Below are 57,671 nucleotides of genomic sequence, written 5' to 3'. Positions count from 1 at the left end.
TCCGCGACGACCAGCAAATGATGCTGTTGCTGTCGAAGAAAACCGCCGACGAGCGCATCGCCACGTTCCTGGTCAATCTGTCGGCGCGCTTCCGGGCTCGCGGGTTCTCGGCCAACCAGTTCCGCCTGAGCATGTCGCGTAATGAAATCGGCAACTACCTGGGCCTGGCGGTGGAAACCGTGTCGCGGGTGTTCACCCGCTTCCAGCAGAACGAACTGATCGCCGCCGAGGGCAAGGAAATCCATATCCTCGACCCGATCCAGCTCTGCGCCCTGGCCGGCGGCTCGCTCGAAGGCTGATCTCGATCCGCGGTTGAGCGAAGCGTTTCAGCCGCGGGTATACTGCGCCGTTTGCAGCCCTGCCAGGACACCTCGACGATGGTCTTCGACTCCTTCGACATCAAATCCCTGATCCGCCCCGTGATCGACTTTCCGAAACCGGGCGTGATCTTTCGCGACATCACCCCGCTGTTCCAGTCGCCCAAGGCCCTGCGCCTGGTGATGGACAGCTTCGCCCACCGTTATGTGGAAGCCGACTTCACCCACATCGGCGCGATGGATGCGCGCGGCTTCCTGATCGGTTCGGTGCTGGCCTACCAGTTGAACAAGCCGCTGGTGCTGTTCCGCAAGCAAGGCAAACTGCCCGCGGACGTGCTGGCCGAAGGTTACGCGACCGAGTACGGCGAAGCGTTCCTCGAAGTCCATGCCGACAGCCTGTGCGAAGGTGATTCGGTGGTGATGTTCGATGACTTGATTGCCACCGGTGGCACGCTGATCGCCGCGGCCAACCTGATCCGCCGCATGGGCGCGCGGGTGCATGAGGCGGCGGCGATTATCGATCTGCCGGAGCTGGGGGGTTCGCAGCGTCTTGAGGACATGGGGATTCCTACTTTCTGTCTGACGCAGTTTGCCCTGACGGATAAGTAAGCGTCGCATTCACTGGCGCCATCGCTGGCAAGCCAGCTCCCACAGTGATTTCGGTCGTTCACAAATATTGTGTACCCCCCAAAAAACCTGTGGGAGCTGGCTTGCCAGCGATGCCGTCAGCTGCATCACCAATGAATTAAAGCCCCATCTGCTTGCTGATGATCTCGTTCATCACCTCCCGCGTCCCGCCGCCGATCGACAGAATGCGGTTATCCCGATACAGCCGCTCCACCAGGCTCTCGCGCATGTAACCCAGGCCACCAAGAATCTGCACCGCTTCGCTGGTGATCCGGTCGGAGGTATCCGTGGCGAAGTTCTTGGCCATGGAAATCTCCTTGATCACGCTCTGCCCCGCCGCCATTTTCGCCGCTTGCCGGTAGGTGAATTCCCGCGAAACTTCCAGCGCTGTGGCCATCTCCGCCAACCGATGCTTGATCACCTGAAACTTGCCGATCGGCTTGCCGAACGCTTCGCGCTCACGCGCCCACTTCAGAGCTTCTTCGAGGGCCAGTTGGGAAGTCATGTTGGCCATCAGCGCCAGCGCCAGCCGTTCGCTCTGGAAATTGCCCATGATGCAGGCAAAACCCATGTTCTCCGCGCCGATCAGATTGCCCACAGGCACCCGACAGTCGTCGAAGAACAGTTCAGCGGTGTCCGAGGCCCACCAGCCCATTTTCTTCAACTGGCGGCCTACCGTGAAGCCTGGGGTGCCCTTCTCGATCAGCAACAGGCTGATGCCGCCGAAACCCGGCGCTCCGGTGCGCACCGCGACGGTGTAGAAATCGGCACGTACGCCGCTGGTGATGAAGGTTTTGCTGCCGCTGACACGATAGAAGTCACCGTCACGCACGGCACGGGTCTGCAGGTTGGCGACGTCGGAACCACCGCCGGGTTCGGTAATCGCCAACGCGCTGATCTTCTCGCCGCTGAGCACTGGCGGCACGACGCGGTCGCGCACCTCGGGCCGGGCCCATTTGACGATCGGGGGCAGGCCGATATCCAGCGAGCCCAGCCCGGCGACCAGGCCGCCGGAGCCGCAGCGCATCAGTTCTTCACTGGCGGCGACCTTGGCGAATACATCACCTTCGTGGCTGCCGCCCAGCGCTTCCGGGTAGCCAATGCCGAGAATCCCCGCCGCCCCGGCCTTCAGGTACAGCTCACGGGGGAAGCTTTCGGCTTCTTCCCACGCATCGATGTCCGGCAGGATCTCGCGCTCGACGAAACGTCTGACGCTGTCGCGGACCATTTGGTGACTGGGGTCGAAGTATTCCTGGAAGGCAGGCATCGGCGAACTCCACTGGAGGGTTGGCCGACGTTAACCGAGCGCTTGCTTGGTTTTCAACAACATTGTGTGAATCAGATAAACCGAGGTGCGCCCATCGCTGGCAAGCCAGCTCCCACAGGTTTATTTGGTGTGCACAGCATTGTGAACGACCGAAATCACTGTGGGAGCTGGCTTGCCAGCGATGGGGCCAGATCAGGCACTACACCTGTCAGAGGGAAATCGGTTTACGCCCGGCAAACGAATGCGCCAGCGTCCCGCCATCCACCAGCTCCAGTTCCCCACCCAGCGGCACACCATGGGCAATCCGCGAGGCGATCAGGCCTTTGTTGGCCAGAAGTTGGGCGATGTAATGCGCAGTAGCTTCACCTTCCACCGTCGGGTTGGTGGCAAGGATGACTTCGGTAAAGGTGCCCGCCTCTTCAATGCGCGCCATCAACTGCGGAATACCAATGGCTTCCGGCCCCAGACCGTCGAGTGGCGACAGATGGCCCTTGAGCACGAAGTAGCGGCCACGGAACCCGGTCTGTTCCACTGCATACACGTCCATCGGCCCTTCCACCACGCACAGCAGCGTGTCGTCGCGGCGCGTGTCGGCGCACTGCGGGCACAGATCGTCTTCGGTCAACGTCCGGCACTGGCGGCAGTGACCCACCCCTTCCATGGCCTGGCTCAAGGCCTGGGCCAGGCGCGTGCCGCCGCTGCGATCACGCTCTAGCAACTGCAACGCCATGCGCTGGGCGGTTTTCTGACCCACACCCGGCAAAGTGCGCAGGGCGTCGATCAGTTGGCGAATCAAAGGGCTGAAGCTCATGGGTAAAAAGTCCGACAAAACAACGAGACGCGGTTTATACCCGCGCCTCCGGCCAGCGTCAAATGCTCAGTCCTGGGCGACCTTCACCACCAGTTTGCCGAAGTTGCGCCCTTCCAGCAGACCGATAAACGCCTCGGGCGCCTGCTCCAGGCCTTCGACCACGTCTTCGCGGAATTTCACCTTGCCGTCGCGCACCCACGGCACCATATGGCTGATGAATTCCGGCTGGCGGTCGCCATAGTCGTCAAACACGATGAAGCCCTGAATCCGCACGCGCTTGGTCAGCAGGGTGCGCTGCAGCATCGGCAGACGATCCGGGCCTTGCGGCGCTTCAGTGGCGTTGTAACCGGCGATCAGCCCGCACAGCGGAATTCGCGCCTTGGGATTGAGCAACGGCACCACGGCATCGAACACATGCCCGCCAACGTTTTCGTAATAGATGTCGATGCCGTTCGGGCAGGCCTTGGCCAATTGTTCGGCAAAGTCCGGCGCCTTGTGATCGATGCAGGCATCAAAACCCAGTTCCTCGACCACGTATTTGCATTTGTCGGCGCCACCGGCCACACCCACGGCGCGCAGGCCCTTGATCTTCGCCACCTGACCGACCACCGAGCCGACGGCACCGGAGGCGGCGGCAACGACGAGGGTTTCGCCTTCTTTCGGCTGACCGATGTCGATCAGGCCCATATACGCAGTCATCCCCGGCATGCCCAGCACACCGAGGGCCATTGACGGGCTCGGCAGGCCGGACGGGATTGGCATGATGTTACGGCCGTCGCTGATGCTGTGGCTCTGCCAGCCGGTGAGGCCGACCACCAGATCGCCTTGGTGGAATTTCGGATGACGGGAATTCTCGACTCGGCTGACAGCCCCGCCGGTCATCACTTCGCCGATTTGTACCGGCGCGGCGTAGGACGGTGCGTCACTCATGCGTCCGCGCATGTAAGGGTCCAGCGACAGGTACAGGGTCTTGAGCAGCACCTGGCCATCTTCGAGATCCGGCAACGCTTCGCGCTCCAGACGGAAGTTTTCCGGAGTCGGCGCGCCCACCGGACGCGAGGCGAGGACGAAGCGTTGATTGAGGGTCAGAGGGTCGGACATGTCAGCGTCTCCTGTGAATGGGGAATTCAGGGGTATAGGGAGCAGACCTTGGTGACATCACAGCGTTCGATGTTTCTACTCGACTCCTGTGGCGAGGGAGCTTGCTCCCGCTGGAGTGCGAAGCGCTCCCCCTGCTTTCTTTCAGGCATACCGGGTTTTCAGGGTTTACGACGACTTCGTCGCCGAGCGGGAGCAAGCTCCCTCGCCACAAATGAATACGGAACGCCCGAGGAGCAGAAACAAAAATGCCAGGCGCAATGCCTGGCATTTTGTGTAGCTCATCCAACCCGCAAAGGCGAATCAGAATGGCAGTTTCATACCCGCTGGCAGGTTCATGCCGGCGGTCATGCTGCCCATTTTTTCCTGGCTGTTGGCTTCGATCTTGCGCACGGCGTCGTTGACGGCGGCAGCGACCACGGCTTCGAGCATTTCCTTGTCGTCTTCGCTCAGGCCTTCAACCAGGCTTGGGTCGATGCTGACGCTTTTCACGTCGTGGCGACCGGTCATTACCACGGTGACCATATCGCCACCGGCCTTGCCGGTGACTTCGGCGTTGGCCAGTTCTTCCTGCATCTTGGCCATTTTTTCCTGCATCTGCTGCGCCTGCTTCATCAGGCCGGCCATGCCACCTTTCATCATGGGAATCACCTCAAAAGTACTTGGATCAAAACAGCGCCCGGCGCATAACGCCGAACGCCCTCAGTTATTAGCCTTGGGCGACCAAGGCATCGACAGGTTCAATAGTATCGTGTCGCACCACCGCACCGAACTGCTGAACCATTTGCTGGATGAACGGATCACCGTGGATCGATTCCTCCGCCTCGCGCTGACGGTTGGCCCGGCGACGGGACGCGGCCTGCGCCGGGGTTTCCTGTTCGGGTTTGATCAGCTCGATGGTCAGGGTCAGCGTGCGACCGTGAAACTGGTTCAACGCATCGTTCAGGCGCCGCTGCTGCGTGGCGTTGAACAGCGCACTGTGCGCCGGGTCCAGGTGCATCAGCCAATGGTCGCCATCGACCGCGATCAGCGTGCAATTGGCGGCGATGCTGCCGGTCATGCCGGAGATCGGCAGTTGCGGGAACAGCTCCAGCCATTGCAACGCCAGACCGGTGGCCGGCGCGGCGGCAGGCTCCGGCTCGGGTTCCGGGGCCGGCTCGGCGGTGTGTTCGCTGGCCAGATCGTCGAGGTAGCTGTAGGCCGAATCCATGTCCGGCTCAATGTAGTCTTCGTCCAGCGGCGGCTCATCGTCGAGATCCATGCCCGGTGTGGCGGCATCGACGTCGGCGACCGACGGCTCGGGAATCGGCGCAGCGGCCCACTCCGGCGCATCCGGCACCACGCTGTCCGGCGTCGGCAGCGGCATCGGCGGCAACTCGGGCTGCTCGCTGGCGGTTTCCAGCACCGGCTCGACGGCTGGTTGCTGCACTGGCTCGGGTTCCGGCTCGGGTTCGACCGGATCGTTCCACGGCAGGTCGACCACCTCTTCGGCGGCGACTGGCTCTGGCTCTGGCGCAGGGGCCGGCGCAGCGGCCACCACAGGCGCTGGCTCTGGAGCCGGCGTTGGTGCTGGAGCAACAACCGGTGCAGGCACAACAGCCGCAGCGACTACCGGCGCAGGCTTGGGCGCGGCAGCCACTGAGTTTGCGGAATCAACTGTGGCCTGGCTGATCCCCACTGGCTTTAGCGGTTGCCTCGGGGCGTCCGCCGTGTCCGCGGGCCGGAAGGCCAGCATCCGCAGCAGGACCATTTCGAAACCACCACGGGGATCCGGCGCCAGCGGCAAGTCGCGGCGACCGATCAGGCCCATCTGGTAGTAGAACTGCACGTCTTCGGCCGGCAGCGCCTGCGCCAGCGCCAATACGCGGTCACGGTCGCCATGACCGTTATCGACACCTTCCGGCAATGCCTGGGCGATGGCGACACGGTGCAGCACGTTGAGAATTTCCGAGAGCACGCCGTTCCAGTCCGGGCCTTGCTCGGCCAGATGGCGCACGGCTTCAAGCAACGCCTTGGCATCGCCTTCGATCAGTGCGTGCAACACGTCGAAAACCTGACCGTGATCCAGCGTGCCGAGCATCGCCCGCACATCGGCGGCCAGCACCTTGCCTTCACCGAAGGCGATGGCCTGGTCGGTCAGGCTCATGGCGTCACGCATCGAACCATCGGCGGCGCGGCCCAGCAACCACAGCGCGTCGTCTTCGAACGGCACGTTTTCCGCGCCGAGCACGTGGGTCAGATGCTCGACCACGCGTTCGGGCGTCATGTTCTTCAGGGAAAACTGCAGGCAACGCGACAAAATCGTTGCCGGAAGTTTCTGCGGGTCGGTGGTCGCCAGGATGAACTTGACGTACGGCGGCGGCTCTTCGAGGGTTTTCAGCAGCGCATTGAAGGAATGGCTGGAGAGCATGTGCACTTCGTCGATCAGGTAGACCTTGAAGCGCCCGCGGCTCGGCGCGTACTGCACGTTGTCGAGCAGCTCGCGGGTGTCCTCGACCTTGGTCCGGCTCGCGGCGTCGATCTCGATCAGGTCGACAAAGCGCCCTTCGTCGATCTCGCGGCACACCGAACACTCACCGCAGGGGCTGGACGTGATACCTGTCTCACAGTTCAGGCATTTGGCAATGATCCGCGCAATGGTGGTCTTGCCGACCCCGCGCGTACCGGTGAACAGGTACGCGTGGTGCAGCCGCTGGCTGTCCAAGGCATTGATCAGAGCCTTGAGCACATGGGTCTGGCCGACCATTTCGCGGAACGAGCGCGGACGCCATTTACGTGCAAGAACCTGATAACTCATCGAAAACCGTCGCAACGAAGGAAGCTGAAGCGGCTAATGCTAGCGGAGCAGGGGCAAAATTGCATCCGGTGTGCTCGTCTAATCTGGCCAAGCTGTTGTTGGCGGGAAAATTTCGGCTCGGGATCGGGACTGCGACACCCCATAACGCCCTGTAGGAGTGAGCCTGTTCGCGATAGTGTCATGTCAGTCGGCATCGATGTTGACTGAACCGAAGCAATCGCGAGCAGGCTCACTCCTACAAGGGGGGGGGAATCAATAGCCGTGCGATTCGCGGAATTTCTGGTAGTCGTGAAATTCGATCCATTCGACCACGTCGTACGGCAGATAAAGCTGCTGCCGGGCGCGGGAGATGGCGATGTACACGGCGCAGATCCGCTGATCGAACGCGTAGGCGTCCTTGAACTGCACGTTGGTCAGCAGTTCGGGCGTCAGCAGAACCCGGTCGAACTCCATGCCACCCGCCTCGTGCGCCTGCATCAGCAGGCAGCTTTTGCCGGGGCCGCCGATCATCCGGTTGAGCCGGGTCAGGTCAGCGACCTTGAAGCCTTTTTCCAGCTCGGCCTCGACCCACAGAAACGCCTCGTCGAACTGGTTGGCATCGCGCACCTGCTGCCACGTGGGCAAGTCGCTGAAATAGCGATGCGGACCCTTCTCGCTGTGCGCGGAACTGTAGAAATCGACCTTGAACAACTCGATGGCGCTGGTCATGAAGTGTTCGAGATCGCGCTGGGCTTTCATGTCGGCAAAGCAGAACAGACAATTGGCATCGTGCAGTTGCATGGCCCACTTCATCGTGTCCCAGGGGGACGCCGTCAGTACCACGCAACCTTCCGGCGGGACAAAGCCCTGTGGATAAAACTCGATGCCGACGTCCGCTTCACGCGCGCCTTCAAAGGGCACCTTGCTCTTTTCCGAGTGCCGGGAAATCAGCGGATTGACCAGACGCTCGACATTGCGTCCCGAACGCACCGAGTAGGTGATATCGCTCTGGCGCACTTCACGTTTTCTTTTCACCAGATCGCGATCGGCATGCTGGTACTCATCGCCCAGCGTGATCAGCACCTGCCGGCCGCGCTCGATGATCTGCAACAGCGAAGCGGGAATGTCCTGACTCTCGTCGATCAGCACGTGGGTATAACGCGGCGGCACCACGCAGCCGGCGAGGCTTGCCCGCTTGATCAGCAACAACGCTTCGAAGCCACTCTGCCGCCCCCACGCCGGGTTGGCCTCGAGGTAAGTCCAGACGCGGCTCGAATATTCCAGCAGCACCTTGGACTCAAGACCGGACAAGGACAGTTTGAAATACGGCAGATGATGCGCCGACAGGCTGTAATCCCGGGAGTGGCAATAGCGCTCGAGGGTTTCCAGGCAGACGTTCAGGGTGCGTTGCGCGTCATGCTCGCGAAAACCGAGGATGTTCAACTCCTGCGCCAAACGCTGTTTGCTCGCGACTCGGCCGGCGGCGCTTGCCGGCTGTGGCTTGCGCCCATAAATCAGCCCGCGCGCGAACGCCTCAAAGGTGATGCCGGGCTTGCGCTCACTGGTAACGCCCATGCGCTGACACAGGGTCGCGAGTTTTTCCGGGGTACGTGCCAGCAACAGGGTTTTCCCGGGATCCAGGCACTCGGTCAAGGCACCGACCAGATGGCTCTTGCCGATCCCGGCATAGCCTTGCACGTGCAGGTCTTCATCGAGGTTGGCGCGGAAGGTTCTGACCAGTTTGTCTTGCGCGGCGCTGAGCCAGCGCTCGCGGTGCGCCGGGCTGATCATCTGCTGGCTGAACGGATTGTTGATCGCGTGGTGGCGCGTCTTGAACTCGTCATCCCACTTGCCGTCGGGCAGCAGGTAATCCTGCGCCGCCACCTCTTCGGCCAACAGCAATCGCAGGTTCAATCCCCTGATGGCATTCAGACCGAAGTACAACTGGCGCGGGTCAAACAGCCGTTGCGCCTCGGACAGCAGCCCTGCCCCGCCATCGACCGCCCAGGCGATCAGGCGCGCCAGCACCTTCTCCGCCGCTGCGGCGGTGAGATCCTTTTCGGTGGCCTGAGCCAGATTCTGGATGACCAGCACGGCGGCCAGTTGCGCATCCGTCAGCTCGTCGAGGTTTTTTGAACCCTCGGGCTGCAACAGGCTCGCGCAGGTCTCGTCCGTCACAGGCAAGTACACGGCGGTGGATAAATCGTGATGTTCCGGGTGCATACAACCTCGTAGCCAGGGCGCGAACTTGTCAACGACGCGCGCAGCAAGACGGTGGAGTATGCCACTGTTCAACCTTGGTGGCCGAACAGGCATCGGGGGGCAGCCTTCGCGAGCAGGCTCGCGCCCACAGGGGCTGGCGTGAAAGCCCAAATCGCGGGCATAAAAAAACCGCAGTGGGCGAAACCCATGCAGTTCTGTTGAAGCGCTCAATGTTCGTTAAGGTGGTAACCCCACCAGCCACACCCCGGCACACAATGTTCCCGCTGTGGCTGCTGCCTTCCGGCTCTGACCAGGTTCACGGGTAATCGTTGCGGGGGGACCGATGGGGTCACCATAACGACACTCACCTGTCGGCGAGCCGCGCCATTGTACCTGTCTGAAGCGAAGTTACAACCGTTGGTTTCAGATAAAAAATATGAACGGGTTCAAGGACATGCGCTGAGCCTGAAAAGATCGCAACCTGCGGCAGCTGCTACAGGGTCAGCACCTCGTCCGCCTTGCCGCCCGCCTGCTGGATCACCAGATGGATGAAGTGCAGCTTGGCAATCGCCGCCGCCGGCAACACAAACGGGTAGAAATCCGGCTGGCCCATGCTGCGTGACAGTTCGTTGAGCATCCCCGCCAGTTCGATCCAGGCGTTGACGAACGACAGGAACGCCGCGCCGCCGGGCTGCTCCGGGTCGTACAGAGTGCTCGGTGGAAACGGCTGGTAATCGAAGTCCATTTCCCGCGCGCTCATGCCAAAACCCAGCGCAGTATCCACCGCATCCATCATGTGCAGGTAATGCGCCCAGGTTTCCGCCCAGTCCTCCCAGGGGTGCATGGTCGCGTAGGCACTGACGTAATGTTGCGGCCAATCCAGCGGTGCGCCCTGTTGATAGTGACGGTCGAGCGCTTCGGCGTAACTGGCGCGCTCGTCGCCGAACAGCTTGCGAAAAGCTTCGAGCCATGGGCCGTTGGCGATCAAACGATCCCAGTAGTAATGCCCGACCTCATGCCGAAAATGCCCAAGCAGCGTGCGATAGGGTTCATGCATCGCCGCCCGCACCTGCTCACGATGGGCGTCGTCGGCCTCTTTGATGTCGAGGGTGATCAGGCCGTTGGCGTGGCCGGTCATCGGCGCATTGCCTTCGAGGTCGACGCCGATGAAGTCGAAGGCCAGACCGGTGGCCTCATCCACGGTTTTCGGGATGACCGGCAGCCCGAGGGTGATCAGTTGCGCCACCAGCCGGCGCTTGGCGATTTCGACTTTGCGCCAGCGTTCGGGGTTTTCCGGCACCGAGAGGTCGGGGATGGTGCGGTTGAGGCTGCAGGCGATGCACAGGCTGTCGCGACCGTTATCCGGCAGCAGCCAGTTGCACGCGGCGGGAGTGTCGAGGTTGGCGCAGCGACGAAACAATCCGGCGTCGGGATCGGCATCGAGTGTCCAGCTGCCGTCCTGCGGGCCGGGTTGCAACGAGGTCAGGCGACTTTCTTCAGGCTGATAGCCCAACAGGGCGCTGCAAGCCAGGCACTGGCTGTTGCGAAAGAACAGCGACTGGCCGCAGCGGCACGGCCAGATTTTGCTGTTGCGTGAAGATTCGCCCATGAACGGCGCGACGATGCGGGAACTGAGCTGCTCGAAAAAGCGGTACATGGCGATCTCTCCCTGGGGCTTGCCAAGACTAGATCATCCTGAAGTCAACAATGTTCCCGAATACAGCGCAGTTGCTGAGTGACACTGCCGATGTGGCGAGGGAGCTTGCTCCCGCCGGGTTGCGAAGCAGCCCCAAAACCATGCGACCGCATTTATCCTGAAATACCGAGGATGGTGGTTTTGCGACGACTTCGTCGCCGAGCGGGAGCAAGCTCCCTCGCCACAAAAGCAGATTACCGAACTAAACGGTATCAGGCAGAAATGCCATGGGTTTTGAGGAAAGCGATAAACGCCTCTTCATCCATCACCTTCACCCCCAGCTCATTGGCCTTGGTCAGCTTCGAGCCAGCACCCGGCCCTGCGACCACACAATGAGTTTTCGCCGATACCGAGCCGGCGACCTTGGCGCCGAGGCTTTCCAAGTGCTCTTTAGCCACATCACGACTCATCAACTCGACCTTGCCCGTCAATACCCAGGTCTCGCCGGACAGTGGCAGGCCTTCGACGACTTTCTTCTCGCTAAACCAGTGCATGCCGAAATCACGCAGCTGTTTCTCGGCGGCCTCGGCGATCTGCCGATGTTCTGGGGAAGCAAAGAATTCACGCACCGAATTGGCCTGCTTCTCCGGTAGCGCCTGACGCATGTCCAGCCAGTCGGCATTCATCACCGCGTCCAGCGAACCGAACTTGTCCGCCAGTTTCTGCGCACCGCCCGGGCCGACAAAGGGAATGTGCAGCTTGGCGAGCAGACCACCAAGCGTGGTGCTGGCGGCGAACTCGGCGCCCAGCTCACCCTGATCCTGAATCTGCAGACCATGCCCCAACAACTCGGCGATCACTTGCTGGTTGTGTGCATCTTCAAAGAAGCTGTGAATCTCGTGAGCCACTTCCAGGCCGATGTCCGGCAGGTAGGTCAGCACTTGCGGCAACGCCTGCTGCACGCGCTCCAGCGAACCCAGCGAGCGCGCCAACACCTTGGCCGTCTCCTCGCCGACGTCGGGAATGCCCAGCGCATAAATGAATCGCGCCAGCCCCGGTTTCTTGCTGTCCTCGATGGCCGCCAACAGTTTGTTGCTGGAGACTTCGGCAAAGCCTTCCAGATCAACAATGTCGTCGAACTTCAGCGCATACAGATCCGCCGGTGAACTGACCAGACCTTCATCGACCAGTTGCTCGACGCTCTTGTCGCCAAGTCCCTCGATGTCCATCGCCCGGCGCGACACGAAGTGAATGATCGCCTGCTTCAGTTGCGCGCCACAGGCCAGACGGCCAACGCAGCGGTACACCGCACCTTCGCTGATGGTTTCCTTGCCTTTGCTGCGCTTGACCAGTTGCGTGCGTTCGACATGCGAGCCGCAGACCGGGCAGCTCTCGGGAATCTGTACCGCGCGCGCGTTCTCGGGACGACGGTCCATGACCACTTGCACCACTTGCGGGATCACATCACCGGCGCGGCGGATGATCACCGTGTCGCCGATCATCAGGCCCAGGCGCGCCACTTCGTCCATGTTGTGCAGGGTGGCGTTGGCCACGGTGACGCCGGCGACCTTGACCGGTTTCAGCCGCGCCACCGGAGTGACGGCGCCGGTGCGACCGACCTGGAATTCCACATCGAGCAGTTCGGTGAGTTCTTCCATCGCCGGGAATTTGTGCGCAATCGCCCAGCGCGGTTCGCGGGCGCGGAAGCCCAGCTCACGCTGATCGGCGATGCTGTTGACCTTGAACACCACACCGTCGATTTCGTAGGCCAGCGCGTTACGGCGCTCACCGATGTCGCGGTAGTAATCCAGGCACTCGCCGATGCCTTTGGCCAGTTTCAGCTCGTGGCTGATCGGCATGCCCCACTTCTGCAATTGCTTGAGGTTGCCGATGTGAGTGTCGGAAATATCGTGGGAGACCTGGCCGATGCCGTAGCAGCAGAATTCCAGCGGACGGTTGGCGGTGATCTTCGAATCCAGCTGACGCAGGCTGCCGGCAGCCGCGTTGCGCGGGTTGGCGAAGGTCTTGCCGCCGACTTCCAGTTGCGAGGCGTTGAGGCGCTCGAAGCCGGCCTTGGACATGAACACTTCACCGCGCACTTCCAGAGTCGCCGGCCAGCCTGTGCCATGCAGCTTCAACGGGATGTTGCGCACGGTGCGCACGTTGACGCTGATGTCTTCACCGGTGGTACCGTCGCCGCGAGTAGCGCCGCGCACCAGCACGCCGTCCTGATACAGCAGGCTGACCGCCAGGCCATCGAGCTTCGGCTCGCAGCTGTACTCCACCGCCGCTCCACCGCCGAACAGATCACCGGCCGGCAGATCCAGACCCTCGGTCACCCGGCGATCGAACTCGCGCATGTCGGTTTCTTCGAAGGCGTTGCCGAGGCTGAGCATCGGTACTTCGTGACGCACCTGGGTGAACGCGGTCAGCGCCACACTGCCGACACGCTGGGTCGGCGAGTCGCTGGTGATCAGTTCCGGATTGGCCGCTTCCAGCGCCTTGAGCTCGTGGAACAACCGGTCGTACTCGGCGTCCGGAATGCTCGGTTCGTCGAGGACGTGGTAACGGTAGTTGTGCTGATCGAGTTCAGCGCGCAGCTCTAGAATGCGGTTTTTGGCGGCGGTCATGGGTGTTCTCTCATAAAGCAAAAGAGCAGCCGAGGCTGCTCTATCTTCTAAATCACAATAGCTCAAGGCTATGGACATTGTGGCGAGGGAGCTTGTCGAATCGTCGCACCGTCCCGCTAGGTGGCGAAGCCGCCGTGATTTTGGGGCTGCTTCGCAGCCCAGCGGGAGCAAGCTCCCTCGCCACAGCAAGCCCCCTCCACAACTGCGCTCTGGCCTTAGCGCTTCTGGGTCAGGGCGCGGCGTTCGAACTCGACGATGCGCTGACGGTAGTGCTCGATGGTCTGCGCGGTCAGTACGCTGCGCTGGTCGTCTTTCAGCTCGCCGTTCAGTTCCTGCGACAGCTTGCGCGCCGCCGCGACCATCACGTCGAAGGCCTGCTTCGGATGACGCGGGCCTGGCAGGCCGAGGAAGAAGCTCACCGCCGGGGTGCTGAAATGGTCGATATCGTCCAGATCGAAGATGCCCGGTTTGACCGCATTGGCCATGGAGAACAGCACTTCACCGTTGCCGGCCATGCTTTCGTGGCGGTGGAAAATATCCATCTCGCCAAACCGCAGACCGCTTTCGAGAATGTTCTGCAGCAGGGCCGGGCCTTTGAAGCCGGCGGCGTCGCGGCAGATCACGCTGATCACCAGCACTTCCTCGGCTTGCGGCTGATCCTTGTCGGCCACCGCCGGCGCAGGCTTGCTGTCTTCGACGAAGTCATCATCACGGCTGCTGAAGCTCGGGCCGCCATCCAGATCCAGGTCCAGATTCAGGTCGCCCTGGGCCGGGCCGTTGCTGCCGCGCTTGCCACGCTTGGAGCCGGATTCGCGAGGCTCGCGTGCTTCGCGGGCCGGCATGCTCACCGACGGCAGATCGTGTTCGTCCAGTTGCGGCTCTTTATGCGTATCCAGCACGCGGGCCGGGCCCAACAGCTCAGCGCTGGTGTCCTCGTCCGGCAGGTTGGACAGACTTCGGTCAAGACGGAATTTCAGTTTTCCCTTGCCGCCGCGCATACGGCGCCAGCCATCGAAAAGAATACCGGCTATCACAATGATGCCGATGACGATCAGCCACTCGCGCAGACCGATTTCCATGTAATCCCGTGCCTCTATAAAAAATGCTGAAAAATAAGGGGTTTACATTGTGCAAACCGCTTTAAAACGTGGCGCCAACTCTATGTTCTGACAGGCGTTTTGCCCACGTATACGAAAAATTGACATTAAACTAGCACGACCAAAGACAACTTTACACCGTCTGTCACATTGGCTTGCGCGAATATGTCGATTGGCCAGCAAGTCGAAGTCGGTAAAAAAGTCCTACAGACTACTCATACCCTTCCGACACCACGCTGACTCAGGCGTCCACCATCGCCATCGCCTCCTCGACATCCACTGCAACCAGTCGCGAACAACCCGGCTCGTGCATCGTCACGCCCATCAGTTGATCGGCCATTTCCATGGCGATCTTGTTGTGGGTGATATAGATGAACTGCACGGTCTGCGACATCTCTTTAACCAATCGTGCGTAGCGTCCAACGTTAGCGTCATCCAGTGGCGCGTCAACTTCATCGAGCATGCAGAACGGCGCCGGATTCAATTTGAAGATCGCAAAAACCAGTGCCAGTGCGGTCAGGGCTTTTTCCCCGCCGGAGAGCAAATGGATCGTGCTGTTCTTCTTTCCTGGCGGCCGCGCCATGATCGTCACCCCTGTATCGAGTAGATCTTCGCCCGTCAGTTCCAAATACGCGCTGCCACCACCGAAAACTTTCGGGAAAAGTGCCTGTAATCCGCTATTGATCTGATCAAAGGTATCTTTGAAGCGATTACGGGTTTCCTTGTCGATCTTGCGAATGACGTTTTCCAGAGTCTCCAGTGCTTCCACCAGATCGGCATCCTGCGCATCCAGATAACGTTTACGCTCGGATTGTTGCGTGTATTCGTCGATGGCCGCGAGGTTGATCGCGCCCAGGCGCTGAATCCGCGCATTGATTCGTTCGAGTTCTTCTTCGGCGGCGCGTTCACTGGCCTCAGGCGTCAAGGTCGCGAGCACGCCATTGAGATCGTAGCCGTCTTCGAGCAATTGATCCTGCAACGCCTTGCGCCGCACGGTCAGCGCTTGCCATTCCATGCGCTGCTGTTCGAGCTGGCCACGGATCAGCTGCGATTGCTGCTCGGCCTGGGTCCGGCGTTTTTCCGCCTCGCGCAATTCGCGGTCGGCGTCTTCCAGTGCGATCTGCGCGGTCTTCAGCTCTTCGTCGACGGTCATGCGTTTGTCGAGCAGTTCTTCGAGTTTCAGGCGCAGCTCTTCCAGCGGTGCCTCGCCCTCCTCCAGATTCAGACTCAACTGTTCGCGTTTTTCGGTCAGGCGCTCGGCCTGCATCTCCAGACGCTCCAGCGCCTGACGCGTGGAATCGTGCTGCGCGCGCAACGAGCCGAGACGCACCGCCAGTTGATGGGCGTGATCCTTGTGCTGACGGGCTTCCTGACGCACGCGATCGAGGCGTTCGCGCAGGCTGTCACGCTGAGCCAGCAGCAATTCGCGCTGCTCGGTGTCCAGCGCCATGGCGTCGAGCGCTTCCTGCAATTGCATGCGCGCTTCGCCGACCTGCTCGTGCTCCAGCTCGCGTTGCTCGCCGAGTTCGATCAGCTCTTCGTCAAGCCGCGTGCGGCGCAGCGTCAGCTGTTCAGCCTTGGCTTTACCGGCGGACAACTGGGCTTTCAATTCACCTTGGGAGCGGGCTTCGTCCTGCAGCAAACGGCGCAAATGTTCGCGGCCGTTTTCCTGCTGACGCTGTTGCGCACGCAAAGTCTGCAAGCGAGTTTCCATGGCCTCGACCGTGGCTTCACGCTCTTCGCGCTCGGCGTGCAGCGTTTCGATTTCCTGGCCCCGAGCGAGCATGCCGCTCTCGGCTTCACTGGCACGACGCACCCGCAGGAAGTGTCGGCCAACCCAGTAACCGTCGCGACTGATCAGGCTTTGCCCGGCACTCAACTGGCCGCGCAGGGCCAAGGCCTGCTCAAGGCTGTCGACCGGCTTGACCTGGCCGAGCCATGGCGACAGATCGATCTGCGCCTCGACTTTATCCAGCAGGCTGCCCGCTACCCGCACGCCATCGTCGGCGGGGCTGAGCAGGCGCAGATCACCTTGGGTGAACCCGGACAGATCGAAACCGCTGAAATCATCCACCAGCACCGCTTGCAGGTCGGCGCCGAGCACGGTTTCCACCGCCAGCTCCCAACCCGCCTCGACCTTCAGGCCTTCGGCCAGACGTGGCCGTTCGGCGAGGTTGTGTTCCTTCAGCCATTCGGCGGTGCCGGTGCCCGGGTCGAGCGCGGCTTGCTGCAAGGCTTCCAGCGAGGCCAGTCGTCCGTTGAGGCGCTGCAAATCGCCCTGCGCCTGCTGCTGCGCAGTCAGCGCCTGCTGCAATTCCTGACGCAGTTGCTCCAGTTTTTCGACCTGCGCTTCTTCGCTGGTCTGCAAATCTTCGAGGGTCGCTTCGGACTCGGCGAGCTGCTCGTTGAGCGCCATGATCGCCGCGTCTTCCGGGTCGGCGGAAAGCAGATCGCGCTCTTCAGCGAGACGCTTTTGCCGATCGGCCAGACGCTCCATGCTGGTTTCCAACTGCTGGATCCGCGACTGCTGTACTTCGGCCTGGCGCCGTGGTTCAGCGGCGGTCAGATTGAAGGTGTCCCATTGCTCCTGCCAGCCGTGCATGACGCTTTCGGAATCCTCCAGCGCAGCGGCGGCTTCTTCGGCGGCGGCGCTGGTGACTTCCTGCTCGGGGGTGAGCATGTCCAGTTCTTCGCCGAGGGTCAGCAGCAGCGTGCGGTCGTGGCCCAGGTGCGATTCGGTTTCCACACGCGCGCGCTCGGCTTCTTTCAGATCGTCCTGCAACTGGCGCAGGCGTTGCTGACCGTGCTGAATGCTCTGCTCGACCCGGGCGATGTCGCCGCCGACCGAATAGAAGCGCCCCTGCACCAGATTGAAGCGTTCGGACAGTTCATGGTGCCCGTCGCGCAAGCGCTCGATGGCGGCATCGGCATTGCGCTGCTCGGCGACCAGCGCTTCGAAACTGACTTCCTGCGTACCGATGATCGATTCGCGCTGGCCGACCTGATCGTTCAGATCCTGCCAGCGCAGGGCCGACAGTTGCGCCTTGAGCTGGCGCTCTTCGCTCTTGTATTCCTGATACTTCTTCGCGGACTCGGCCTGCCGGTGCAAACGTTCGAGCTGGCGCTCAAGCTCTTCACGCAGGTCGGTCAGACGCGCCAGGTTTTCGTGGGTGCGGCGGATGCGGTTTTCGGTCTCGCGCCGGCGCTCCTTGTACTTGGAGATCCCCGCCGCCTCTTCGATGAAGTTGCGCAGGTCTTCCGGTTTGGCTTCGATCAGCTTGGAGATCATCCCCTGCTCGATGATCGAGTAGCTGCGCGGGCCGAGGCCGGTGCCGAGGAAGATATCGGTAATGTCGCGACGACGGCACTTGGCGCCGTTGAGGAAATAGCTGTTCTGGCTGTCGCGGGTGACTTTGCGGCGAATGGAGATCTCGGCGTAGGCCGCGTACTCGCCGACCAGGGTGCCGTCGGAGTTGTCGAACACCAGTTCGATGCTCGCCTGGCTCACCGGCTTGCGGCTGGTCGAACCGTTGAAGATGACGTCGGTCATCGACTCGCCACGCAGGTTCTTCGCCGAACTTTCGCCCATCACCCAGCGTACGGCGTCGATGATGTTCGACTTGCCGCAACCGTTCGGCCCGACGACCGCCGCCATGTTACTGGGGAAGTTCACCGTGGTCGGGTCGACGAAGGACTTGAACCCCGCCAGTTTGATGCACTTCAGCCGCACGCTCAGGCAACCGTCAGGGCGGAGACCACCAGATCGCAGCTGCGCTGGGCATAAGCCGTCAGCACGATGCGGATCTGCGGCAAATCACGGGCGAGCACAGCGGCGAGCAGCCGTTCGAACAGTTCGAGGAACTCGCTCATTTCGGCCTTGCGCTGTTCGAGGGCGAGGAAGTAGGCGCGGCTCATGGCCGGCTGCAGGTTCTCGACGGTCTCTTGCAGGTAAGGGTTGTTGGCAAACGGGTACGCAGCGCGCATGACGGCGAAGCTGTCGTCGACGAAGGTGCGGATGTCCTGACGCTCGTAGCTGGCGGTCAGGCGCTGCTGGATCTGCACGAACGGCGCCATGTCGGCCTGGGTCTGCCAGCCATTGGCGACCGCATTGCCGAGCAGGATGTACAGCTCGCTCATCAGCGTGCACAGGCTCTGCACCTTGTGCGCGGTGAGTTCGGTGACATGGGCGCCACGTCGCGGCAGGATCGCGATCAGGTGGCGGCGTTCGAGGATCAGCAGGGCTTCGCGGACCGATCCGCGGCTGACATTGAGGGCCAGCGTGACCTTCTGTTCCTGAATGCGCTCTCCCGGCTTCATTTCGCCGCGAATGATGCGTTCGGCGAGGTGGTGAGCGATTTGCTCGGCGAGGCTGTCCGGCGCCTTGAACGTCATGGTTGTCCTTCAAACTCTTCGATCTGCACAAGCGGCGCAGTGTAGCGCAAATGCAGGTGCATGGCGGAGTGCCCGCACGGCGCTTTTTGGCACGATTCAAGCAAAAAGGCAGTGGATCCGCTCAGGGTCAATACTCAATAGAGCACGCTTTAATCGACAAAACCGTTTTTCCTGACCTTTAAGTCAGAAAACCATTGACCGAAAAGTCAGACCTGCTAAATTCGGCTCAAGTCGGTTAACAACAATAATGAGTCTGCGAGGCCTTCCGTGATCCAGTTTTTACTTAACCAGGAACTCCGTAGCGAGCACGCCCTGGACCCGAATCTGACCGTGCTCAATTACCTGCGCGAACACGTGGGCAAATCCGGCACCAAAGAAGGCTGCGCCAGCGGCGACTGTGGCGCCTGCACCGTGGTGGTCGGCGAGTTGCAAACGGATGACGCCGGCCGCGAACACATTCGCTATCGCAGTCTCAACTCGTGCCTGACATTCGTTTCGTCGCTGCACGGCAAACAACTGATCAGCGTCGAAGACCTCAAGCACCAGGGCGAATTGCACAGCGTGCAGAAAGCCATGGTCGAGTGCCACGGCTCGCAATGCGGCTTCTGCACCCCCGGCTTCGTCATGTCGCTGTTCGCCCTGCAAAAGAACAGCGATGCACCGGATCAGGCCAAGGCGCACGAAGCGCTGGCCGGCAACCTCTGCCGCTGCACCGGCTACCGGCCGATCCTCGCCGCCGCCGAACAATCCTGCTGTGGCAAGCAACCGGATCAGTTCGATGCCCGCGAAGCCGAGACCATCGCCCGCCTCAAAGCCATCGCCCCGACCGATATCGGCGAACTCAACAGCGGCGACAAGCGCTGCCTGGTGCCGCTGACCGTCGCCGATCTGGCCGACCTCTACGACGCTTACCCACAAGCCCGGCTGCTGGCCGGCGGCACCGATCTGGCGCTGGAAGTCACCCAGTTCCATCGCACCCTGCCGGTGATGATCTACGTCGGCAACGTCGCCGAGATGAAGCGTATCGAAACATTCGACGACCGCCTCGAAATCGGCGCCGCCACCGCCCTCTCCGACTGCTACGAAGCGCTGAATGCCGAATACCCGGATTTCGGCGAACTGCTGCACCGCTTCGCCTCGCTGCAGATCCGCAATCAGGGCACCCTCGGCGGCAACATCGGCAACGCCTCGCCGATCGGTGATTCGCCCCCGCTGCTGATCGCCCTCGGCGCGCAGGTGGTGCTGTGCAAGGGTGAAACCCGGCGCACGCTGAACCTGGAAGATTATTTCATTGACTACAAGGTCACCGCGCGCCAGGAAAGCGAGTTCATCGAGAAGATCATCGTCCCCCGCGCCACCGCCGAACAGCGTTTCCGCGCCTACAAGGTCTCCAAGCGTCTAGACGATGATATCTCCGCCGTCTGCGCCGCGTTCAACCTGCGCGTGGAAAACGGCGTAATCACCGACGCGCGCATGGCGTTCGGCGGCATGGCCGCGATCCCGAAACGCGCCGCTCACTGCGAAGCCGTGTTGCTCGGCCAGCCGTTCAACAGCGCCGTGGTCGAACGCGCGTGCGCAGCACTGGCCGAAGACTTCACGCCGCTCTCGGACTTCCGCGCCAGCAAGGAATATCGCCTGCTCAGTGCGCAGAACCTGCTGCGCAAATACTTCATCGAACTGCAAACACCGCACATCGAGACTCGGGTGACCGCTTATGTCTAACCATCACGGCGTAGAGAAAACTCAAGCTGAACTGGCGGAACTGTTCGCCAGGGACCTGACCACCGGCGTCGGCCGCAGCGTCAAGCACGACAGCGCCGCCAAGCATGTGTCCGGTGAAGCGCAGTACATCGACGATCGCTTGGAATTCCCCAATCAGTTGCACGTTTACGCACGGCTGTCGGACCGCGCCCACGCGAAAATCATCAGCATCGACACCAAGCCCTGCTACGCCTTCGAAGGCGTGCGCATTGCGATCACCCACGAAGACGTGCCGGGCCTGAAAGACATCGGCCCGCTGCTGCCGGGCGATCCGCTGCTGGCCATCGATGACGTGCAGTTCGTCGGGCAACCGGTACTGGCCGTGGCCGCGAAAGACCTGGAAACCGCACGCAAAGCGGCAATGGCGGCAATCATCGAATACGAGGATCTCGAACCGGTGCTGGACGTGGTCGAAGCCCTGCGCAAACGCCACTTCGTGCTCGACAGCCACACCCACCAGCGTGGCGATTCGGCCTCGGCATTGGCCACCGCCGAACACCGCATCCAGGGCACGCTGCACATCGGCGGCCAGGAACACTTCTATCTGGAGACGCAGATCTCCTCGGTCATGCCCACCGAAGACGGCGGCATGATCGTCTACTGCTCGACGCAGAACCCTACCGAAGTGCAGAAACTGGTGGCCGAAGTGCTCGACGTGTCGATGAACAAGATCGTCGTCGACATGCGCCGCATGGGCGGTGGTTTCGGCGGCAAGGAAACCCAGGCCGCCAGCCCGGCGTGCCTGTGCGCGGTGGTTGCGCACCTCACCGGCCAGCCGACCAAAATGCGCCTGCCACGGGTCGAAGACATGCTGATGACCGGCAAGCGTCACCCGTTCTACGTCGAGTACGACGTCGGCTTCGACAGCACCGGGCGCCTGCACGGCATCAATATGGACCTGGCCGGCAACTGCGGCTGCTCGCCGGACCTGTCGGCGTCGATTGTCGACCGGGCGATGTTCCACTCGGACAACTCGTACTACCTCGGTGACGCCACCATCAACGGTCACCGCTGCAAGACCAACACCGCGTCGAACACCGCTTACCGGGGTTTCGGCGGCCCGCAAGGGATGGTCGCCATCGAAGAAGTGATGGACGCGATTGCCCGTCACCTCAACCTCGATCCACTGGCCGTGCGCAAGGCCAACTACTATGGCAAGACCGAGCGCAACGTCACTCACTACTACCAGACCGTCGAGCACAACATGCTCGAAGAGATGACCGCCGAACTGGAAGCAAGCAGCCAATACGCCGAACGCCGCGAAGCGATCCGTCGCTACAACGCCAACAGCCCGATCCTGAAAAAAGGCCTGGCGCTGACCCCGGTAAAATTCGGCATCTCCTTCACCGCCAGTTTTCTCAATCAGGCCGGCGCGCTGATCCACGTCTACACCGACGGCAGCATCCACCTCAACCACGGCGGCACGGAAATGGGCCAGGGCCTCAACACCAAGGTCGCGCAGGTGGTGGCCGAAGTGTTCCAGGTGGAAATGGATCGGGTGCAGATCACCGCCACCAACACCGACAAGGTGCCGAACACCTCGCCGACAGCGGCCTCCAGCGGCGCTGACCTGAACGGTAAAGCGGCGCAGAACGCCGCCGAGATCATCAAGCAGCGTCTGGTGGAATTCGCTGCGCGGCACTACAAGGTCAGCGAAGAAGACGTGGAATTCCACAACGGCCATGTGCGCGTGCGTGATCACATCATGACCTTCGAGGCGCTGATTCAGCTGGCGTATTTCAATCAGGTCTCGCTGTCGAGCACCGGCTTCTACAAGACCCCGAAAATCTACTACGACCGCAGCCAGGCCCGTGGTCGGCCGTTCTACTACTTCGCCTTCGGCGCGGCGTGCTGCGAAGTGATCGTCGACACCCTGACCGGCGAGTACAAGATGCTGCGTACCGACATCCTCCACGACGTCGGCGCCTCGTTGAACCCTGCGATCGACATCGGTCAGGTCGAGGGTGGTTTCATTCAGGGCATGGGCTGGCTGACCATGGAAGAGCTGGTCTGGAACAACAAGGGCAAGCTGATGACCAACGGCCCGGCCAGCTACAAGATCCCGGCCGTGGCGGACATGCCGCTGGACCTGCGGGTGAAGCTGGTGGAAAACCGCAAGAACCCGGAAGACACGGTGTTCCATTCCAAGGCCGTGGGCGAACCGCCGTTCATGCTCGGGATTGCGTCGTGGTGTGCGATCAAGGACGCGGTAGCGAGCCTTGGTGACTACAAGCATCAGCCGCAGATCGATGCACCGGCGACCCCGGAGCGAGTGTTGTGGGGGTGTGAGCAGATGCGCCAGCTGAAGACCGTGAAAGCGGTCGAAGCTGAAACCGAGTTGGCTCCGCTCTAAGACCGAGGTGCGGCTTATCGCTGGCAAGCCAGCTCCCTCAGTGATCTGTGGTGATTTCAGGATTTGCGGTACACCACAAAACCTGTGGGAGCTGGCTTGCCAGCGATGAGGCCCGAACAGACAACGATGTTGTAGGGGTGAACTATGTACAACTGGATCGACGCCCTCGCCGACCTGCAGAACCAGGGCGAACCCTGCGTTCTGGTGACGATCATCGAAGAACTCGGCTCGACCCCGCGCAATGCCGGCTCGAAAATGGTCGTCAGCGCGAAACAGACCTTCGACACCATCGGTGGCGGGCATCTGGAATACAAAGCCATGCAGATCGCCCGCGAGATGCTCGCCAGCGGCAAGCAGGACACCCATCTGGAGCGCTTCAGCCTCGGTGCCAGCCTCGGCCAGTGCTGCGGCGGCGCCACCGTGCTGCTGTTCGAACCGATGGGCCAGGTGCAGGCGCAGATCGCCGTGTTCGGCGCCGGGCATGTCGGTCGCGCGCTGGTGCCGCTGCTCGCCAGCCTGCCCTGCAGGGTGCGCTGGATCGATTCGCGGGAAGAGGAATTCCCCGACCAGATTCCCCACGGCGTGCGTAAAATCGTCGCCGAAGAGCCTGTGGATGAAATCGACGACCTGCCCGCCGGCAGCTACTGCATCGTCATGACCCACAACCATCAGCTCGACCTGGAACTCACTGCCGCGATCCTCAAGCGCAACGACTTCGCCTACTTCGGCCTGATCGGCTCGAAGACCAAACGGGCCAAGTTCGAACATCGCCTGCGTGATCGCGGTTTCGACAGCGGCGTCGTGCAACGCATGCGCTGCCCGATGGGCATCGGCGAAGTCAAAGGCAAACTGCCTGTGGAAATCGCCATCTCCATCGCCGGCGAAATCATCGCCACCTATAACGCCAATTTCGGCCAGCACAGCGCCAGCGCCGAACCGATTGCCAAACTGCTGCCGGTTTCGCGGCGCAGTCAGGCCGCCAAACTCAAAGCCTCAAACTGATTAGAGAACCCTCATGCCTCTGACTCGCAAAGCCTACCGCGCCGCCATCCTGCACAGCATCGCCGACCCCGCCGAAGTCGGGATCGAAGCCTCCTACGAATATTTCGAAGATGGCCTGCTGGTGGTCGATGGCGGCAAGATCAGCGCCCTCGGCCACGCCAGCGAACTGCTGCCGACCCTGCCTGCGGACATCGAGATCACCCACTATCAGGACGCGCTGATCACCCCGGGCTTCATCGACACCCACATCCACCTGCCGCAAACCGGCATGGTCGGGGCCTACGGCGAGCAACTGCTGGACTGGCTCAACACCTACACCTTCCCGTGCGAAAGCCAGTTCGGTGACAAGGCCCACGCCGATGAAGTGGCGGATATTTTCATCAAGGAACTGCTGCGCAACGGCACCACCACCGCGCTGGTGTTCGGTAGCGTGCACCCGCAGTCGGTGAACTCGTTCTTCGAGGCCGCCGAGAAACTTGATCTGCGGATGATCGCCGGCAAGGTGATGATGGACCGCAACGCGCCGGACTATCTGACTGACACCGCCGAATCGAGCTACGTCGAGAGCAAGGCGCTGATCGAGCGCTGGCACGGCAAGGGCCGCCTGCACTACGCCGTGACCCCGCGTTTCGCGCCGACCAGCACCCCGGAGCAACTGACCCTCGCCGGCCAACTGTTGACCGAATACCCGGATCTGTACATGCAGACCCACATCAGCGAAAACCTCAAGGAAATCGAGTGGGTCAAGGAACTGTTCCCGGAGCGCAAGGGTTACCTCGACGTTTACGATCACTACAAGCTGCTCGGCGAACGCTCGGTGTTCGCCCACGGCGTGCACCTGTGTGACGACGAATGCGCGCGACTGGCAGAAACCGGCTCGGCAATCTCGTTCTGCCCGACCTCGAACTTCTTCCTCGGCAGCGGCCTGTTCAACCTGCCGATGGCCGAGAAGCACAAGCTGAATGTCGGCCTCGGTACTGACGTCGGCGGCGGCACCAGTTTCTCGCTGCTGCAAACGCTGAACGAAGCCTACAAAGTCATGCAGTTGCAGGGTGCGCGGTTGAGTCCGTTCAAGTCGCTGTACCTGGCGACCCTCGGCGGTGCGCGGGCGCTGCGTCTGGAAGACAGGATCGGCAACCTGCAACCGGGTTCAGACGCCGACTTCCTGGTGCTGGATTACAACGCTACACCGTTGCTCAGCTACCGCCTGAAACAGGCCAACAACATTGCCGAAACGTTGTTTGTGCTGATGACGCTGGGCGATGACCGCACGGTGCAGCAGACGTATGCGGCGGGGGCTTTGGTGCATCAGCGCTGAGTTTTCCCAAGGCATAAAAAATCCCCCAGCGCTTTTTAGCCTGGGGGATTTTTGTTGCCTGTCAGATTGCTATCGCTGGCAAGCCAGCTCCCACAGGTTTCTCGGTGTATCGCAGATTCGGTGAACCCCACAAATCCCTGTGGGAGCTGGCTTGCCAGCGATTGGGGCGACTCGGTGTCAGCTCAAAGCTTGGCCGCCGGGCGCCCAGGCTTCTTGGTCTGCAACAAATGCGAGAACACCGCATGCAGATCATCCGACGCACTTTCCTCATCGAGGTTGAGCTTGCTGTCGATGTGATCCATGTGATGCATCATCAGGTCCACCGCCAGCTCACCGTTGCGCGCTTCGATGGCGTCGATCAACTGGGTGTGTTCGTCATACGAGCAATGCGAGCGGTTGCCGCTTTCGTACTGGGCGATGATCAGCGAGGTCTGCGAAACCAGGCTGCGCTGGAAGCTGATCAGTGGCGCGTTTTTCGCCGCTTCCGCCAGTTTCAGGTGGAATTCGCCCGACAGACGGATACCGGCACCGCGATCGCCACGGGAGAAGCTGTCGCGCTCGTCGTTGACCATCTGGCGCAATTCGGCGATCTGCTCGGCGGTGGCGTGCTGCACGGCCAGTTCGGTGATCGCGCGCTCCACCAGACGCCGGGCCATGAACACCTGCCGCGCTTCTTCAACGCTCGGGCTGGCGACCACGGCGCCACGGTTCGGCCGCAACAGCACCACGCCTTCATGGGCCAGACGCGACAGCGCGCGGCGAATGATGGTGCGGCTGACCCCGAAGATTTCCCCCAGCGCTTCTTCGCTCAATTTTGTACCGGGCGCCAGACGCTGTTCGAGGATGGCCTCGAAGATATGCGCGTAGACAATATCGTCCTGGGTTCCGCTGCGGCCGGCTTTGCCTGCTCGCGGTTGTTTCTTGAGGGGTTGCAACTGTTCGTTCATGGGCACTCGAGTCGGGAGAACTGCGGCGAATAGACCGTGACTGTAATACGGCACAGTAGGTCGCTGGCAAGTATCGCGTAAAAAACAGCGCGATTGTACACAATGGATGGTGGCAACACGACTGTATGGCTGTTTGTGACCACGGCTGTATTGCAACGATCCGTTACGATTGAGTTTAGGCTTAAACACCAAAACCGCCGCCGTACCCAACATTGTGGCGAGGGAGCTTGCTCCCGCTCGGCTGCGCAGCAGTCGTAAACCCAAGCGACGCAAGTGGATTGAAATACCGCGTCGCCCATATTGGGACAGCTTCGCTGCCCAGCGGGAGCAAGCTCCCTCGCCACAAAAAACCGGGCACGCACACAGACCTGCTGGATTCACTGCTTTCCATAAGAAGGAACACCGCCGTCATGAACGACGCCACCTACACCCGCCTGCGCCCTCTCGCCGACACTTCGCCTTCGGCGATCGTCGCCGGTTTCATTGCGATGATGACCGGCTACACCAGTTCCCTGGTGCTGATGTTTCAGGCCGGACAAGCGGCGGGCCTGAGCAGCGGGCAGATTTCCTCGTGGATCTGGGCGATCTCGATCGGCATGGCGGTGTGCTCGATCGGCCTGTCGCTGCGCTATCGCACACCGATCACCATCGCCTGGTCTACACCGGGTGCAGCCCTGCTGATCACCAGCCTCGGTGGCGTCAGCTACGGCGAGGCCATCGGCGCCTACATCACCTGCGCGGTGCTGGTGACGATTTGCGGCCTGACCGGCAGCTTCGAACGCCTGGTGAAAAAAATCCCGGCGTCGCTGGCGGCGGCGTTGCTGGCGGGGATTCTGTTCAAGATCGGCAGCGAAATCTTCGTCGCCGCGCAGCATCGCACCGGGCTGGTGCTGGGGATGTTCTTCACTTACCTGCTCGTCAAACGCCTGTCACCGCGTTACGCGGTGCTTGCCGCGCTGCTGATCGGCACCGCGTTGTCGGGCTTCATGGGTCTGCTGGATTTCAGTGGTTTCCATCTGGAAGTGGCAACGCCGGTGTGGACCACGCCGCACTTCTCGCTGGCGGCGACCATCAGCATTGGCATCCCGCTGTTCGTGGTGGCGATGACCTCGCAGAACATGCCCGGCATCGCCGTGCTGCGCGCCGACGGCTACAACGTCCCGGCCTCGCCGCTGATCACCACCACCGGCATCGCCTCGCTGCTGCTGGCGCCATTCGGCTCCCATGGCATCAACCTGGCAGCCATCAGCGCAGCGATCTGCACCGGCCCGCACGCCCATGAGGATCGCAACAAGCGCTACACCGCCGCGGTCTGGTGCGGGATTTTCTACGGGATTGCCGGGGTGTTCGGCGCCACGTTGGCGGCGTTGTTTGCCGCGTTGCCGAAGGAACTGGTGCTGTCGATTGCCGCGCTGGCGCTGTTCGGCTCGATCATCAATGGGCTGAGCATTGCCATGACCGAGGTCAAGGAACGCGAGGCGGCGCTGATTACCTTCATGGTCACGGCGTCGGGGTTGACGCTGTTTTCCATTGGGTCGGCGTTCTGGGGGATTGTGGCGGGGGTGCTCACCTTGCTGATACTCAACTGGCGTAAAGCTTAAAGCAAAAGATCGCAGCCTTCGGCAGCTCCTACAGGGAAACGCATATTCCCGTGTAGGAGCTGCCGCAGGCTGCGATCTTTTGATCTTCCCAAAAAAAACGGCGACCCTCAGGTCGCCGTTTTTTTCAGTATCACTTAGCCGCGTTGATCGGCTTTTCCGGATACCAGACGTCCAGCAGCGGGCTGACGGTCATGCCAGTCAGTTCGCTACGGTTTTTCAGCCAGGCTTCAACGGCAGCGCGCTGCTCTTCGTTGACCGAGCCACGCTTCTGCAGGCAAACCAGACCGAAGTCATCGCCGCCAACATAACCCAGACCGTTGGCTTCCATGGCTTCTTTGATGAATGCTTCGAGGAAAGCGTCAATGGCTTCTTCGGACAAGTCTTCTTTGAAGTCCAGGTTCAGTTCGAAACCCAGCTCTTGGAATTCATCAACGCACAGTTTTTTGCGCAGACGCTGGGAACGGTTAGTCGCCATTGGAACAATCCTCTTAAGTAATAACGGCCGGCACTTTACCAGTTTAAGCGGTCAATTGCCCGACTCTCTGGGCGCGATGGCGACCGCCCGTAAAAAAAATAACCAAATGGCCGCCCCGGGCAAGGCACAAGCTGTTACACCTTGGGGCATAATGCCGACACTTTCATGACCACTGAGGGCTTTTTCATCCATGCCTTCGTTATTTTCCCCTCTTGTGCAGGGTTTTATTTCAGATGATCAAATCGTTGCGTCCACTGTTTCTCGCCGGCCTTCTTCTGCCTCTGGCCCTGCCGGTTTCTGCGGCCACTATCAATACCGCCCTCACCCCTAACGTCGAAAAAGCCCTCAAGGCCAGCAAGCTGCAGCCGACTGCGCTGTCGCTGGTGATGATTCCGCTCGACGGCCCGGGTAACCCGACCGTGTACAACGCCGACGTCTCGGTCAACCCGGCCTCGACCATGAAACTGGTCACCACCTACGCCTCGCTGGAAATGCTCGGCCCCAACCATCAGTGGAAAACCGAGTTCTACACCGATGGCGATCTGAGCGGCGGCATTCTCAACGGCAACCTGTACCTCAAGGGTGGCGGCGATCCGAAGCTGAACATGGAAAAACTCTGGCTGCTGATGCGTGATCTGCGCGCCAACGGCGTGACCCAGGTCACCGGTGACCTGATCCTCGACCGCAGTTTCTTCATCCAGCCGCAACTGCCCGAGTTCAACGACGACGGCAATGACGAGAACAAGCCGTTCCTGGTCAAACCCGACTCGCTGCTGGTCAACCTCAAGGCCCTGCGCTTCGTTGCGCGCAATGACGGTGGCCGGGTGCTGATCTCGGTGGAGCCGCCGATCGCCAGCGTGCGCATCGAAAACACGGTCAAGGCGCTCAACTCCAAGCAATGTACCGGCGGCGTGCGCTACAACCCGGTGACCCAGCCTGACGGCAGCGTGACCGTGACCGTCGCCGGCCAGTTGGGCGATGGCTGCAGCTCGCAGACTTACCTGTCGCTGCTCGACCACGCGACTTACACCGCCGGCGCCGTGCGCGCGATCTGGAAAGAACTGGGTGGCAGCATCCAGGGCAAGGATCGTCTCGCCGCGACCCCGAGCAGCGCCAAGCTGCTGGCCCGCGCCTACTCGCCGGATCTGGCGGAAATCATCCGCGACATCAACAAATACAGTAACAACACCATGGCCCAGCAGCTGTTCCTGAGCCTTGGCCAGAAGTACCGCAACGAAGCCGACGGTGACGACGCCAAGGCCGCACAACGCGTAGTCCGCCAGTGGCTGGCGAAGAAAGGCATCACCGCGCCGCACCTGGTGATGGAGAACGGCTCCGGGCTGTCGCGCGCCGAACGCGTCAGCGCCCGCGAGATGGCCAACATGCTGCAAGCCGCCTGGCACAGCCCGTACGCCGCCGAATACATCAGTTCGCTGCCGATTGCCGGCACCGACGGCACCATGCGCAAACGCCTGAAGACCACCGCGATGCGCGGCGAAGCCCACGTCAAGACCGGCACCCTGAACACCGTGCGCGCGATCGCCGGCTTCAGCCGCGACGTCAACGGCAACACCTGGGCGGTGGTGGCGATCCTCAACGACAAGGCCCCGTTCGGTGCGTCTTCGGTGCTGGATCAGGTGCTGCTGGATCTGTACAAGCAGCCGCGCCTGCCGCAGACCGCTTCAGCGCTGTAAGCCACCCTTAAACCTGTGGAAGCAACTCTCTGTGGCGAGGGAGCTTGCTCCCGCTGGGCTGCGCAGCGACCCCAATGATTTTGTGAGCGCTACGCACTCAAGCGGGAGCAAGCTCCCTCGCCACAAAACAGGGTTCCACAGGGGATTGGTGTAACGGCTCAGCTCATCTGCTCCACCCGGTCACGCCCGCCCTGCTTCGCCGCATACACCCCCGAATCCGCCCGCAGCAACAGCGCATCCGCGCCCTCCCCCGGGCGCCAGCTGGCGATGCCGAAACTGGCCGTCACCACCCCGACCACATCCACCGGCGCACTGCGCAGGCCTTGCCACAACTCCACCGCCAGGATGTACGCGTGCTCGCCGTCGATGTCCGGGCACAGCACCATGAACTCTTCGCCGCCGAGACGACAGAACACATCGGTACGCCGCAAACGATGGCCGATGCGTTCGCACACCGCCTGCAGCACCCGGTCGCCCACGGCATGGCCGTACTGGTCGTTGATCCGCTTGAAGTGATCGATGTCGAGCATGATCACTGACAGCTCGCCGCCGCCGCGCTCGACCCGGGCCATTTCGGTGGTCAGGCGTTCCTGGAAGTAGCGGCGGTTATGGATGCCGGTCAGCGAGTCGGTCACCGACAGCGCCCGCAGCTCCTCTTCCACCCGCTTCAGATCGGAAATGTCCGAGATGTAGCCGTGCCACAGCACGCCGCCGCCCGGCAGCTCTTCGGGCGTCGCCTCGCCGCGCACCCAGCGCAGGCCACGCTCGGGCAACTGCACACGGTATTCCTCGCGCCATGGGCTGAGGCTGTCCGCCGAGGCGCGGATCGAGCTGCGCACTCGCGAGACGTCTTGTGGATGGATACGGGTGAAAATCGCCTCGGCATTGAGCAGCAGCACGTCCGGCTCCAGCTCGTAGATCTCGCGGATGCCATCGCTGGCATAAATCACGCTGAAGCGCCCGTCGAATTCCATCTTGAATTGGTAAATGCCACCGGGCACGTGAGCGCTGAGTTTCTTGAGCAACACATCCCGCGCCGCCAGCGCTTCGTGCACGCGCTTGCGCTCGGTGATGTCGATGCAGATCGCCAGATGCCCGACCCACAAACCCTGCTCATCGAGCACCGGGGTGGCAAGCATGTTTACCGGCAGATGACTGCCGTCGCTGCGCACCAGCGTCCACTCGCGCGCCTCATGCCCGCCGACCTCGCCGCCTTCGACCAGCATCGCGTGGCAGGTCGGAATGCTCTTGCCGTAACGCGCGCTCAACTCCGCCGAACGCGCGGCCAGCTCTCGCGGCAGATGCAGGTTCTCCAGAGTCATGTGGCCGACCACATCGGCGCTGCTGTAGCCGAGCATCTGTTCCGCCCCCGGGTTGAAGGTGTTGATCACCCCGCGCAGGTCGGTGGCGATGATTGCCACTTGGGTCGCGGCATTCAGCACGCCCCGCAATTGGCCGTGGGTACCCCGCAATTCCTGTTCGCGGGCGTGCAGTTCCTGCGTGCGCAGTTCGACCATGCGCAAGGCGCGCTGGCGTTGACTGACCAGCACGTAAAGCAGTGCGCTGAGCAACAGACTCAGCAGCGCCCCGAGCACCACCAGGCTGCTGATCGACGAATGGTTGGCCTGCAGAAACGCTTCGCTGGGCTGAATGTCCACTTGATAGTCATGGTCGGCCATGCGCAACAACTGCGTAGCCGACAGATCACTGGCTCCCGCTTTGTTGGCTGACTCGTAGAGCACTTCATGCTGATCGTCGGTGGACAGGTCGAGTATGCGGACGTTGAGGAAATCCTGGTGCTCCTCCGGCAGTCCGTCGGCCAGCAACTGCTGCATGCTGATCACCGCCATCACATAGCCTTGCGGCGGCCCTTTCGGCGCCTCTTCACGGGTGACCGGCGCCAGCAGCAAGACGCCCCGGGCATACGCCGGATCAATCCCCACCAGATGCAATGGCTGCGACACCACCATGTGCCCGGTGCGGTCGGCGCGTTCCAGCGTCGCCCGGCGCAGCGGCTGCGCCAGCAAGTCGTAACCCAGCGGTGTGGGCAAGCGGCTGAGGCTCTGGGTGTAGATCACCGGTACGTATTCGGGGCGATCAGCGGCGGTCTGCAACTGATCGTCAGCGTTCAGTTCACGAAAGGTAAAAGTGCTGAAGCCTTCGTTACGCACGGCCTGTTCGACCGCCGGGCGTTCGGCACGGCTGACCCGCGGCGCATAGGAATAGGCCTGGGTGCGTAATAGAAGCGGTTTGGCATAGCCGTCGAATTCGCTGCGTGAGACCGAATCGGAGTTGGCGAAGAAACGGCGCAGGCCGTCGAGACGCTGTTCCTGATCCTGGAAACGTTCTTCGATGCGGCTGTAACGCTCACTGGCCAGCAGCTGGAAGCGTTGGCGCAGTTGATGGTGAAACTGATTGAGGGTGGCCCAGGCGAGCAGCCCCGTGAGAATCCCGCCGGCGAGCAATACCAGCAGCGCGACCAGCCAGGCCGAGACGTCTTCGCTGATAAAACCCAGAATCTTTGGGCGCACGGGGTGCAACGACATAGGGGCAACTCACGACGCCATTGTTTCGGGGGGAAAACCCCATTGGCCATGAGTTGAGTTATAGCTATTAGCCATTAATTTGGCTAGCGCTGATCGGATCCAAGAGCCTTTAAAAATCAAGGCTCTGTGGATCCAACCCGCCCAAGCGTCAACGAGCCGTGATTTTCCAGGCGCGGTGAATCTTGGTGTTACGCGCAAAATCCGGATCGATGGTCTGCGCGCTGATTTCCTCGACGGCGTAACGCTCGGCCAGGTTCTCCTCCAACTGGAACTTGCGGAAGTTGTTGGAGAAATACAGCACGCCGCCGCTTGCCAGACGCGCCATCGCCAAGTCGATCAACTGCACCTGATCACGCTGCACGTCGAAGATGCCTTCCATGCGCTTGGAGTTGGAGAAGGTCGGCGGGTCGATGAAGATCAGGTCGTACTCGTCGCGGCTGCTTTCCAGCCACGCCATCACGTCGCCCTGCTCCAGACGGTTCTTGTCGGAGAAGCCGTTCAGCGACAGGTTGCGCCGCGCCCAGTCCAGGTAAGTTTTCGACAGGTCGACGCTGGTGGTGCTGCGCGCACCGCCCTTGGCCGCGTGCACACTGGCGGTCGCGGTGTAGCAGAACAGATTGAGGAAGCGCTTGCCGGCGGCCTCTTTCTGAATGCGCATGCGCATTGGCCGGTGGTCGAGGAACAGCCCGGTGTCGAGGTAGTCGGTGAGGTTCACCAGCAGCTTGACGCCGCCTTCGCTGACCTCATTGAACTTGCCCTGCGCCGCCTGACGCTCGTATTGCTTGGTGCCGCTCTGACGCTCGCGGCGTTTGACCACCACGCGGCTCTTGTCGACGTTCAGCGCCTGCGGGATCGCCGCCAGGGCGTCGAACATGCGCGCCGAGGCCTTTTCCGGATCGATCGACTTCGGCGCGGCGTATTCCTGCACGTGCACCCAATCGTGATACAGGTCGATGGCCATGGCGTATTCCGGCATGTCGGCATCGTAGACGCGGTAGCAGTCGATGCCCTCGCGCTTGACCCACTTGCTCATCGCCTTGAGGTTTTTCTGCAGGCGGTTGGCAAACATCTGCCCGCCTTCGCTCAGGCGCGGCTGCTCGATCACTGGCGCCGGGGCTGGCGTCGGTTTGATCGGGTTGCCGTTCTTGTTGAACTTGCGCTCTTGCGGCTCGTTCGGCGCCTGATCGTAGGCCGCTTGCTCACGCTCGGCCTGACGCTGTTCCGGGGTACGCCGTTCGCCGGTAACGAACTGGTCCGGCAGCACCTTGATCAGCAGCAGTTTGCACGGCAGCGCGCCGTTCCAGAACGAATACTGCTTGTGGCTGCGAATGCCCATGCGCTTGCCCAGATCCGGGGCACCGGTGAACACCGCCGCTTCCCAATTCAGGCAGGCCTGACGCAGACGCTCGCCAAGGTTCTGATAGAGGTACAGCAGGCTGGCTTCGTCGCCCAGACGCTCGCCGTACGGCGGGTTGCAGATCACCAGACCTTTCTGGTTCTGGTCCGGACGCGGCTCGAAGGTCGCGACTTCGCCCTGATAGATCTTGATCCACTCGCTAAGCCCGGCGCGCTCGACGTTGTTGCGGCCCGGTTGAATCAGGCGCGGGTCGGCTTCGTAACCGCGAATCCACAGCGGCGGCCTGGCCAGACCGGCAGCGGCGCGCTCAACGGCTTCTTCATGGAGTTTTTTCCACAGCGCAGGGACGTGACCGAGCCACGCGGTGAAGCCCCACTGCTCGCGACGCAGGTTCGGCGCCATGTCGGCGGCGATCATCCCCGCTTCGACCAGGAAGGTGCCGACGCCGCACATCGGGTCAGCCAGCGCGCCGCCTTCGGCCGCAATGCGCGGCCAGCCGGAACGGATCAGGATCGCTGCCGCGAGGTTTTCCTTCAGCGGCGCCGCTCCCTGCTGCAGGCGGTAGCCGCGCTGGTGCAGGCTGTGGCCGGAAAGGTCGAGGGACAGGATCGCTTCGCCGCGATCCAGACGCAGGTGAATGCGCAGGTCCGGGTTGAGCTTGTCGATGCTTGGACGGTCGCCCTGCGGGGTACGCAGTTTGTCGACGATGGCGTCTTTGACTTTCAGCGCGCCGAAGTGGGTGTTGTCGATGCCCGAGCCGTGGCCGCTGAATTCAACGGCCAGAGTGCCGTCAGAGAGCATGTGATCCTGCCACTCGACGTCAAGCACGCCGTGGTACAGGTCTTCGGCGTCTTTCATCGGGAAGCGCTTGAGCACCAGCAATACCCGGTTGGCCAGACGCGACCACAGGCACAGGCGATAAGCGGTTTCCATGGTCGCCATGCCACGCACGGCGGAAGTGTGCTCGCGGGCGTCTTCAAGGCCAAGCCCGACGGCTTCCTCGATGAGCAGGCCTTCAAGGCCTTTGGGGCAAGTGAGGAAGAGTTCGAAACGGTCGGACATGGTATTTCCAGAGCCTTTGGCTAGTGAACCGGCAACGCATTGCCGATCCGGTTTTCAATCAGGCGCTTTTCTAAAAGAGCGCCCGCGTGGCACGAAGGTGTGCCGTTCCATCCCCGCTGCTCGGGTTAAAAGAGCTTAGATGCAAGGACAGTTATTAAAGTTGATGAAACAAAATGACTCAAAGCAACCCTTCGTCGAATATTACCCCAGCGTAAACGTGGGTCATTCTCACTAAAGGATTAACCCCATCATCCAGTGCGGGGCCGATCATACCGGGGTTTGCTGAAAAAAAGTTCATGAAACCGGTCGTTACTTATGGCTGTAGCACTATTTTCGTTACGTCCTTATGACAAAACGATCATTCCCTCGGTGTGACTCATTGGTTAGAACTGACCACAGGTTGACGTCGCAACGGCGTCAACACCTTGGCTCGCCACGCCGGCAGCGAGCCGCACCACGGCAGAGTTTTTCTGCCAGGACCTCGGTTGAGGTCGACGCGACACAAACAGTCAACAAGTGAGGGAAACACCCTATGAGAAGACTTAAGCGTGATCCGTTGGAAAGAGCATTTTTGCGCGGATATCAATATGGCGTTGGTGGCAAATCCCGCGAGCTTTGCCCATTTACTCTACCGTCGGTACGTCAAGCCTGGATCAACGGCTGGCGAGAAGGACGCGGCGACAACTGGGACGGTATGACCGGCACTGCGGGGATCCACAGACTCAACGAACTTCACGCCGTCGGCTGACACAGGGCACTTATTGCAACACGACAATCTGAATTTTTAGCGACTTACCATGCACGTCCTTCCCGGACGGCGGGCTACGGCCCAGGGGCTCCTTCGAGGAGCCCTTTTTTATGCCCGAAAATGCAATCCCCTGTGGCGAGGGAGCTTGCTCCCGCTCGGCTGCGCAGCAGTCGTAAATCCTGAATCCTCGCTATACCTGACAAACTTGGGTTTGCTTCGCAACCCAGCGGGAGCAAGCTCCCTCGCCACAGAAGCCCTCAAAAAACCTCAGCGCAGCGCGGCAATCGCGTCTACCGATTCACGAATCAGCGCCGGGCCCTTATAGATGAAGCCCGAGTAAATCTGCACCAGGCTCGCACCCGCCGTGATCTTCTCCGCTGCATGCTTGCCTTCGGTGATGCCACCAGCCGCAATGATCGGCAAGCGACCACCCAATTCACCCGCCAACACTTTCACGGTATGCGTGCTCTTCTCACGCACCGGAGCGCCGGACAGACCGCCCGCCTCGTCACCGTGCTCCATGCCTTCGACGCCGACCCGGCTCAAGGTGGTGTTGGTGGCGATCACCGCGTCCATCCCGGTTTCGATCAGCGCCTGAGCCACTTGCGCGGTTTCTTCGTCGGTCATGTCCGGAGCGATCTTGATCGCCAGCGGTACGTGCTTGCCGTGGCGCAGAGCGAGTTCGGCGCGACGCGTGGCGAGGTCGGCCAGCAATTGCTTGAGCGAATCACCGAACTGCAGGCTGCGCAGGCCCGGGGTGTTCGGCGAGCTGACGTTGACCGTGACATAACTGGCGTGAGCGTAGACCTTGTCCAGGCAGATCAGGTAGTCATCCACCGCGCGTTCGACCGGGGTGTCGAAGTTCTTGCCGATGTTGATCCCCAGCACGCCCTTGTATTTGGCTGCAGCGACCCGCGCCAGCAGGTTATCCACACCGAGGTTGTTGAAGCCCATGCGATTGATGATCGCCTCGGCTTCCGGCAGACGGAAGATCCGTGGTTTCGGGTTGCCCGGCTGCGGACGCGGGGTGACGGTGCCGATTTCGACAAAACCGAAACCCAATTGCGAGAAACCGTCGATGGCCGCGCCGTTCTTGTCCAGACCAGCCGCCAGACCCACCGGGTTCGGGAAGTCCAGGCCCATGACCGCCACCGGCACATTCGCCGGCTTCTTGCACAGCATGCCGTTGAGGCCCAAACGCCCGCCCGCGCCGATCAGATCCAGCGACAGGTCGTGGGAGGTTTCCGGGGAAAGTTTGAACAACAGCTGACGGGCCAGGGTGTACATGGGCGGCGATGACTCGGGCGGCGAAAAGAGGCGGCGATTATAGCCGGCCAACGGCCCCGGGCGCGAGGCGCCAATGCCCAGTTGCTCAAATCGCAGGCAAAGAAAAGCCCGGCCTGAGCCGGGCTTTTCTCGTAGCGGCAGCTAATTACTTAGCTTGAGCTTCAACCTGCGCTTCTACGCGACGGTTAACAGCACGGCCAGCTTCAGTTTTGTTGTCAGCAACTGGGCGGGATTCGCCGTAGCCGATCGACTGAACGCGGGACGACTCAACACCGTACTGCTGGGTCAGAACCTGCTTAACGGCGTTTGCACGACGCTCGGACAGTTTCTGGTTGTAAGCGTCAGGACCGACGGAGTCAGTGTGACCTTCAACAGTGGTGTGAGTGGCTGGGTACTGCTTCATGAAGTCAGCCAGGTTCTTGATGTCAGCGTAGCTGTTTGGCTTGACGACCGACTTGTCGAAGTCGAATTTCACGTCCAGCTCTACACGAACAACTTCAGCAACTGCTGGGCAGCCATCAGCGTCAACAGTTACGTTGGCTGGGGTGTCCGGGCACTTGTCAACGTTGTCGCAAACGCCATCGTTGTCGCTGTCGGAGCAGACTTCAGCCGGAGCTGGAACTGGAGCAGCAGCTGGCTTGCCGCCGCCACCGAAGTTCACACCCAGACCAACCGATGGAGCGTAGTCCCAACGGCCGTTGTCCAGTTTGTAGTCAGCTTCTACGCCAGCACGGGCGAAGAAGTTTTCGGCGAAGTAGTACTTAACGCCAGCGCCAGCAGTCAGGAAAGTCGACTGGTCGCGACCGGTGTGGCCGTCAGCAGCTACGTTGGTCAGGTTGCCGTGCTTAACGCCACCTTCAACGTAAGGACGCAGAGCGTCGCCAGCGTTGTTGAAGTGGTATTGAGCGGTCAGACCGAAGTTGTCACCGCGCAGTTTCTGGCTGCCGGTACCGTCGTTCGAACGGGTGTGGTTGTTACGATCCCAGCCGAAGTTGATCGAGACGTCGTCGGTCAGGAAGTAACCGATTTTGGCGCCTGGGTTGAAGCCGTCTTCGACGTGATCAACACTGTCGTTGTACTGCTTCTTGTAGTTGATCTCGCCTTCAACTGCGCCTTGGCCTTGTGCCAATGCGCCGAACGAAGTAGCGGCAATAAGAGAACCAATGGCCAAGCCCAAGGTGTTTTTCAGTTTCATCCGTTAAATCCCCATCTGGTGATTGTGAAGCAGTCCCGCAAACCGGGGGACAACTCGGCGGCAAGTCTATCAGAACTTGCCTACACGTAAGAGATATTTGCGCTGAACTAAGTTTCAGCAATGCCTGCAAATTTCTCACGCAATTTGTCTAGAGCACGTTTGTACCGCATTTTTGTCGCACTCAAACCCATGTGCATGATGTCTGCGATCTCCTGAAATTCAAGCTCTGCGACAAATCGTAGCACCAGAATTTCACGGTCAATCGGGTTCACATACACCAGCCAGCGATCGAGTCCGCCCTTCTCCTCGGGTTTCGGCGCCTTTTCTTCCGACGCTTCTTCCAGCGGGTCCAGACTCAAGGCGTCCATCAAGCGACGCTTTCGCCGTTCCTTCCGATACTGCGTGATGCATTCGTTATACGTGATGCTGTAGAGCCAGGTTTTGAACTTCGATTTCCCCTCGAAGTTCTTCAGGCCGTACAGCACCTTAAGCATCACTTCCTGACAGACATCGTCTGCGTCGCGATCGTTCCCAAGATATCTCGCACAAACGTTAAATAATGTTCGCTGGTAACGCCGCATCAGCTCTTCATAGGCGCGCGTCACGTGAAACAGCTCGGTATGCGAGCGCGCGACCAACTCCTCATCAGAGAGCTCACGGGGGTCATAGCGCGTGGATAGCGTTTGGGCTTTATTCAAAACAAGTCGTGCCGACAGTCAGGTCAATGTCCGCCGCACCCCTTTCAGGGCATTTTGCGGCGGCATACATTAGCAGGGTTTGCCGGGTTAGCGGCTACTCACATGCTGTTCCAGCAGGATCCGATTGGAAAGTGAGACTAGCTCACCCTCATCGGTCAGCAATGTGGTTTTAACCGTGCCGATCTCTTCGATCTGGCCTTCGACCTCGCCAACACGCACTTGTTGCCCAACCTGATACAACTCACGCACATAGATTCCCGCAAGAATCTGACCGGCAATTTCCCGGCTTCCCAAACCCATGGCCAGCGCAACGGCCAGACCAACGGTAATCAATACGATGACAATCACATGGTTCAGCAGGTCAGTCTTGACCTCGAGCTGACTGATCGCAACCGAGATGCTGATGATGATCACCAGCCCCTGTGCAATTCGACCCAAACCTGAAGCGTAGTCCAGCCCTACGCCTTCTGCCGCTCCGCGCACCAGGCCGTTGGCCAATTGCGCGAGCAAAACACCGACCAGCAACACCAGCGCGGCGCCGAAAACTTTCGGCAAATACAACGCCAGCATGTCGAGCGTAGCTGAAACTCGCTCAAGTCCAAGGGACTCTGCTGCAGAAACCAGAAAAATCAGCAGAACGAACCAGTAAACGATCTTGCCGATCAAGGTCGAGATCGGCACTTGCAGGCCGGCCCGCGACATCAACTTGGTCAGACCGGTGCCACCCATCAGGCGATCAAGGCCCAGTTTGGCGAGCAATTTGGAGAGCAAGGTATCGAGCAGCTTGGCCACCACGAAACCCAACAGCAGCACCACCAGTGCGCCGAACAGGTTCGGGATGAAATTGGCGACTTTGGTCCACAACGCAGTCATTGCAGTGACGAGGCTCTGAGTCCAGAGATCAAGTTCCATATTCAATCAGCCTTATCAGCAGTGCGTGCAGTAGTTTTACGAAGACGGGAAACCGGCGAAACGTGGGCCGATCCGTTATTCAGGGCGATCATCAGCGCGGGCAGCCAGCGGCCCAGCAGGCTGAACAGATCACCGGCGCCCACCTGGCGGTTGGCGGTTTTGAGTACGCGACCCAGGCATGCGTCGTCGTCACGGCTGGACGGCGAGGCGTTGAGCATGTCGCGCAAAGACTGTTCAAACGGATCGTGCATACGCACCTCTCGTGATGTCTGTGAAAGACGCGGGCAAATTTGGTCGGGTCACATGTTGCATATTCACACCCAGCGCAAACGGCGGAATAACCACCATTGACCGAAGGCCATCGCCAGCACCGTCAGACAGGCAATCAGGAAACCATAGGGGCTGCTCGAGAACGGAATCCCGCCCACGTTGATGCCCAACAGGCCGGTGAGAAAACTCATCGGCAAAAAAATGCAGGTGATGATGCCGAAGCGGTACATCGTGCGATTCATGCGCACGTTCAAACGCCGGTCTTCAGCCTCCAGCACAAGCCCCATGCGCTCTCGGGTCAATTCCAGCTCTTCGAGGTAGCGCGTCAGGCTGTTGTTCAATTCGTTCCAGTAGTCGGCGTCATCGTCGACGAACCACGGCAGTTTTATCCGCGTCAGCTGTCCGAAAATGTCCCGCTGCGGTGCCAGAAAACGCTTCAGTCCGGCCGCCCTGCGCCGGATGTGCAGAATCGAGCCATGCTCGGGGGTATACCGTTCGTCGGCATCCAGTTTTTCTTCCTCTTCATCGACCAGTTCCGACAGGCACGTGACCAGATCCTGCACCTTGTTGGTGAGGAATTGCGCCAGATACAGGATCAGTTCAGAGGAGGTTTTCGGGCCTTTGCCTTCGCTCAACAGCGCCAACAGTTCATCGGTGGCGCGCAGCGGACGCAAACGCAGAGAGATGACCCGTTGCGCCGAAGCAAAAATCCGCACCGAGACCATGTCTTCCGGCTCGGCACCGGGATTGAGATTGACCCCGCGCAGAAACAGCAGCAGCTCGGCGTCCGGCAACGGCAACAGGCGCGGTCGAGTGTTTTCTTCCAGCAGCAGGTCGCAGGCAAATTCATTCAGGCCGCTGGATTTGCGCAGCCAGGTCTGGGTTTGCGGATGGCTGCGATCCCAATGCAGCCACAGGCTCTCATGGGCCTGCAGCTGCAGATCGTCGAGGTCAGTCCGGGCAATCGCGCGCGCGCCACCTTTTCCGTCCAGCACCAGGGCATGCACCAGCCCCCACTGCGCGTTTTCTTCCTCGAACATCCGCATCCCTTTGTCGAAAACTTATTCAGGCATCTTCAGCGGACTCGGCGAGACGATCACGCCGTTGTTGTCCGCATAGATGTATTGGCCCGGGTGGAACGTCACGCCGGCGAAAGTCACCGCTACGTTGAGGTCGCCGATGCCGCGCTTTTCGGTTTTCATCGGATGGCTGGCCAACGCCTGAACGCCGAGATCGGTCTGGGCAATAACGTCGACGTCACGGATGCAACCGTAGATGACCATCCCTTCCCAGCCGTTTTTCGCGGCTTTCTCGGCGATCATGTCGCCCAGCAACGCGCGCCGTAGCGAACCGCCGCCATCAACCACCAGCACCTTGCCATTCCCCTTGAGTTCAGCCTGCTCCTTGACCAGCGAGTTGTCTTCGAAACATTTGATGGTCACGATTTCGCCGCCGAAGGAATCACGGCCGCCGAAATTGCTGAACATCGGTTCCAGCACCTGCACCAGCTCCGGATAGGCGTCGCACAGGTCAGGCGTGAGGTAATGGTTCATCGAAAAACTCCTGTAAAAAGGAAGACGATCAAGGATGTCGCACTCTTTTGAAACGAGTCCCGGCGGTCGCTGTTTACCTTAGTTCATGCAATGGTCGCTGAACGAACCTGAACAAACGCTGAAACGTAATAGCTAAACACCCACCAAATATGACCAGAACCGCACAATGCGTCATATCTTAGCCGCAAGCCGACCTGAACGAAATGCCCTTTTCAGAGCCCCGAGCTCAGACCGCAGCGGCCAGATCGGGTTTATCGCCGAGCAACGGCGTCTGCTGATCGTTCAGCCAGCGTGCCACCAACGGCCAGACTTCGGCCTGCGCCGCTTTGCTCACCAGCATCTCGACATGCCCGAAGTTGTCGCTGAAGCCCTGCTCGCGCCCCAGATTGACGAACTGTTTGTGCTCGGAGCCGATCTGCTCGAACAGCTTGCGACAGGCCCACGCCGGATCCTGATGATCGCCCGCCGCGGTCACAGCCAGCACCGGCACCTGAACCTCGGCCAGGCCGGCCCACCAATCCTTGTCCTTGTCGCCAAACCGCCCGAACAAGCCGTACCAGCGCATGCTTTCCAGCGCCAGACCGATCGGCTCGTCTTCCGGACCGCGCTTGAGGCGGGAGCCGGACAATTGCGCGAAACGCTTGAGAATGAAGCGTCCGCCCCACTCCACCGGTGGAATCTTCAGCGGCCAGTACGTGCGGCTGACTTGCGTGCCGAAAAACGCCGCAGAAGCCACCGCCGGTTCGCCAAGGTATTCGCCACCCAGCGCCGCTGCCAAGGTGATGCCACCCAGTGAATGGCCGATCCAGTGCGGCACCTGCCCACTCTGCTCGCGGACGAATGCAGCAATCGCCGGCAGATCGTAACGGGCGTAGTCGGCCACGCGGTTGCGCCGGTAGTCCTCATTGCGCTGCGACAGACCGTGACCGCGCATCTCCGGAATCCACACGTCGAAGCCCAGACGCGTCAGGTACGCGCCCAGTCCCAGGCCTTTGGGGGAAAACCAGAAGCGCCGGTTGGAAAAGCTGCCGTGCAGCAAAATCACCGGCACACCGCGAGGTGCCGTGTCATCGGCCATGCCCAAACGGGTCACGGCGATCTCCACGGACCAGTCCGGGCTGTTGCCGGGTTTGAGTCGATACACGTCTTCGCTCAGATCACCGCGACGTTCGGCGCTGATCAGAGCGACAGGAAACAGGTTGCTGCTGCTTTGCATAATGCTCTTGCACAAAAAAGGGCGGCATCTACAGGAGCCCGCCCTACTTCAATCTCAAAGCCCCCGACCTTTGTGGGAGCGGGCTTGCTCGCGAAAGCGGTGTATCAGCCAACATTTGTGGCGGATCTTATTCCGTCTTCGCGAGCAAGCCCGCTCCCACAGGGGAGGATGGCCGTTCACATATGGATCAAGCCTGCGCCTGGCCTTCCGCGAGGAAGAACCAGGTTTCCAGTACGGAGTCCGGGTTCAGCGACACGCTTTCGATGCCCTGTTCCATCAGCCATTTGGCCAGGTCCGGGTGGTCCGAAGGACCCTGGCCGCAGATGCCGATGTACTTGCCGGCCTTGTTGCACGCGGCAATCGCGTTGGCCAGCAGCTTCTTGACCGCCGGATTCCGCTCATCGAACAGGTGCGCGATGATCCCGGAGTCACGGTCCAGACCCAGGGTCAACTGGGTCAGGTCGTTGGAACCGATCGAGAAGCCGTCGAAGAATTCAAGGAATTCTTCGGCGAGAATCGCGTTGGATGGCAGTTCGCACATCATGATCACGCGCAAGCCGTTGTCACCACGGGCCAGGCCGTTTTCGGCGAGCAGATCGACCACCTGGCTGGCTTCGCCCAGGGTACGGACGAACGGCACCATGATTTCGACGTTGGTCAGGCCCATCTCGTTGCGCACGCGTTTCAGCGCGCGGCATTCGAGTTCGAAGCAGTCACGGAACGACTCGCTGATGTAACGCGAAGCGCCACGGAAGCCGAGCATCGGGTTTTCTTCTTCCGGCTCGTACAGTTTGCCGCCGATCAGGTTGGCGTATTCGTTGGACTTGAAGTCCGACAGACGCACGATGACCTTCTTCGGCCAGAACGCTGCCGCGAGGGTGCTGATGCCTTCCACCAGTTTTTCGACGTAGAAACCGACCGGATCGTTGTAACCGGCGATGCGCTTGTCGACGCTGTCCTTGATTTCCTGCGGCAGGCCGTCGTAGTTCAGCAGCGCTTTCGGGTGGACGCCGATCATGCGGTTGATGATGAATTCCAGACGGGCCAGGCCGACACCGGCGTTCGGCAGCTGGGCGAAGTCGAATGCGCGGTCCGGGTTGCCGACGTTCATCATGATCTTGAACGGCAGCTCCGGCATGGCGTCCACGGAGTTCTTCTTGACGTCGAAGCCCAACTCGCCTTCGAAGATGTAACCGGTGTCGCCTTCGGCGCAGGACACAGTCACGCCCTGGCCATCCTTCAGCAGTTGGGTGGCGTTGCCGCAGCCCACGACCGCTGGAATCCCCAGTTCACGGGCGATGATCGCCGCGTGGCAGGTACGCCCGCCACGGTTGGTGACGATGGCGCTGGCGCGTTTCATCACCGGTTCCCAGTCCGGGTCGGTCATGTCGGAAACCAGCACGTCACCGGCCTGGACTTTGTCCATTTCCGAGACGTCCTTGATGATCCGCACTTTACCAGCGCCGATGCGCTGGCCGATGGCACGACCTTCAACCAGCACGGTGCCGGTTTCTTTCAGCAGGTAACGCTCCATGACGTTGGCCTGGGTGCGGCTTTTCACGGTTTCCGGGCGGGCCTGCACGATGTACAGCTTGCCGTCGTCACCGTCCTTGGCCCACTCGATGTCCATCGGGCAGCCGTAGTGCTTCTCGATGATCATCGCCTGCTTGGCCAGCTCGCTGACCTCGGCGTCGGTCAGGCAGAAACGCGCGCGTTCGGCCTTGTCGACGTCGACAGTCTTCACCGAACGACCGGCCTTGGCCTCGTCGCCGTAGATCATCTTGATCGCTTTGCTGCCAAGGTTGCGGCGCAGGATCGCCGGGCGACCGGCGTCCAGGGTGCCTTTGTGCACGTAGAATTCGTCGGGGTTGACCGCGCCTTGTACGACGGTTTCGCCCAGGCCGTAAGCGCCGGTGATGAACACCACGTCACGGAAACCGGATTCGGTATCGAGGGTGAACATCACGCCGGCGGTACCGGTTTCCGAACGCACCATGCGCTGCACGCCGGCCGACAGGGCGACCAGTTTGTGGTCGAAGCCCTGGTGCACGCGGTAGGAAATTGCACGGTCGTTGAACAGCGAAGCGAACACCTCTTTGGCGGCGCGGATAACGTTTTCCACACCACGGATGTTCAGGAAGGTTTCCTGCTGGCCGGCAAAAGATGCGTCCGGCAAGTCTTCGGCGGTGGCGGAAGAACGCACGGCCACGGCCACGTCAGGGTTACCGGCCGACAGCGCGGCGAACGCGGTGCGGATCTCGGTATTGAGTTTTTCAGGGAATTCGGCGTCCATGATCCATTGACGGATCTGCGCACCGGTCTTGGCCAGCGCGTTGACGTCATCGACGTCCAGGGCGTCGAGAGCCTTGTGGATCTGGTCGTTGAGGCCGCTCAGTTCGAGAAAGTCGCGATAGGCCTGCGCGGTGGTGGCAAAGCCGCCGGGGACCGACACACCGGCACCCGCCAGGTTGCTGATCATCTCGCCCAGGGATGCGTTCTTGCCCCCCACATGCTCAACATCGTGTTTGCCGAGCTTATCGAGGGAAACTACGTACTCTACCAAGGTGATCTCTCCACTAACTGTGTTGGAAAAGCTCAGAAACCGGCTGCTCGGGGGAGCGTGGGCCGGCTGTATGGCCTGGACCTGGAAAATAAGTGAGAATGCGGGCCAATGGCGGCCGGCAAATCGCGCCTATCATATCCAGAAATACTCTTTAGCTTAAGGCCCAAGGTGCAAATGAAACGATCTGCTTTCTTTATCTCCGATGGCACCGGCATTACTGCCGAAACCCTGGGTCAAAGCCTTCTGGCGCAGTTCGAAAACATTACCTTCACCAAGCTCACGCGGCCGTATATCGACAACGCGGACAAAGCGCGGGCCATGGTACAACAAATCAACAAAGCCGCCGAAACCGACGGCTTCCGTCCGATCATCTTCGACACCATCGTCAATCAGGACATCCGTGAGATTCTCGCAACGTCCAATGGTTTCATGATCGACATCTTCTCGACCTTCCTCGCCCCGCTCGAACAGGAACTGACCGAACATTCTTCCTACACCGTCGGCAAGTCGCATTCGATCGGCCACAACTCCAATTACATGGAGCGCATCGAGGCGGTGAACTTCGCCCTCGACAACGATGACGGCGCGCGCACCCACTATTACGACAAGGCCGACCTGATACTAGTGGGCGTGTCGCGTTGTGGTAAGACGCCGACGTGTCTGTACATGGCGATGCAGTTCGGTATCCGTGCGGCCAACTACCCGCTGACCGAAGACGACATGGAGCGCCTGACCCTGCCGACCGCCCTGCGCGCCCATCAGCACAAGCTGTTCGGCCTGACCATCGACCCGGACCGCCTCACCGCGATCCGCAACGAGCGCAAACCCAACAGCCGTTATTCGAGCTATGCCCAGTGCGAATTCGAAGTGCGCGAAGTGGAAAACCTGTTCCGCCGCGAGAACATCCCGCACATCAACTCCACGCATTTTTCGGTGGAAGAGATTTCCGCGAAGATTCTGGTGGAAAAAGGTGTGGAGCGGCGTTTCAAATAGATTTGCGGCGTCTGCTTTGGCGCCTTCGCGAGCAAGCTCGCTCCCAAAGGGTTTCAGAGTGTTGATGCATGTTGTGCCAGGCCCAAAACCTTGTGGGAACGGGCTTGCCCGCGAAGGCGGCGGCACATCCAGCATTGATGTTGCCTGACACACCGCTAGCGTGAGCAGGCTCACGCCCGCAATGGGTCTTCAATGCTCGCTTTGTCAGATGACAAACAGGTCGATGAAACGATTCACGGGGGTGGCCTCCAGCTGCGCCTGATCCTTGCACAACGCGAAGATCTCGTTGCTGCGCTGCCCGGTGAATCGTGTCAGCAGGTTCGCCCTGAACTTGTCCTCCAGCAATGGAATGCCTTCGACCCGGCGGCGACGATGGCCGATCGGGTATTCGACCACCACGCTCTCGGTGCTCGATCCGTCCTTGAAAAACACCTGCACCGCGTTGGCAATCGAGCGCTTGTCGGCCTCCAGATACTCGCGGGTGAAACGCGGATCTTCGACGATGACCATCTTCTCGCGCAGCACATCGATGATCGGGTGCGCGGCATGGAAGTCGTCCTCGTATTGTTCGGCCAGCAGATTGCCGAACGCCAGCGGCACGGCGGTCATGTACTGGAGGCAGTGATCGCGGTCGGCAGCGTTGGCCAGCGGCCCGACCTTGGAAATGATGCGAATCGCCGACTCATGGGTGGTGATGACGATGCGGTCGATTTCCTGCAGCCGGTTGCGCACCAGCGGGTGCAAGGTGACCGCCGCTTCGCAGGCGGTCTGCGCGTGGAACTCGGCGGGAAAACTGATCTTGAACAGCACGTTTTCCATCACGTAACTGCCGTAAGGCCGCGAGAAACTGAAAGCACGTTTACCCTCAGGCTTGAGCGCCAGATCGTTGTTGGTGTGGCTGAACGACACGTCGTAGAAGCCCCACTGCCGGGCCGTCAGCACGCCGGGGATGCCCATCTCACCACGCAGGGCGATGTCGGCCAGGCGCACGCCACGACTGGTTGCATCCCCCGCCGCCCAGGATTTGCGTGACCCGGCATTCGGCGCATGACGATAAGTACGCAGCGCCTGACCGTCGGCAAACGCATGAGACAGCGCCGACAGCAGTTGCTCGCGATTGGCGCCCATCAGCTTGGCAGTCACTGCTGTGGAAGCGACTTTCACCAGCAACACATGGTCGAGGCCGACGCGGTTGAAGGAGTTTTCCAGGGCGATCACGCCTTGAATCTCGTGGGCCATGATCATCGCTTCCAGCACATCGCGAATTCTCAGCGGACTCTCGCCATTGGCAATGCGCTTCTGCGAAAGATGATCGGCCACCGCAAGAATCCCGCCGAGGTTGTCCGACGGATGGCCCCACTCGGCAGCGAGCCATGTGTCGTTGTAATCGAGCCAGCGCACGATGCAGCCGATGTCCCACGCAGCTTTCACCGGGTCGAGGCGATGCGACGTGCCGGGCACCCGTGCGCCGAACGGCACCACGGTGCCTTCCACGAGCGGGCCAAGGTGTTTGGTGCATTCGGGAAAACGCAGCGCCAGCAGGCCGCAGCCCAAGGTGTCCATCAGGCAGTTGCGGGCAGTGTCGAGGGCTTCGGCAGATTCGATATTGAAGGTTAGGACGTAATCGGCAATGTCCTGCAGGACACGGTCGTAGTCGGGGCGGTTGTTCAGGTCGACGTTGGCGCTCATGTTCGATTCACTCTTGCAGTGGTTCGTTGATGGGACCTCGGTTCAGGCTGGCAAATTTTATTATTGAAATGCAATCCCTGTAGGAGCTGCCGCAGGCTGCGATCTTTTGATCTTGTTTTTTAAGATCAAGATCAAAAGATCGCAGCCTTCGGCAGCTCCTACAGGGGTTATGTGTTGGGTCAGAAGGCGTCGCCGGGGATGCGCACGTAGCCTTCCATCAGCACCCGTGCACTGCGGCTCATGATGGCTTTTTTCACCACCCACTCACCGTTTTCCAGGCTGGCCTCGGCACCGACGCGCAAGGTTCCGGACGGATGGCCGAAGCGCACTGCGGTGCGTTCAACGCCGCCGGCGGCGAGGTTCACCAGGGTGCCGGTGATCGCTGCCGCCGTGCCGATTGCCACCGCCGCCGTGCCCATCATCGCGTGGTGCAATTTGCCCATCGATAATGCGCGCACCAGCAGATCGACATCAGCGGCGGCAATCACCTTGCCGCTGGACGCCACGTAATCCGCAGGCCTGGCGACAAACGCGACTTTCGGCGTGTGCTGTCGCTTGGCCGCTTCGTCCAGACTGGAAATCAGGCCCATGCGCAACGCACCGTAGGCGCGGATGGTTTCGAACATCTGCAGGGCTTGCGGGTCGCTGTTGATCGCGCTTTGCAGTTCGGTGCCGGTGTAGCCGATGTCTGCGGCGTTGACGAAAATTGTCGGGATCCCGGCATTGATCATGGTCGCCTGGAACGTGCCGACACCCGGCACCTCAAGCTGATCGATCAGGTTGCCGGTGGGGAACATCGAACCGCCGCCGCCCTCTTCTTCCGCCGCCGGATCGATGAATTCGACCTGCACTTCGGCGGCCGGAAAGGTCACGCCGTCGAGTTCGAAATCACCGGTTTCTTGCACCTCGCCATTGGTGATCGGCACGTGGGCGATGATGGTCTTGCCGATGTTGGCCTGCCACACGCGCACCACCGCCACACCGTTGTGCGGAATGCGGCTGGCCTCCACCAGACCGTTGCTGATGGCGAACGAACCGACCGCCGCCGAGAGGTTGCCGCAGTTGCCGCTCCAGTCGACGAACGGCTTGTCGATGGAGACCTGACCGAACAGGTAATCGACGTCGTGATCAGCCTTGATGCTTTTCGACAGGATTACTGTTTTGCTGGTGCTCGAGGTGGCGCCGCCCATGCCGTCGATCTGCTTGTCGTACGGGTCGGGGCTGCCGATCACCCGCAGCAGCAAGGCATCGCGGGTTGGGCCGGGAATCTGCGCCGCTTCGGGCAGATCCTTGAGGCTGAAGAACACGCCTTTGCTGGTGCCGCCGCGCATGTAGGTGGCGGGGATTTTGATCTGGGGTGCGTGAGCCATGATGCTCCTTACCGAGGGCACGGGACTAAAATCCCCTGCCCACATCAGTTGATTTAAACGGCAACCGCCGACTCTTCAAGGAAGTCTTGAGCGAAGCGCTGCAACACGCCGCCGGCCTCGTAGATCGACACTTCTTCAGCGGTGTCCAGACGGCAGGTCACCGGCACTTCAACGCGCTCGCCGTTCTTGCGGTGAATCACCAGCGTCAGGTCGGCACGCGGGGTGCGGGCGCCGATCACGTCGTAGGTTTCGCTGCCGTCGATGGCCAGGGTGTGACGGTCGGTGCCCGGTTTGAACTCCAGCGGCAACACGCCCATGCCCACCAGGTTAGTGCGGTGGATGCGCTCGAAACCTTCGGCGACGATCGCCTCCACACCCGCCAGACGCACGCCCTTGGCCGCCCAGTCGCGGGACGAACCCTGACCGTAATCGGCACCGGCGATGATGATCAGCGGCTGCTTGCGCTCCATGTAGGTTTCAATGGCTTCCCACATGCGCATCACCTGGCCTTCCGGCTCGACCCGCGCCAGCGACCCCTGCTTGACCTTGCCGTTTTCCACGACCATTTCGTTGAACAGTTTCGGGTTGGCGAAGGTTGCCCGCTGGGCGGTCAAGTGGTCGCCACGGTGTGTGGCATACGAGTTGAAGTCCTCTTCCGGCAGGCCCATTTTCGCCAGGTATTCGCCGGCGGCGCTGTCGAGCATGATCGCGTTGGAAGGCGACAGGTGATCGGTGGTGATGTTGTCCGGCAGCACCGCCAGCGGACGCATGCCCTTCAGCGGCCGCGCGCCGGCTAGCGCGCCTTCCCAGTACGGTGGACGGCGGATGTAGGTGCTCATTTCGCGCCAGTCGTACAGCGGCGTGACTTTCGGGCCGGTGTCTTCGTGGACGGCGAACATCGGAATGTAGACCTGACGGAACTGCTCCGGCTTGACCGACGACTTCACCACGGCGTCGATTTCTTCGTCGCTCGGCCAGATGTCTTTCAGGCGGATTTCCTTGCCGTCGACCATGCCCAGCACATCCTTTTCGATGTCGAAACGAATGGTCCCGGCAATGGCGTACGCGACCACCAGCGGCGGCGACGCGAGGAACGCCTGTTTGGCGTACGGGTGGATGCGGCCGTCGAAGTTACGGTTGCCGGAAAGCACGGCCGTCGCATACAGATCGCGGTCGATGATCTCTTGCTGGATCACCGGATCGAGGGCGCCGGACATGCCGTTGCAAGTGGTGCAGGCAAACGCGACGACGCCGAAACCGAGCTGCTCCAGCTCCGTGGTCAGCCCCGCTTCATCGAGATACAGCGCGACGGTTTTCGAACCCGGGGCCAGCGAGGATTTGACCCACGGCTTGCGGGTCAGGCCAAGCTTGTTGGCATTGCGCGCCAAGAGGCCGGCGGCGATCACGTTGCGCGGGTTGCTGGTGTTGGTGCAGCTGGTGATGGCGGCGATGATCACCGCGCCGTCAGGCATTTGCCCCGGCACGTCATCCCACTGCCCGGAGATGCCTTTGGCCGCCAGATCCGCCACCGCCACGCGGGCGTGCGGGTTGCTCGGGCCGGCCATGTTGCGCACCACGGACGACAAGTCGAACGTCAGGCCACGCTCGTATTGCGCGCCCTTCAGGCTGTCGGCCCACAAGCCGTTGAGTTTGGCGTACTGCTCGACCAGTTGCACTTGCTGGTCTTCGCGACCGGTGAGTTTCAGGTAGTCGATGGTCTGCTGGTCGATGTAGAACATCGCCGCGGTGGCGCCGTATTCCGGGGCCATGTTGGAGATGGTCGCGCGGTCGCCGAGGGTCAGCGCGGACGCGCCTTCGCCGAAGAACTCCAGCCAGGCACCGACGACTTTCTGTTTGCGCAGGTATTCAGTCAGCGCCAGCACCATGTCGGTGGCGGTGATGCCCGGTTGCAGCTTGCCGGTCAGTTCGACGCCGACGCTTTCCGGCAGGCGCATCCACGAGGCGCGGCCGAGCATCACGCTCTCGGCTTCAAGCCCACCGACACCGATGGCGATCACGCCCAACGCATCGACGTGCGGGGTGTGGCTGTCGGTGCCGACGCAAGTATCAGGGAATGCCACGCCGTCGCGCACCTGGATCACCGGAGACATTTTCTCCAGGTTGATCTGGTGCATGATGCCGTTGCCCGGCGGGATCACATCGACGTTCTTGAAGGCCTTTTTGGTCCAGTTGATGAAGTGGAAACGGTCTTCGTTGCGCCGGTCTTCGATGGCGCGGTTTTTCTCGAATGCCTGCGGGTCAAAACCGCCCGCCTCCACCGCCAGCGAGTGGTCAACGATCAGTTGCGTCGGCACCACCGGGTTGACTTGCGCCGGATCGCCGCCTTGCTGGGCGATCGCGTCACGCAGGCCGGCGAGGTCGACCAGTGCGGTCTGGCCAAGAATGTCGTGGCACACCACACGTGCCGGGAACCACGGGAAGTCGAGGTCGCGTTTGCGCTCGATCAGTTGCTTCAGCGAATCAGTGAGCGTGGCCGGGTCGCAGCGACGCACGAGGTTTTCCGCCAGCACGCGGGAGGTGTACGGCAGGGTGTCGTAGCTGCCGGGCTGAATCGCCTCGACCGCCGCACGGACGTCGAAATAATCCAGGGAACTGCCGGGCAGGTTTTTGCGGAATGCTGTGTTCATCGGGTCAGGACTCGGGTCACGGTAGTTTCAAAGGGAGGGGCCGGACATCAACCCTGAAATTCACACTGAACCCTGTGGGAGCGAGCTTGATCGCGAAGACGGACTGACATTCAACATCAATGTCGACTGATCTACCGCATTCGCGAGCAAGCTCGCTCCCACAGGATCTGGGTAATTTCAATGCCGATGATTGGCCCTCACCATTCAGCGACGTTCGATTGGCACGAACTTGCGCTGTTCGACGCCGACGTACTCGGCGCTTGGACGGATGATGCGGTTGTTGGCGCGCTGTTCGAACACGTGCGCGGCCCAGCCGGTCAGGCGCGAGCAGACGAAGATCGGCGTGAACAGCTTGGTCGGGATGCCCATGAAGTGATACGCCGAGGCATGGTAGAAGTCGGCGTTGGGGAACAGTTTTTTCTGCTCCCACATGGTCTTGTCGATGGCTTCGGAAACCGCAAACAGCACCTTGTCACCGACTTCGTCGGCAAGTTTTTTCGACCAGCCCTTGATCACCTCGTTGCGCGGATCGCTGTCCTTATAGATCGCGTGGCCGAAGCCCATGATCTTGTCCTTGCGCTCGAGCATGCCGAGGGTGCCTTTGATCGCCTCTTCCGGCGACGAGAAGCGCTCGATCATTTCCATCGCCGCTTCGTTGGCGCCGCCATGCAGCGGGCCCCGCAACGAACCGATGGCCGCAGTGACGCAGGAATACAGGTCGGACAGGGTCGACGCGCAAACGCGAGCGGTAAAGGTCGAGGCGTTGAATTCGTGCTCGGCGTAAAGGATCAGCGACACGTTCATCACTTTGACGTGCAGTTCGCTCGGCTTCCTGTCGTGCAGCAGGTGCAGGAAGTGACCGCCGATGGTCGGCTCGTCGCTGACGCAGTTGATGCGCTTGCCGTCGTGGCTGAAGCGATACCAGTAGCACATGATCGCCGGGAATGCGGCGAGCAGGCGGTCGGTCTTGTCGCGCTGTTCGGAGAAGTCTTTCTCCGGTTCGATGTTGCCGAGGAACGAGCAACCGGTGCGCATCACGTCCATCGGGTGAGCATCGGCGGGAATGCGTTCAAGCACTTCTTTCAGTGCCTGCGGCAGGTCGCGCAGCTTGCTCAGCTTTTGCTGGTAAGCGTCGAGTTGCGCCTGGGTCGGCAGTTCGCCGTACAGCAGCAAGTACGCCACTTCTTCGAACTGCGCGTCGGCTGCCAGTTCACGCACGTCGTAACCGCGATAGGTCAGCCCGGCACCGGCCTGGCCCACGGTGGACAGTGCGGTTTGCCCGGCAACCTGGCCCCGGAGCCCGGCGCCACTGAGTACTTTTGCTTCGGCCATTGCTGTCTCCAATCTTGAATTTGTTAGGGAATCTGCAATTACGGTGTTGTTGGCAAAAGATCGCAGCCTCGTTGCACTCGTCAGCTCCTACAGGAGAATGCGGTTGATGTAGGAGCTGCCGAAGGCTGCGATCTTTTGATCCTCATTTTTTAGCGGCAAACAACGCATCAAGCTTCTGCTCGAACGTGTGGTAATCGATGCGATCGTAAAGCTCCATGCGCGTCTGCATGGTGTCGATGACATTCTGCTGGGTGCCGTCGCGGCGGATCGCGGTGTAGACGTTTTCCGCTGCCTTGTTCATCGCGCGGAACGCCGACAGCGGGTACAGCACCAGCGACACGTCGGCGCCGGCCAGTTGCTCGGTGGTGTACAGCGGCGTCGAGCCGAACTCGGTGATGTTGGCGAGGATCGGCGCCTTCACCCGATTGGCGAACAGCTTGTACATCTCAAGCTCGGTGATGGCTTCCGGGAAGATCATGTCGGCGCCGGCCTCGATGCACGCCGCTGCGCGATCCAGTGCCGACTCCAGACCTTCAACCGCCAGCGCATCGGTACGCGCCATGATCACGAAGCTGTCGTCGGTGCGCGCATCGACCGCTGCCTTGATGCGGTCGACCATTTCCTGCTGGCTGACGATTTCCTTGTTCGGACGGTGGCCGCAGCGCTTGGCGCCGACCTGATCCTCGATGTGAATTGCCGCGGCGCCGAACTTGATCATCGACTTCACGGTGCGCGCGACGTTGAACGCCGACGAACCGAAACCGGTGTCGACATCCACCAGCAGCGGCAGGTCGCAGACGTCGGTGATGCGCCGCACGTCGGTGAGCACGTCATCCAGGCCGGTGATGCCCAGATCCGGCACGCCGAGCGAGCCTGCGGCCACCCCGCCACCGGACAGGTAGATCGCCTTGAAACCGGCACGCTTGGCCAGCAGCGCGTGGTTGGCGTTGATCGCGCCGACCACCTGCAATGGGTGCTCGCTGGCGACCGCATCGCGGAAACGCTGGCCTGGAGTGTTCTGCTTGGAACTCATGACTCACCTCGTTCAGTGGCTGTCTTATTGTCGGCGCCGTCCTGGTAATGACGGGCGATGTTGCGTTTCGAGGCGCCGATGTGGCGGCGCATCAACAATTCCGCGAGTTCGCCGTCACGGTCGGCGATGGCATCGAGAATCCGGTGGTGTTCGGCGAAGGCCTGACGCGGGCGGTTGGGCGTTGTGGAAAACTGGATGCGGTACATGCGCACCAGTTGGTACAGCTCGCCGCAGAGCATCTGGGTCAGCGTGCGGTTGCCGCTGCCCTGGATGATCCGGTAGTGAAAGTCGAAATCGCCTTCCTGCTGGTAATAGCCGACCCCGGCCTGGAACGCCGCGTCGCGCTCGTGGGTTTCGAGCACCCGGCGCAGTTCGTCGATGTCTTCGACGCTCATGCGTTCGGCCGCGAGCCGGCAGGCCATGCCTTCGAGGGATTCGCGGATTTCGTAGAGTTCGAGCAATTCGGCGTGGCTGAGCGACACCACCCGCGCGCCGACATGCGGTACGCGCACCAGCAGACGCTGGCCTTCGAGCCGATGAATGGCTTCGCGCAGCGGCCCGCGACTGATGCCATAAGTGCGCGCCAGCTCGGGTTCGGAGATCTTGCTGCCTGGGGCGATTTCGCCTTTGACGATGGCCGCCTGAATGCGCCGGAAGACGTTTTCCGAGAGCGTCTCGGAATCGTCGCCGCTGATGACCGGGGGATCGAGTTGATCCAGCATGATTGTCGACACCTTAAAATCCAATGCGGCAAAAACTAGCCAATTAGCCGGCATCAGTCAAAGGATAAATGGATATTGTCGACAATCGTCTAATAACCCGAAAAGATCGCAGCCTTCGGCAGCTCCTACATTGATTCCTGTAGGAGCTGCCGCAGGCTGCGATCTTTTGATCTGGTTATAGACCGGCCCAAGCGCTGGCGCCATAAAACCACCGTGCTAGAATGCCGCCCGCATTTGCTGGCCATTTGTACGGCTTGTCATAAAAAGCTGATAGGCACACGAAGGAGCTTGCGCAGTACTGCCAGGAACCTGAACCGAAAACGGAACGCTGCGCACCAGGATTTATGAGACTCAAGCCCTTCCCCACATTTTTTGCGCTGTTTTGCCTGCCCGGCCTCGCCGCGGCGGGGGAAAAAACCGTGTACGGCCTCAACGAATACGCATCGCTTGACGGCATCAATCTGCAAGTCGCGGCGAAACTCGACACCGGCGCCAAAACCGCCTCGCTGAGTGCCCGCGATATCAAACGCTTCAAACGCAACGGCGAGTCGTGGGTGCGTTTCTACCTGGCGATCGACGCGGCGCATTCGCACCCGATCGAGCGGCCGCTGGCCCGGGTCAGCAAGATCAAACGCCGCGCCGGCGACTACGACCCGGAAGAAGGTAAAAAGTACACCGCGCGCCCGGTGATCGAGCTGGATATCTGCATGGGCACGGCGTTGCGCAGCATCGAAGTGAACCTGACCGACCGAAGTGCGTTCCAATACCCGCTTTTGATCGGCTCCGAAGCCTTGAAACGCTTCGACGCGCTGGTCGACCCCAGTCTTAAATACGCTGCCGGCAAACCTGCCTGCACCATCGCCGCTCATACCGCCGAGTAATTTCCATGCGTTCTCTAACCTTCCACCTGAAAATCCTGATCACCATTCTGGTGCTCCTGGGCGTTTCGGTTACGGCCTATCAGATTTTCGTACTCGGCATCCCGGTGACCGAAGACGCCACCGACGACTTGTGGAACATCGACGCCAAAGTCGAGTTCGTCGCCAGCACCAAGGACCCGGTGAAGGTCCAGATGTTCGTGCCACCGCTGAGCCGCGATTACGTCAGCCTCAACGAAAGCTTTATCTCCAATAACTACGGCGTGGCAGTCAACCGCGTCGACGGCAACCGCAAGGTCACCTGGTCGGCGCGCCGGGCCAAGGGCAACCAGACCCTTTATTACCGTCTGGTGCTGACCAAGCGCTACACCGCGGAAAAATCCAAGATCAAAGGCCCGACCTTCCGCGACAGCATCGCCATCGAAGGTCCGGAAAAAATCGCCGCCGAAGCTCTGCTCGCGCCGATCCGCCAGCACTCGGCCGACGTCGAGACCTTCATCGGCGAAGCGATCAAACGCGTCAACAACGCCAACGACGACAACGTCAAACTGCTGCTGGCCGGCGACCCGTCGACACCGCACAAGGCGAAGATCGTCGAACTGCTGCTGTCGATCGCCCACGTGCCGGTAGAAAAAGTCCACACCATCCGCCTCGTCGCCGATCAACCGCAAACCCCGGAACTGTGGCTACGCAGTTTCAACGGTAACGACTGGCTGTACTTCAACCCAGAAACCGGCGAGCAAGGCCTGCCGACCGACCGCCTTCTGTGGTGGACCGGTGATGAAAACCTGATCACCATCGAGGGCGCGAAGAAAGCCAACGTGACCTTCAGCCTGAACAACAGCGAAATGAACGCGATTCGTCTGGCCAAGCTGACCGACGAAAACACCGACGCCAACTTCCTCGAATACTCGCTCTACGGCCTGCCGCTGCAGACCCAGCAGACGTTCATGATCATGGTGATGATCCCGATCGGCGTGCTGGTGATCCTGATCCTGCGCAACCTGATCGGCCTGCAAACCCTCGGCACCTTCACCCCGGTGCTGATCGCCCTGGCCTTCCGCGAAACACAACTGGGCTTCGGCATCCTGCTGTTTACCGTGATCACCGCGTTGGGCCTGTCGTTACGTTCGTATCTGGAACATTTGAAGCTGCAAATGCTGCCGCGCCTGTCGGTGGTCTTGACCTTCGTCGTGGTGCTGATTGCCGCCATCAGTCTGTTCAGCCACAAGCTCGGCCTGGAGCGCGGTCTGTCGGTGGCGCTATTCCCGATGGTGATTCTGACCATGACCATCGAACGCCTGTCGATCACCTGGGAAGAACGCGGTGCCAGCCATGCCATGAAAGTGGCGATCGGCACGCTGTTCGCCGCCTCGCTGGCGCACCTGATCATGACCGTGCCGGAGCTGGTGTACTTCGTGTTCACCTTCCCGGCGATCCTGCTGATTCTGGTCGGCTTCATGCTGGCGATGGGTCGTTATCGCGGCTACCGCCTGACCGAACTGGTGCGTTTCAAGGCTTTCCTGAAGAAGGCTGACGCCTGATGTTCGGTTTCTGGAAGACCTGGAAGGCTCTGGAAGCGCGGGGCATCATGG

The 57,671-nt window shown here is 60.9% G+C and carries 43 protein-coding genes and 1 other RNA gene (2 of these 44 only partly in view); 13 read left to right on the top strand and 31 right to left on the bottom strand.

All coding sequences use genetic code 11. The features are described 5' to 3' along the window. Both fnr and ACIP8I_RS14080 read left to right on the top strand, forming a co-directional pair. Positions 1-299 carry the 3' portion of a fumarate/nitrate reduction transcriptional regulator Fnr gene (gene fnr, locus ACIP8I_RS14085; RefSeq protein WP_003223347.1) on the top strand. The gene continues 436 nt to the left of window position 1, outside the view, so only the last 299 of its 735 coding nucleotides appear in the window; the start codon falls outside the window, past its left edge; its stop codon occupies positions 297-299. A gap of 78 nt (positions 300-377) precedes the next feature. Continuing rightward, the gene (locus tag ACIP8I_RS14080) at positions 378-926 is read left to right on the top strand and encodes an adenine phosphoribosyltransferase (RefSeq protein WP_003223345.1); all 549 of its coding nucleotides are present in this window, start codon (positions 378-380) and stop codon (positions 924-926) included. Positions 927-1,062: 136 nt separating this feature from the next. Here the strand turns inward: ACIP8I_RS14080 and ACIP8I_RS14075 are convergent, their stop codons facing one another. The 12 genes from ACIP8I_RS14075 to ACIP8I_RS14020 all read right to left on the bottom strand — a co-directional run bounded on the left by ACIP8I_RS14075 (position 1,063) and on the right by ACIP8I_RS14020 (position 18,853). Further along, positions 1,063-2,211 (bottom strand): acyl-CoA dehydrogenase family protein, encoded by a 1,149-nt coding sequence (locus ACIP8I_RS14075; protein ID WP_400761865.1) that lies wholly within the window; start codon positions 2,209-2,211, stop codon positions 1,063-1,065. A 208-nt stretch (positions 2,212-2,419) separates the two neighbouring features. Further along, a complete protein-coding gene (gene recR / locus ACIP8I_RS14070) occupies positions 2,420-3,022 on the bottom strand; it encodes a recombination mediator RecR (RefSeq protein WP_007965550.1) in 603 nt (200 codons plus the stop codon). Positions 3,023-3,088: 66 nt separating this feature from the next. After that, positions 3,089-4,123: an NADP-dependent oxidoreductase gene (locus ACIP8I_RS14065; RefSeq protein ID WP_095138663.1), complete on the bottom strand. Its 1,035-nt coding sequence runs from the start codon at positions 4,121-4,123 to the stop codon at positions 3,089-3,091. Positions 4,124-4,423: 300 nt separating this feature from the next. Continuing rightward, a complete protein-coding gene (locus tag ACIP8I_RS14060) occupies positions 4,424-4,762 on the bottom strand; it encodes a YbaB/EbfC family nucleoid-associated protein (RefSeq protein WP_003223337.1) in 339 nt (112 codons plus the stop codon). A gap of 67 nt (positions 4,763-4,829) precedes the next feature. Then, on the bottom strand, positions 4,830-6,917 hold the full coding sequence (dnaX, locus tag ACIP8I_RS14055; protein WP_400761862.1) for a DNA polymerase III subunit gamma/tau: 2,088 nt from the start codon (positions 6,915-6,917) through the stop codon (positions 4,830-4,832). A 252-nt stretch (positions 6,918-7,169) separates the two neighbouring features. Next, on the bottom strand, positions 7,170-9,119 hold the full coding sequence (locus ACIP8I_RS14050; protein WP_400761860.1) for a hypothetical protein: 1,950 nt from the start codon (positions 9,117-9,119) through the stop codon (positions 7,170-7,172). 228 nt (positions 9,120-9,347) lie between these two features. Then, positions 9,348-9,444: signal recognition particle sRNA small type (gene ffs / locus ACIP8I_RS14045), an RNA gene on the bottom strand. A gap of 147 nt (positions 9,445-9,591) precedes the next feature. Continuing rightward, positions 9,592-10,755 carry a putative zinc-binding metallopeptidase gene (locus ACIP8I_RS14040; RefSeq protein WP_400761858.1) on the bottom strand — a complete coding sequence of 388 codons (1,164 nt, stop codon included), beginning with the start codon at positions 10,753-10,755 and terminating at the stop codon, positions 9,592-9,594. 251 nt (positions 10,756-11,006) lie between these two features. Next, positions 11,007-13,364: an NAD-dependent DNA ligase LigA gene (gene ligA, locus ACIP8I_RS14035; RefSeq protein WP_400761856.1), complete on the bottom strand. Its 2,358-nt coding sequence runs from the start codon at positions 13,362-13,364 to the stop codon at positions 11,007-11,009. Positions 13,365-13,579: 215 nt separating this feature from the next. After that, positions 13,580-14,443, bottom strand: coding sequence for a cell division protein ZipA (zipA, locus tag ACIP8I_RS14030; protein WP_047293036.1), 864 nt, complete (start codon positions 14,441-14,443; stop codon positions 13,580-13,582). Between the two features lie 259 nt (positions 14,444-14,702). Continuing rightward, positions 14,703-18,191: a chromosome segregation protein SMC gene (smc, locus tag ACIP8I_RS14025; protein WP_400761854.1), complete on the bottom strand. Its 3,489-nt coding sequence runs from the start codon at positions 18,189-18,191 to the stop codon at positions 14,703-14,705. Positions 18,192-18,193: 2 nt separating this feature from the next. Beyond that, on the bottom strand, positions 18,194-18,853 hold the full coding sequence (locus ACIP8I_RS14020) for a GntR family transcriptional regulator (RefSeq protein WP_007961062.1): 660 nt from the start codon (positions 18,851-18,853) through the stop codon (positions 18,194-18,196). 267 nt (positions 18,854-19,120) lie between these two features. On the opposite strand from ACIP8I_RS14020, the gene xdhA reads away from it, so the two are divergent. From xdhA to guaD, 4 genes are all read left to right on the top strand, one after another. Then, positions 19,121-20,575: a xanthine dehydrogenase small subunit gene (xdhA, locus tag ACIP8I_RS14015; RefSeq protein WP_400761852.1), complete on the top strand. Its 1,455-nt coding sequence runs from the start codon at positions 19,121-19,123 to the stop codon at positions 20,573-20,575. Continuing rightward, entirely contained in the window at positions 20,568-22,967 is a 2,400-nt protein-coding gene (gene xdhB / locus ACIP8I_RS14010) for a xanthine dehydrogenase molybdopterin binding subunit (protein ID WP_400761850.1), read from the top strand. The genes xdhA and xdhB overlap by 8 nt, the downstream gene beginning before the upstream one ends. A gap of 144 nt (positions 22,968-23,111) precedes the next feature. Continuing rightward, complete coding sequence (gene xdhC / locus ACIP8I_RS14005; protein ID WP_007961057.1) at positions 23,112-23,969, top strand: xanthine dehydrogenase accessory protein XdhC; 858 nt, start codon at positions 23,112-23,114, stop codon at positions 23,967-23,969. Between the two features lie 13 nt (positions 23,970-23,982). Further along, entirely contained in the window at positions 23,983-25,287 is a 1,305-nt protein-coding gene (gene guaD / locus ACIP8I_RS14000) for a guanine deaminase (RefSeq protein WP_400761847.1), read from the top strand. Between the two features lie 182 nt (positions 25,288-25,469). Here the strand turns inward: guaD and ACIP8I_RS13995 are convergent, their stop codons facing one another. Then, positions 25,470-26,234: a GntR family transcriptional regulator gene (locus ACIP8I_RS13995; RefSeq protein ID WP_007961054.1), complete on the bottom strand. Its 765-nt coding sequence runs from the start codon at positions 26,232-26,234 to the stop codon at positions 25,470-25,472. Between the two features lie 410 nt (positions 26,235-26,644). Between ACIP8I_RS13995 and ACIP8I_RS13990 the strand changes: the two genes are divergently transcribed. Continuing rightward, the gene (locus tag ACIP8I_RS13990) at positions 26,645-27,835 is read left to right on the top strand and encodes a benzoate/H(+) symporter BenE family transporter (RefSeq protein WP_041067769.1); all 1,191 of its coding nucleotides are present in this window, start codon (positions 26,645-26,647) and stop codon (positions 27,833-27,835) included. Positions 27,836-27,965: 130 nt separating this feature from the next. Here ACIP8I_RS13990 and ACIP8I_RS13985 read toward each other — a convergent pair whose 3' ends face one another. Further along, a complete protein-coding gene (locus ACIP8I_RS13985) occupies positions 27,966-28,310 on the bottom strand; it encodes a YggL family protein (protein ID WP_003223308.1) in 345 nt (114 codons plus the stop codon). A 233-nt stretch (positions 28,311-28,543) separates the two neighbouring features. Here ACIP8I_RS13985 and dacB point away from each other — a divergent pair, with 233 nt between their 5' ends. Then, positions 28,544-30,004, top strand: coding sequence for a D-alanyl-D-alanine carboxypeptidase/D-alanyl-D-alanine-endopeptidase (gene dacB / locus ACIP8I_RS13980; RefSeq protein WP_064586770.1), 1,461 nt, complete (start codon positions 28,544-28,546; stop codon positions 30,002-30,004). 158 nt (positions 30,005-30,162) lie between these two features. Here the strand turns inward: dacB and ACIP8I_RS13975 are convergent, their stop codons facing one another. Then, entirely contained in the window at positions 30,163-32,550 is a 2,388-nt protein-coding gene (locus tag ACIP8I_RS13975; RefSeq protein WP_400761844.1) for a diguanylate cyclase, read from the bottom strand. A 148-nt stretch (positions 32,551-32,698) separates the two neighbouring features. Next, entirely contained in the window at positions 32,699-34,969 is a 2,271-nt protein-coding gene (gene rlmKL, locus ACIP8I_RS13970; RefSeq protein ID WP_400761842.1) for a bifunctional 23S rRNA (guanine(2069)-N(7))-methyltransferase RlmK/23S rRNA (guanine(2445)-N(2))-methyltransferase RlmL, read from the bottom strand. A 532-nt stretch (positions 34,970-35,501) separates the two neighbouring features. Between rlmKL and rmf the strand changes: the two genes are divergently transcribed. Beyond that, on the top strand, positions 35,502-35,717 hold the full coding sequence (rmf, locus tag ACIP8I_RS13965; RefSeq protein ID WP_003223300.1) for a ribosome modulation factor: 216 nt from the start codon (positions 35,502-35,504) through the stop codon (positions 35,715-35,717). Between the two features lie 267 nt (positions 35,718-35,984). Here rmf and ACIP8I_RS13960 read toward each other — a convergent pair whose 3' ends face one another. The 9 genes from ACIP8I_RS13960 to ppsA form a co-directional block, all read right to left on the bottom strand. Beyond that, complete coding sequence (locus ACIP8I_RS13960; protein ID WP_400761840.1) at positions 35,985-37,004, bottom strand: quinone-dependent dihydroorotate dehydrogenase; 1,020 nt, start codon at positions 37,002-37,004, stop codon at positions 35,985-35,987. Positions 37,005-37,149: 145 nt separating this feature from the next. After that, positions 37,150-38,199 (bottom strand): OmpA family protein, encoded by a 1,050-nt coding sequence (locus tag ACIP8I_RS13955; RefSeq protein WP_007960920.1) that lies wholly within the window; start codon positions 38,197-38,199, stop codon positions 37,150-37,152. Between the two features lie 107 nt (positions 38,200-38,306). Next, positions 38,307-38,897, bottom strand: coding sequence for an RNA polymerase sigma factor SigX (gene sigX, locus ACIP8I_RS13950; RefSeq protein WP_011333251.1), 591 nt, complete (start codon positions 38,895-38,897; stop codon positions 38,307-38,309). 87 nt (positions 38,898-38,984) lie between these two features. Next, on the bottom strand, positions 38,985-39,809 hold the full coding sequence (locus ACIP8I_RS13945) for a mechanosensitive ion channel family protein (protein WP_007916401.1): 825 nt from the start codon (positions 39,807-39,809) through the stop codon (positions 38,985-38,987). 2 nt (positions 39,810-39,811) lie between these two features. Then, positions 39,812-40,060, bottom strand: a complete 249-nt coding sequence (locus tag ACIP8I_RS13940) for a hypothetical protein (RefSeq protein ID WP_003223293.1) — start codon at positions 40,058-40,060, stop codon at positions 39,812-39,814. Between the two features lie 63 nt (positions 40,061-40,123). Next, a complete protein-coding gene (locus ACIP8I_RS13935) occupies positions 40,124-41,119 on the bottom strand; it encodes a zinc transporter ZntB (protein ID WP_183782180.1) in 996 nt (331 codons plus the stop codon). Positions 41,120-41,140: 21 nt separating this feature from the next. After that, positions 41,141-41,632 (bottom strand): ribonuclease E activity regulator RraA, encoded by a 492-nt coding sequence (gene rraA, locus ACIP8I_RS13930; RefSeq protein WP_215501079.1) that lies wholly within the window; start codon positions 41,630-41,632, stop codon positions 41,141-41,143. Positions 41,633-41,858: 226 nt separating this feature from the next. Next, positions 41,859-42,848, bottom strand: coding sequence for an alpha/beta fold hydrolase (locus ACIP8I_RS13925; protein WP_400761837.1), 990 nt, complete (start codon positions 42,846-42,848; stop codon positions 41,859-41,861). 187 nt (positions 42,849-43,035) lie between these two features. Beyond that, positions 43,036-45,411 carry a phosphoenolpyruvate synthase gene (ppsA, locus tag ACIP8I_RS13920; protein ID WP_007960913.1) on the bottom strand — a complete coding sequence of 792 codons (2,376 nt, stop codon included), beginning with the start codon at positions 45,409-45,411 and terminating at the stop codon, positions 43,036-43,038. Between the two features lie 174 nt (positions 45,412-45,585). Between ppsA and ACIP8I_RS13915 the strand changes: the two genes are divergently transcribed. Further along, positions 45,586-46,404: a pyruvate, water dikinase regulatory protein gene (locus ACIP8I_RS13915; RefSeq protein WP_007960912.1), complete on the top strand. Its 819-nt coding sequence runs from the start codon at positions 45,586-45,588 to the stop codon at positions 46,402-46,404. Positions 46,405-46,608: 204 nt separating this feature from the next. On the opposite strand, the gene prpD is transcribed toward ACIP8I_RS13915, so the two are convergent. From prpD to ACIP8I_RS13885, 6 genes are all read right to left on the bottom strand, one after another. Further along, on the bottom strand, positions 46,609-48,093 hold the full coding sequence (gene prpD, locus ACIP8I_RS13910) for a 2-methylcitrate dehydratase (protein ID WP_400761834.1): 1,485 nt from the start codon (positions 48,091-48,093) through the stop codon (positions 46,609-46,611). 179 nt (positions 48,094-48,272) lie between these two features. Continuing rightward, positions 48,273-49,463, bottom strand: a complete 1,191-nt coding sequence (prpF, locus tag ACIP8I_RS13905) for a 2-methylaconitate cis-trans isomerase PrpF (protein WP_400761832.1) — start codon at positions 49,461-49,463, stop codon at positions 48,273-48,275. Positions 49,464-49,516: 53 nt separating this feature from the next. Next, entirely contained in the window at positions 49,517-52,111 is a 2,595-nt protein-coding gene (acnD, locus tag ACIP8I_RS13900) for a Fe/S-dependent 2-methylisocitrate dehydratase AcnD (RefSeq protein ID WP_400761830.1), read from the bottom strand. Positions 52,112-52,315: 204 nt separating this feature from the next. Further along, complete coding sequence (gene prpC / locus ACIP8I_RS13895; RefSeq protein WP_400761828.1) at positions 52,316-53,443, bottom strand: 2-methylcitrate synthase; 1,128 nt, start codon at positions 53,441-53,443, stop codon at positions 52,316-52,318. Between the two features lie 142 nt (positions 53,444-53,585). After that, complete coding sequence (prpB, locus tag ACIP8I_RS13890) at positions 53,586-54,476, bottom strand: methylisocitrate lyase (RefSeq protein WP_083366502.1); 891 nt, start codon at positions 54,474-54,476, stop codon at positions 53,586-53,588. After that, positions 54,473-55,195: a GntR family transcriptional regulator gene (locus ACIP8I_RS13885; protein ID WP_174377155.1), complete on the bottom strand. Its 723-nt coding sequence runs from the start codon at positions 55,193-55,195 to the stop codon at positions 54,473-54,475. The genes prpB and ACIP8I_RS13885 overlap by 4 nt, the downstream gene beginning before the upstream one ends. Positions 55,196-55,542: 347 nt before the next feature. Between ACIP8I_RS13885 and ACIP8I_RS13880 the strand changes: the two genes are divergently transcribed. The 3 genes in view from ACIP8I_RS13880 to ACIP8I_RS13870 are tightly spaced (at most 5 nt apart) and all read left to right on the top strand, a layout consistent with a single transcriptional unit that may run on beyond the window. Then, complete coding sequence (locus ACIP8I_RS13880) at positions 55,543-56,079, top strand: ATP-dependent zinc protease (protein WP_025110318.1); 537 nt, start codon at positions 55,543-55,545, stop codon at positions 56,077-56,079. 5 nt (positions 56,080-56,084) lie between these two features. Further along, a complete protein-coding gene (locus ACIP8I_RS13875) occupies positions 56,085-57,620 on the top strand; it encodes an inactive transglutaminase family protein (RefSeq protein ID WP_007960894.1) in 1,536 nt (511 codons plus the stop codon). Next, on the top strand, positions 57,620-57,671 hold the 5' portion of the coding sequence (locus ACIP8I_RS13870; protein WP_007960892.1) for an alpha-L-glutamate ligase-like protein. Its footprint extends 935 nt past the window's final position; the window shows 52 of its 987 coding nt (coding positions 1-52); its start codon is at positions 57,620-57,622; its stop codon lies off the right edge, out of view. The genes ACIP8I_RS13875 and ACIP8I_RS13870 overlap by 1 nt, the downstream gene beginning before the upstream one ends.

This window comes from Pseudomonas sp. NPDC088414 (genome assembly GCF_044753325.1).
Lineage (GTDB): Bacteria > Pseudomonadota > Gammaproteobacteria > Pseudomonadales > Pseudomonadaceae > Aquipseudomonas.
This window is presented reverse-complemented; position numbering and strand designations above follow the sequence as displayed.

Bases quoted from the DNA above. Each gene is read 5' to 3' on its own strand.
- ACIP8I_RS14080 (WP_003223345.1), top strand. From the start codon at position 378: ATGGTCTTCGACTCCTTCGACATCAAATCCCTGATCCGCCCCGTGATC.
- ACIP8I_RS14075 (WP_400761865.1), bottom strand. From the start codon at position 2,211: ATGCCTGCCTTCCAGGAATACTTCGACCCCAGTCACCAAATGGTCCGC.
- recR (WP_007965550.1), bottom strand. From the start codon at position 3,022: ATGAGCTTCAGCCCTTTGATTCGCCAACTGATCGACGCCCTGCGCACT.
- ACIP8I_RS14065 (WP_095138663.1), bottom strand. From the start codon at position 4,123: ATGTCCGACCCTCTGACCCTCAATCAACGCTTCGTCCTCGCCTCGCGT.
- ACIP8I_RS14060 (WP_003223337.1), bottom strand. From the start codon at position 4,762: ATGATGAAAGGTGGCATGGCCGGCCTGATGAAGCAGGCGCAGCAGATG.
- dnaX (WP_400761862.1), bottom strand. From the start codon at position 6,917: ATGAGTTATCAGGTTCTTGCACGTAAATGGCGTCCGCGCTCGTTCCGC.
- ACIP8I_RS14050 (WP_400761860.1), bottom strand. From the start codon at position 9,119: ATGCACCCGGAACATCACGATTTATCCACCGCCGTGTACTTGCCTGTG.
- ACIP8I_RS14040 (WP_400761858.1), bottom strand. From the start codon at position 10,755: ATGTACCGCTTTTTCGAGCAGCTCAGTTCCCGCATCGTCGCGCCGTTC.
- ligA (WP_400761856.1), bottom strand. From the start codon at position 13,364: ATGACCGCCGCCAAAAACCGCATTCTAGAGCTGCGCGCTGAACTCGAT.
- zipA (WP_047293036.1), bottom strand. From the start codon at position 14,443: ATGGAAATCGGTCTGCGCGAGTGGCTGATCGTCATCGGCATCATTGTG.
- ACIP8I_RS14020 (WP_007961062.1), bottom strand. From the start codon at position 18,853: ATGACGTTCAAGGCGCCGGACAGCCTCGCCGAGCAAATCGCTCACCAC.
- xdhB (WP_400761850.1), top strand. From the start codon at position 20,568: ATGTCTAACCATCACGGCGTAGAGAAAACTCAAGCTGAACTGGCGGAA.
- xdhC (WP_007961057.1), top strand. From the start codon at position 23,112: ATGTACAACTGGATCGACGCCCTCGCCGACCTGCAGAACCAGGGCGAA.
- guaD (WP_400761847.1), top strand. From the start codon at position 23,983: ATGCCTCTGACTCGCAAAGCCTACCGCGCCGCCATCCTGCACAGCATC.
- ACIP8I_RS13995 (WP_007961054.1), bottom strand. From the start codon at position 26,234: ATGAACGAACAGTTGCAACCCCTCAAGAAACAACCGCGAGCAGGCAAA.
- ACIP8I_RS13990 (WP_041067769.1), top strand. From the start codon at position 26,645: ATGAACGACGCCACCTACACCCGCCTGCGCCCTCTCGCCGACACTTCG.
- ACIP8I_RS13985 (WP_003223308.1), bottom strand. From the start codon at position 28,310: ATGGCGACTAACCGTTCCCAGCGTCTGCGCAAAAAACTGTGCGTTGAT.
- dacB (WP_064586770.1), top strand. From the start codon at position 28,544: ATGATCAAATCGTTGCGTCCACTGTTTCTCGCCGGCCTTCTTCTGCCT.
- ACIP8I_RS13975 (WP_400761844.1), bottom strand. From the start codon at position 32,550: ATGTCGTTGCACCCCGTGCGCCCAAAGATTCTGGGTTTTATCAGCGAA.
- rlmKL (WP_400761842.1), bottom strand. From the start codon at position 34,969: ATGTCCGACCGTTTCGAACTCTTCCTCACTTGCCCCAAAGGCCTTGAA.
- rmf (WP_003223300.1), top strand. From the start codon at position 35,502: ATGAGAAGACTTAAGCGTGATCCGTTGGAAAGAGCATTTTTGCGCGGA.
- ACIP8I_RS13960 (WP_400761840.1), bottom strand. From the start codon at position 37,004: ATGTACACCCTGGCCCGTCAGCTGTTGTTCAAACTTTCCCCGGAAACC.
- ACIP8I_RS13955 (WP_007960920.1), bottom strand. From the start codon at position 38,199: ATGAAACTGAAAAACACCTTGGGCTTGGCCATTGGTTCTCTTATTGCC.
- ACIP8I_RS13945 (WP_007916401.1), bottom strand. From the start codon at position 39,809: ATGGAACTTGATCTCTGGACTCAGAGCCTCGTCACTGCAATGACTGCG.
- ACIP8I_RS13940 (WP_003223293.1), bottom strand. From the start codon at position 40,060: ATGCACGATCCGTTTGAACAGTCTTTGCGCGACATGCTCAACGCCTCG.
- ACIP8I_RS13935 (WP_183782180.1), bottom strand. From the start codon at position 41,119: ATGTTCGAGGAAGAAAACGCGCAGTGGGGGCTGGTGCATGCCCTGGTG.
- rraA (WP_215501079.1), bottom strand. From the start codon at position 41,632: ATGAACCATTACCTCACGCCTGACCTGTGCGACGCCTATCCGGAGCTG.
- ACIP8I_RS13925 (WP_400761837.1), bottom strand. From the start codon at position 42,848: ATGCAAAGCAGCAGCAACCTGTTTCCTGTCGCTCTGATCAGCGCCGAA.
- ACIP8I_RS13915 (WP_007960912.1), top strand. From the start codon at position 45,586: ATGAAACGATCTGCTTTCTTTATCTCCGATGGCACCGGCATTACTGCC.
- prpD (WP_400761834.1), bottom strand. From the start codon at position 48,093: ATGAGCGCCAACGTCGACCTGAACAACCGCCCCGACTACGACCGTGTC.
- prpF (WP_400761832.1), bottom strand. From the start codon at position 49,463: ATGGCTCACGCACCCCAGATCAAAATCCCCGCCACCTACATGCGCGGC.
- acnD (WP_400761830.1), bottom strand. From the start codon at position 52,111: ATGAACACAGCATTCCGCAAAAACCTGCCCGGCAGTTCCCTGGATTAT.
- prpC (WP_400761828.1), bottom strand. From the start codon at position 53,443: ATGGCCGAAGCAAAAGTACTCAGTGGCGCCGGGCTCCGGGGCCAGGTT.
- prpB (WP_083366502.1), bottom strand. From the start codon at position 54,476: ATGAGTTCCAAGCAGAACACTCCAGGCCAGCGTTTCCGCGATGCGGTC.
- ACIP8I_RS13880 (WP_025110318.1), top strand. From the start codon at position 55,543: ATGAGACTCAAGCCCTTCCCCACATTTTTTGCGCTGTTTTGCCTGCCC.
- ACIP8I_RS13875 (WP_007960894.1), top strand. From the start codon at position 56,085: ATGCGTTCTCTAACCTTCCACCTGAAAATCCTGATCACCATTCTGGTG.